Source organism: Streptomyces flavotricini (assembly GCF_020639365.1).
Taxonomy (GTDB): domain Bacteria; phylum Actinomycetota; class Actinomycetes; order Streptomycetales; family Streptomycetaceae; genus Streptomyces; species Streptomyces flavotricini.
The window spans coordinates 7,800,600-7,847,582 of sequence record NZ_JAINUL010000001.1; the positions used below are offsets into that span (position 1 = coordinate 7,800,600).

Consider the following 46,983-nt stretch of genomic DNA (forward strand, 5'->3'; position numbering starts at 1 on the left):
GGCGGCGGATCGGGGCCCGCGCGATGCCGTACCTGCAGCCGCTGGTGCTCTCGGCGGTCGCCGACCGGGGGCGCGAGTGGCTCTGGTGGCAGTCCTGGAAACGCCGAGGGATTTGATGAACCAGCAGCACCACACGCACGAGCAGCACCACAGGAACGACGGCCCCCGTAGCGGGGGCCGGGCGGCCCGGCGGCCCGCTACCTCAGCGGGCCCCCGCGGCCACGGGGACCCGGCTCTCCGCCTCGTCCCCGTTCACCGGACCGGCGTCGGCGCTCTCGCGCCGGCGCCGGTTCCGGCGCGTCACGAGCTGATCGGTCCACAGCGCGGCGGCCACCCCGCAGACCCCGGCCAGCAGCGCCGCCCCGGCCAGTCCGCGGCTCTTGGTCCCCGTCTGCGCCACGGCCGTCGGCGGCACGAGGAGGGTGACGCTCATCCGCGCCTTCTCCGGGATCTGCTGCTCGGCCTGCATGGCCGTGATGCGCTTCGTGTACGCCTCGACGACCTTGAGCACGGCCAGATTCGCGGCGGCGGGATCCGCGTGCTCCGCCTGCACCTGGAGCGAGGGGATCAGATAGCGAGGGGTGACGCTGGTGCCGCTGTTGCGCGGCATCAGCCGGTACGTGCCGGACACCCCCGCGGCCCGCAACTCCGCCGCACCGGCGGGGGACGCGATGTGCTGCACCGCCGCGTACGACACGGCGGCCAGCGGGGGCTGGAGATTGGCGAGCTGATTGGGCTGGCTGCCGGTCACCGGCGGCTTGAGCACGACGATCGCCGAGCTCACGTAGGTCTGGGCGGGGCGGAGCACCTGCAGGGCCCCGGCGGCCGCGAGCGCCGCCACCAGGACCAGGACGTACCAGCGGCGGCGAAGCGTGCGGAACAACTCACCAGGCGACACAGGATTCCTTCCGTCGCGTTCGATCTTCCCAGGACGCCGGTCCGCCCGCCATCGGTTCCGGCAGGCGCGAGGGGGCATTCGTGAGCATCGGTGAAATGGTCGCCGTGCTGCGGCGCCGTTGGTACGTGATGGTGCCCCTGACGGTGATCGGACTCCTCGCGGGGATGCACCTGTACCGCTCGGTGCCCGTGGCCTACCAGTCGCAGAGCTCGGTGGCGCTGCTCGACTCCACGGCGGTGGCCGAACTGGCGCCGGCCTTCGGCAACCCCATCTCGAACGCGGGCGGTTCGCTGGTCGTCACCGCCGACGTGCTGATCAGGACCCTGTCCGGGGCCGACGCCGCGCGCGACCTGCACGGCCTCGGCGTGACCGACCCCTATACGGTCGGCTTCGCCGCGAACACCTCGGGCCCGATGCTCACGCTGACCGTCACGGGCACCGACCGGGCGAAGGTGCTCAAGGAGACCAGTACGCTCACCACCTTCGCCGGCGAGCAGCTCAACGCGCTCCAGGCGGCGGCCAAGGTACAGCCCGCGTACTTCGTCCAGACGGCCCCCGTGGTGCTGCCGCAGATCCCGGTGCCCCAGCTCAAGAGCCGCTACCAGCAGGTGCTGGCGGTGGTCATCGCGGGAGTGACCGCCGGCTTCACCCTCTCCTTCGTGACCGAGACCCTGCTGGTGGCCCGCCGCCGCAGGCGCGAGGCTGCCGGCGCACCCGCGGCGCGCGCCCGCAGGAGACTGCCGGGGCGCACGCCGGACGCCACCGCGCTGCTCAGCGGCTACCTGGGGCTGGCCTTCTTCATCCCCTCGAACCTGACCCTGCCGGGCATGGGCGGCGTGGGCACCCCGGCCAACGTGTTCGCCCTCCTGTGCCTGTTCTGGTACCTGGCGACCTGGCTGACCGGCCGGATCCGGCCCGCCCCGGGCACCCGGTTGCCCCGGGTCGTGATGTGGCTGCTCGCCGTCTCCGTGCTGGCCTCGTACCTCGCGGACGCCACCCGGGGCAGCACCCACAAGGAGGTGCTCGGCGCGGACCGCGGCCTGATCGGACTGCTCGTCTGGGTGTCGATCGTGGTGCTGGTCTCCGCCGGCATCCAGGACCGGGCCCGCCTCGACGTCCTGATGCGCCGGGCCGTGGTGATGGGTTCGGTGGTGGCCGCCATCGGCTACTACGACTTCTTCACCGCGACGAACATCGCCGAACACATCAGCATCCCCGGACTCCAGTCCAGCGTCGCGCAGATCACCACGCTCGACCGCGGCGCGTTCACCCGGCCGCGCTCCACCACCGCCCAGCCGCTGGAGTTCGGCGGCATGCTCGCCCTGATGCTGCCCTTCGCCGTCCAGCAGGCCTTCGACCCGGTCCGCAGCCACCTCAGCCGATGGCGCCGCTGGGGGCCGGTGGCCCTGATGGGCGGAGCGCTGCCGCTGACCGTGTCGCGGACCTCCATCATCGGCGCGCTCATCGTGGTCCTGGTGATGGTGCCGCGCTGGAAGCCGCAGCGCCGCTGGACCGCGATCGGCCTGCTCATGGGCTCGGTGGCCTGCTTCAAGGTCGCCGTACCCGGGCTGATCGGCACCATCACCACGCTCTTCGGGTCCTTCCTGTCGAACTCCGACAGCAGCACCCAGGCCCGCACCGTCAAGTACAGCGCGATCGTCCCCTACCTGGAGGAGCGCCCGCTGTTCGGGCGGGGCCTCGGGACGTTCACGCCGGACCTGTACTTCTTCACCGACAACCAGTACATGCTCACCCTGGCGGAGATGGGCCTGCTCGGCCTCCTCGCCCTCCTGGCGCTGTTCCTCACCGGGATCCACCAGGGCGGTGCCATCCGCCGCCTCGCCACCGACGAGTCCGAACGGGAGCTGGGCCAGGCGTTCTTCGCCTCCGCCCTCGTCGCCCTCGTCAGCAGCGCCACCTTCGACGCCCTCAGCTTCCCCATGTTCGCCGGGATGTTCTTCCTGACGATCGCCGCCGGAGGCAGTTACCTCGGCTTCATCCGGCGCGGCGCGCCGCCGAAGCCCCGAACCGCGGAGTCCCCATGCCCTCCCGTAGCCACCCGGACCGATCTCGCCCGGCCGGTCCCGTAGCCGTCCTCGTCGTCACCTGGAACAGCGCCCGGGTGCTGCCCGAGTTCCTCGCCTCCCTGCCCGAGGGCATGGCCGGGCTCGACTGGCGCCTGGTCGTCGCCGACAACGACTCCGCCGACGACACCGTCGACGTCATCCGTTCGCTGGCCCCCGCGGCCACGGTCGTCCAGACCGGTCGCAACGCCGGGTACGCGGCCGGGGTGAACGCCGCCCTGGGAGCCGCAGCCGCGTGGGAGGGCGGCTTCCGCGCCGCCCTCGTGTGCAATCCGGACGTCCGGATGCACCGGGGCTGCGCCGCACTCCTCGTCGACGCGCTCGACGCACCCCTGTCCGGCGGCCGCCGGGTCGGGATCAGCGTGCCGCTGCTGTACGAGGAGGACGGCACCCTCCAGCACTCCCTGCGCCGCGAATCGCGCGTGACGCGGGCCCTGGGAGAGGCGGTGATCGGCAACCGCAGGGCCGGGCGCTTCCCGCGCTGGAGCGAGCTGGTCACCGACGCGGCCGCGTACGAGCGGGCGACGGTCGCCGACTGGGCGACGGGCGCCCTCATGGCCCTCTCCCGGGACTGCCTGGACGCATGCGGGCCCTGGGACGAATCCTTCTTCCTCTACTCGGAGGAGACCGAGTACTGCCTGCGCGCGGGAGACCGCGGCTTCGTCACCCGACTCGAACCCGCCGCCGGCGCGGTCCACCTCGGGGGCGACTCCCAGGTCTCGCCCCGCCTGTGGACCCTGCTCACCCTCAACCGGGTACGGCTCTACGGCCGTCGGCACGGGGCGGCGGCGACGGCCGCCTTCCGCGGGGCCGTACTGCTGCGGGAGACCTCCAGGGCCGTGCTCGGGAGGCCGGCGAGCCGGGCGGCGGCGCGGGCCCTGGCCAGCCCGTCCGCACTGCGCGCCACGCCCGGTCCCTGACCGGCCCTCGGGGGGCTTCGGCGACGGCCGGGTCACCCGGTGGGCGTCTGCCCGTCCCAGGCGGTGTAGAAGCTCTCCGGGTTGACCAGGTAGCGGACCGTCGGCCGGGGCACGTGGCGGACCTCGTGGCGGCGCGCGTAGCGCCGTACGAGCTCCCAGTCCTCGCGCGGCAGCACCTCGGGAGTACGCCGCAGCCGGCTGAAGTACAGGGAGCGGGTGCGGCGCGCCACGAAGGCGTTGGTGTCGAGGAAGGCCTCGTGGGCGGCCCGCCGGCGGTCGAACGGCACCGACAGCACGTCCCGTTCGGAGCCGTCGGGCAGGACCCGGCGCAGCGCGGTGTAGACGGCCTCGGGCCCGCCGGGCGGCTCCAGCACCGCGAGGGCCTGCTCCAGGTGGTCGGGCTCCCACAGGTTGTCGTCGTCGAGGAAGGCCACGTACCGCGAGCGGGTCAGCCGTATCCCCACGTTGCGCACGACTCCGGCCGTGGCCGTGTTGCGGGCCAGCGACACCGCGAACAGCCTTGGATCCCGCGGCAGTTCACCGAGCCCCGCGCCGTCGTCCACCACGATGACCACCTGGTCGGCGACGCTCTGCGCCAGGGCCGAGCGGACCGCCGCGCGCAGTGCCTCGGGCCGCCGGTGAGTGGCGATCACCGTGGCCACCAGGGCGCTCGGCGGGCTGCCCAGGGCGGCGGAGAGCCGGGCCGTCTCGGCATCCTCGAAGCGCCGCAGCCGCACGGCGGAGGGGGCGAGCAGGACCTTGTTCCTCGCCTCGAAGAGCACCAGCCAGCCGAAGGCCCGCTTGAGCAGCTCCCAGGGGGCCCGGGCGATGCGGCGCATGACGTCCTCTCGGTTCGATCGTCGGGGGGTGTTCAGGAGGTGGGGCCGGGGACCACGGGCCGGCCGTCGGCCGTGCGGTTGCCGCGCCACACGTTCCCGGCGCCGCCCGCGTTCCAGGCGGCGACCGTCCCGTAGGCACCGGCGTTCGGGTGGTACTCGGCGGAGAACACGTTGTCCGTGACCTGGATGCCGGTCGCGCCCGGGCCGCCGCCGTACAGCGCGTACGCCCCGCCGGCCAGCCAGTTGGAGTCCACGACCACGGAGGACACGTTGCCGGTGTCCGCGAAGAGGCCGACGGCGGCGCTGGCGCCCTGGGCCACGTCCACGGGGTTCAGGAGGGTGTTGTGGCGGATGGTGAGGCGGCCCTTGTTGCCGCCGCCGCTGATGACGGCATCGGTGTGCTGCCATTCGCCGCCCTGGTTGCGGAACGGGACGATGCCGTGCACGTAGTTGTCGTGGATCTCGCCCTGGCCCATCGAGAGGGCGTTGCCGAACACGGAGATGTCGCACCAGCCGACCTCGATCGAGCTGCCGCCCATGTTGGAGACCGCGTAGTCGACGCCCCCGTTGTCGGGGCCCTTGCCCGGTACGGCGGTGATGGTGGTGTGCAGGACGCGCAGCCCGCTGAAGCCGGGGCGCAGGTTGATCCCCCACCAGTTCGCGGACGTGATCCGGCTGTCGATGACGGTGACGTCGTTGGCGTAGACGTCGAGGGAACCGCGGATGTCCCAGCCCTTGATGACCATGCCGTCGGTCTTCACGGACATGTCGCCCGTGTCGTGCCGCTCCAGCGCGATCCGCGGGCCGGTGGTGCGGGAGTCGGGGAACCCGCAGGCACCCGGCGAGGAGCAGGGGCCCCCGGGCCCCGGGCTCGTACCCGTACCGGGCGACGGCGTGCCGGAGGCCGGCGGTGACGAACCGGCGGACGGGCTCGGACCGCCGGACGCGGACGGGTCCGTGGAGGGCGGGGCGGAGGACGGCGCGGGCCCGGCCGGGGGAGTGGCGCCGGGGCACCGGAGGGCACTGTCCGGGCAGGGGGCGGCCGAGGGCTCGCCCGTCCCGGTCCGGTCGGCGTCGTAGAGCGCCAGGACGACGGCCAGTACGAGCCCGGTCAGCAGCCAGGCCACGAGGCGCCTGCGGTCGCGTGCCACGGCGGCTACCCCCGCGCCGGGGCCGTGCCGCGCAGGAAGCCGCGGCTGGGCAGGACGCAGACGACGTAGCAGAGGGTGCCCGCGGTCCCGGTGGCGAGGACCGCGAGGACCCCGTCGCCCAGGAGCCGCTCCAGACCGAGGACCACGCAGGCCATCACGGCGCCGCCCAGGAACGGCCAGGCACAGGCCCGGGCCACGGTCCGCAGGGACACCCCGCCGCGGTGCAGCGCGTAGAGGAACACCGGCACCACGACGGCGCCGGCGACCAGGACGTGCCCCTGGGCCACCCCCACGATCCCGCCCGCACCGGCGCCGACCACCAGGACCGGGACGAGGAGGACGAGCCACAGTCCCTGCACGCCGATGAGGGAACGGCGCCGGCTGATGGCCACCAGGCAGTCGTACGCCAGCTCACAGCCGATCCGTACGAGCCCCAGCGCCATCAGCCAGGGCAGCGCGGCGGCCGCGGGCAGCCAGCGGTCCCCGTAGACCAGCCCGACGATCGGTGAGGCCAGGGCCGCCAGCAGCACGCACAGCGGGACGGTGCCCGTCATCACCACGCCCAGGGCACGGCCGAACCCTCCGGCCAGCGCCCCCGGTGAGTCGGCCAGCCGGGAGAACCCGGCGAAGGAGACGCGGCGGGCGGCTTCCGAGATGATCCGAACCGGCCAGCCGGAGATGTTGAAGGCGAGCACGTAGAAGCCGAGGGCCAGCTGGTCCAGGGCGGAACCCACCACCATCGTGTCCACGTTCACCACGCCGAGGGCGAGCATGCTGGCCCCGGCGAGCGGGAGCCCGAAGCGCAGCAGTGCCTTCGCCTGCTCCCGGTCCCAGCCGAACCTCAGGGTGCCGGGCGCGGCGAGGCAGCATCCGAGGAGCGCGGCCGCGTTGCCGGCGACGGAGCCCCAGGCGAAGCTCATCGCGCCCCACCCCTGGACGGCCAGCAGCAGGGTCACCCCGGTGCTGAGGACGAAGTTGACGGCGTCGATCGCCATCCGCCTGCCCTGCGCGAACTCGCGGGTGAGGAACCCGGCGGGCACCTGCGACAGACCGTCGAGGACCACGCACACGCACATCACGCGCAGGATCCCGGCGGCCTCGGGAGAGCCGAGCACCCGGGCCACGGCGGGAGCCGCCGCGAACAGGACGGCGTACAGCAGGCAGCTGGAGGCGGCGCTCAGGGTGAGCACGGTCGGGGCGAAGCGGCGCGGATCGCCCTCCCAGCGCACGATGGCGAGGGAGACGCCGAGTTCGTTGGCGGAGAGCAGCACCAGCAGCACCGTCTGGGCGATCCCGTACACGCCCCAGGCCTCGGGACCGAGGAAGAAGCGGGCGAGGATGATGCCGGTGACGAAGTTGCCGAGGCGCATGACCACGGTGTTGACCAGGCTCCACCGGGCGGCGGAGCCGACCTTGCGTCCCAGCGAGGCCGCTTCGGGCGGGGTCCCGGCCGGGGCCCGGACACCGGCTTCGGTCCCGGTCACGGCGAGGCTCCGGCGGAAGCGGGGGCGTTACGGGATTCGCCCGCCCCGGAGTCGGCGGCCCCGGGCACCCCGTCGGCCCCGGCGCTCTCGGCGGGCGCGGGCCGGTGCCGGCCCGGCTTGTCCGACCTGCGGCGCCGCGCCTCCACGAAGAAGGTGGCCACCAGGCTCAGTACGAAGCCCAGCGCTCCGGCCATGATCAGGTACTGGAGCCGGGTCTTGGTCTGCGCCTCCGGCTTCTGGGGCGGGACGATCGTGGCCATGCGGATCATGGCTTCGGCAGTCACCGACTGCTGGGCCTGGAACTCCTGCAGCCGCTTCTCGGCGTAGGCGGTGAAGACCTGGTCCGACTTCAGGACGGCGGCCGGATCGGTTCCGGTGACGCTCAGCCACATGAAGGGCCCCTGCGCGTTGTCGGCGATCTTCGCCTCGTACTCCCCGGTGACGCCCTTGGCCTTGAGGTCGGCCCGGGAGTCGTCGGAGTTCAGGTTGCGGGCCAGGCCGTCGGCCATGCCGGTGAGCGAGGCCTGGGTGCTCAGGAAGGGGTTGCCGTCGAAGGCCACCGTGGCCTTCTTCGAGTTCAGGAGCGTCACGGTGCTCTGCGACCGGTACTCCACCGGGACGAGCACGTACACGCCCGCGATGAGCGCGGCCGTGAGCAGCAGTCCGGGCAGCAGCACGTACCAGCGCCTGCGCATGACCCGCCAGATCTCCGCGAGATCCATGGTCTTCCCCCTCGCGGCGGCGTCGTGTCGTCCACGCGCCGCCGCTCTCTTCATGTGCGGATTACGGTTCTTGCTCTTCTCGGGTGGTGCGGTGGTGCGGTGGTGCGTCGTCGCCGTGGTTACCGGGCGAGGTCGGTGGGCCGCAGCCGCGTCCCCGCCGCCCCGCCCTCCAGCAGGACGTGTGCGATGCGCTCGCTCGCCCGGCCGTCCCAGAGTTCGGGGCAGCGCGGCGCCGGCGGATCGTCCAGCACCCGGTTCACCACCGCCGTGACGCGCTCCGGGTCGGTCCCCGCGAGGACGTTGGTGCCCTCCTCGACGGTGATCGGCCGCTCGGTGTTCTCGCGCAGGGTCACGCAGGGCACGCCCAGCGCCGTGGTCTCCTCCTGGACGCCGCCCGAGTCGGTCAGCACCACGCGTGCGGCGTCCTGGAGCGCGATGAAGTCCAGGTACCCGGCGGCCGGAACCATCCGGATCCCGCCGGGGACTCCGATCTCCTCCAGCCGCCGCGCCGCCCGCGGGTGCACGGGCAGCAGCAGCGGGCAGCGGCCGGCGATCTCGCCCAGCGCCTTGAGCAGGCCGCGCAGGGCGGCGGGATCGTCCACGTTGGCCGGCCGGTGCAGGGTGACCAGGCCGTACCCGCCCCGGGTGAGCCCGTACCGGTCCAGGACGTCCGAGGCCCGGGCCCGGTCCAGGTTGGCGAGCAGGGTGTCGATCATGACGTTGCCGACGACGTGGATCTGGTCCTCCCGGTACCCCTCCGCCCGCAGGTTCGCGGCCGCGTCGGGGGAAGGGGCCAGCAGGTAGTCGCTGACGCGGTCGGTGGCGACCCGGTTGACCTCCTCGGGCATGCCCCAGTCCCGGCTGCGCAGACCCGCCTCCACGTGGGCCAGGAGCGGGCCGGCCTTGGCGGTGACCAGGGCGCAGGCCAGCGTGGAGTTGATGTCCCCGACCACCACCACGGCGTCCGGAACCAGTTCGTCCAGCAGCGGCTCGAAGGCCGCCATCACCCGGCCGGTCTGCTGGGCGTGCGTACCGGATCCGGCACCCAGGTACCGGTCGGGCGGACGGATGCCCAGGTCGCGGAAGAAGACGTCGTTCATGGACTCGTCGTAGTGCTGTCCGGTGTGGACGAGGACGACCTCGGCGCCGCGGCGCTCCAGGGCGTCCATCACCGGTTTGATCTTCATGTAGTTGGGCCGTGCCCCGGCCACGCAGATGATCCTGGGCATGGTGTCAGAGCACCTCCACGGTGGGTCCGGAGAGCCGGTTGCGGCAGTCGAGTACGAACGAGGCGTGCTCGGTGACCATGGCGTAGTCGAAGGCGTCGTGGTCGGTGAGCAGGACGACCACGTCGGCCGCCGCCAGCTCCTTGCGGGTCGGTTCGACCCGCACGAGGCGGGAGTCGACCTTGAGGCCCTCCACCACGTGGGGGTCGGCCGCGCGCACCCTGGCGCCCATGTCCAGGAGCAGCTGGGAGACGCGCACCGAGGGCGATTCGCGGGCGTCGCCGGTGTTCTTCTTGTACGCCAGCCCCAGCAGCAGGATCTTCGAGCCGTTGACGGAGCGGCGCTTGGTGTTCAGCGCGTCCATGACGCGGCGCGCCACGTACTCGGGCATGTGGCTGTTGATGTCGTTGGCCAGCTCGACGAAGCGGAAGCTCTGGCCGAGCTCGCGCTGGACCCGCCAGGACAGGTAGGAGGGGTCGATCGGCAGGCAGTGGCCGCCGACCCCGGGGCCGGGGGTGAACTTCATGAAGCCGAAGGGCTTGCTGGAGGCCGCCTCGATGGCCTGCCACACGTCGATGTCGAGGTGGCGGGCGAACATCGCTATCTCGTTGACCAGGGCGATGTTCACGTGCCGGAAGGTGTTCTCCAGCAGCTTCGCGAGCTCGGCCTCCTTGGGCGAGCTCACCGGCACCGTCTTGTCGACGAGGTCCGCGTAGAAGGCCTCGACGGCCTTGAGCGAGCGGGCGTCCACTCCGGAGACGACCTTGGGCGTCTGCTGGAAGCCCCAGACGGTGTTGCCGGGGTCGATCCGCTCGGGGCTGTAGCCGAGGTGGAAGTCGGCTCCGGCGGTGAGGCCCGAGCCGTCCTCCAGGATCGGGCCGAACAGTTCCTCGGTGGTGCCGGGGTAGGTGGTGGACTCGAGGATCACGGTCGCGCCGGGCCGCAGGAAGCGGGCCAGCGTGTGCGCCGACTCCTCGATGTAGCGCAGGTCGGGGGCACCGTCCTGTAACGGGGTCGGCACGGTGACGACCGCGACGTCGAAGCCGCCGCAGTCGCGCGCCAGTTCACTGGGCTGGTACGCGCCGCGCTCCAGCGCCCGGGTCAGCCGTTCGGAGGAGACGTCCTCCACGTACGACTCGCCGGCGGCGAGGCTCTTGACCCGCCGGGCGTCCACGTCGTACCCGATCACTTGGTGTCCTACCTCGGCGGCCCTGATGGCCAGCGGGAGGCCGACGTATCCCTGTCCCACGACGACGACGCGCATCAGTGACTCCTGTTCGCGGAACCGGCAGACGATGTGGCGGGCGGCAGTGCCGACGGCGTACGGCGGATGAGCTCGCGCACCGTCATGAGCAGGAAGGCGGTGTTGGTGGTGAGGTAGCGCTTGCCGAGGCGGCGCGGCTCCTGGAGGGCGCGGTAGAACCATTCGAGGCCCACGCGCTGCCAGACCGCGGGGGCCCGCTTCGTGATGCCGGCCAGGATGTCGAAGGAGCCGCCGACGCCGTGCACGACGTGGGCGCCGGTGCGCTCGCCGTAGCCGGCGGTGAAGATCTCCTTCTTGGGCGAGGTCATGCCGAGGAAGAGCAGCCGGGCCCCGCTCCGGGCGACGGCGTCGGCGATCGCCGGCTGGTCGGCGTCCTCGAAGTAGCCGTTGCGGCTGCCGGCCACGCGCAGCGCCGGGAAGCGTTCCGCGATCCGGCCGAGCATCAGCTCCAATACCTCCTGCCGGGCGCCGAGCAGGTAGACGGGTACGCCTTCCGCCTCGGCGGCCGCCAGCAGCCGCATGAACAGGTCGATTCCCGCGACCCGTTCGGGCAGCCGGACCCCGAGGACCCGGCCGGCCCAGACCACGGCCTGGCCGTCGGCCAGGACGAGGTCGCAGCCGGAGACCGCCGCCGCGAGGCGGGGGTCGCGCCGCATGTTGACCAGCTTGGCGGCGTTGACCATGCCGATCTCGATCTGTTCGCCGCGCTTCACCGCGTCGAGGCAGCGCTGCACCGTCTCGTCCATGGTCAGGGCGTCGAGGGTGACCCCGAAGAGGGTCTGGCGGGTGGGCCGGCTCCGCCGGTCCTGCCGGTTCTGTGGTCGGGTCATCTCTCCTGCCCCCCGAGCCACGCGTGGAGCAGCCAGCCGAACTCGTACGGCCTGCACTCGCGGTCGATCACGTCGGGGCGGAAGACCCGGTCGAGCGGGGTCAGCCGGGCCTGCGGGGCCACCTTGGTGGTGAGCCCGCGGGCGGCGCGGACGGCCTTGGCGGGGTCGCCCCGGTAGACCTTGCGCCAGGTGACCCCGTACTTCTCGACGATCATGGGCTCGCGCGGAGTGCCGTCGGGCCCGCTGATCTCGGGCACGTCCGTCATCCAGCGCAGCCCCCGGCGGATGGCGCCGCCGAAGTCGGTGCCGCCCGCCTCGGCGAGGTCGAACAGTGCGGTCGGTGCCATGGCGTGCTGGTGCACGCTGTAGACGGGGTAGCCCTCCACCACGCCGCCCGTGCGGGCGTCGTAGTGCCACCACCACTGTCCGCCGTCCCCCTGGAGCTCGCAGATCCGGGCGGCACAGGCGTCGGCGGCCGCGAGGGCCTGCGGGTCCGGGCCGCTGGCGTGCAGCCGGGCCAGCGCCTGGAGCGGATAGGTCTGGTCGGCGAAGCAGGCCACGTGCGAGCGGTATCCGGGGACCAGCCCCGGACCGGTGGCGTGCGGGAAGAGCGGGCTGCCGGCCTCCTTGGCCGCCAGCAGCCGGTCGCGGGCGACCGTCAGCCGGTCCTCGACGTCCAGCGAGGCACGGGCCGCGGCGAGGGCGGAGAGCACCCAGGCCGCCTCGACCGTGTACTGCGGCCGTCCGGGGACGTCCAGGACGGCCACCCGCGCGAGGGCGTCCGCCAGCTTCGGGTGGCCGGTCTCGGCGGCCGCCCAGGCGATGAGCGCCGCGTCGCCGAGGTTCGTCACCGAAGGCAGCCGCTCCACCAGCAGACCGGCGTACTCCTCGACGCTGTGACCGCCGAACAGGGCGCGCTGCCGGTCCTCGGGCAGGAACCGTGCCCCCAGCGCGGTGATGGCCGCGTACCGGGTGCTGGTGCCGCGTGACTCCATACGGCGGACGCCGTCGGAGGTGACCGTGCCGGCCCGGGTGAACACGAAGGTGTCGGCGCCCGGCAGGTACATCTCGGGCAGTCCCGCCTCGGCCAGCGCGAGCAGCCGCTCGGCGAGCGCGTGCAGCGACGGGTCCTCGTGGGCCAGTGCTTCTAATCGTGCTGCTCGTGTCGCGGTCACCGGGTCCCCACCCCGGCTCCCCGTGTGCTGCGCGCACTTCGCATGTCCGAGCTGTTGGGCTCCAACACACCTACCCCCTCTGAATCGCTCCTAGGACAGACCCGGCGGTCGTCGTTCGGTGGAGGAGTTCGCGCATGACGGCGCACGTGCCGGCGGTGTGATTCCCCCCGATGGCACGAACCGTCCGAGGCCGCCCACTGGATCCCCCCAGCGATGCCCCGGACCGGAGCACGCGCGAACGGCGGCGCCGGGCCGGCGCGTTGCGCGCCGTCCGGTCGTCACTTGGTCCGCGATGCCCTCGTCGTGTACAACCCCCCACTGAACAAAGCCTGTTGCCTGCTCAGATCCCGTGTACAGGGACAAGGTATGCCCAAGGATGTTCGTTGATTGCGGTTTTGCGGAAATGCCGCTGACCTAAATTACCGACGTACCGTCAGTTCCGCTTGTCCGGTGTTTCGGCCAGCGTTCCGTCCTTCTCCTCGTGCAGTGCGCCGGTGCGCGGGCACTCCCACACGCCGGGCCGGCCCTCGACTTCCACCAGGCGCACGCCGGCCCGTCCCACCCAGCCGATGCGACGCGCGGGTACCCCTGCGACCAGTGCGAAGTCCGGTACGTCCCGGGACACGACCGCGCCGGCTGCGACCAGCGCCCACCGTCCGATCCGCACCCCTGCCACGCACACCGACCGGGCCCCCAGCGAGGCCCCCTCGGCCACCACGACACCGGCGGCCTCCCAGTCGCCGCCGCGCTTCTGCTTGCCGTCCGGGTCGACGGCCCGCGGGTAGAAATCGTTGGTGAGGACGGCGGCCGGCCCGATGAACACCCCGTCGCCGAGTACCGCGGGTTCGTAGACGAGCGCGTAGTTCTGGAGCTTGACGCTGTCGCCGATCCGTACGCCGGGTCCGACGTACGCCCCCCGCCCGACGATGCAGTCGCGCCCGAGACGCGCGTCCTCCCGGACCTGCGCCAGATCCCAGATCGTGGTCCCGTCCCCGAGCTGGGCGCTCTCGTCGACCTGGGAGGAGGGTTGGATGCGGACACTCACGAAGCGGTCCCCTTACGTTTCGAGGTACTGCCGTACGACGTACGGAGGGAGCATATGCACGGCCCGCCCGGCTCACCCGGAAGTTCAACCGACTGTTCACGCAGTGGACTTGGCGCCCTCAGGGACCGCCGGGGCGCAGGACGGAGAGGGTGCCGTACGCCGACAGGGCGGCGGCCGGGTCGCCCCGGCCGTCACGCAGGGTGGCGTCGAGGAAGGCGAGACTGGCGGCGGCGGTGATGCGCGGGCCCGCCGTCCGGTCCAGGGAGCCGACGAGCGAGGGGAGGGGCGGCAGGTACAACGGGGCGTCGGTGAAGGTGAGGTGGGCGGTTCCGGGCACGGTGAGGCGGTAGGCCGTGGCACTGCTGAGGCCGAGCACGTGGGTGAGGCGGGGGAGGTAGTCGGGGTCGGTCTCCGGACCGATGGCCTGCGTGACCGCGAGCGCCGGCTGGCGGAAGGGCTGCGGGGACGGGTCGTGCGGGAAGCCGTCCAGGTCGATGACGGCGGCGAACTCCGGGTTCTGATACGCGGCTTGGAGGGCCGCTCCGCCGCCGAGGGAGTGGCCGGTCACCGCGACGCGGGCGGTGTCGAGGTGCCCGGTGAGCGGGCCGGCGATCTCACCGCTGTGCACGCGGCCCAACTGGGCCCGTACGAAGCTCAGATCGGCGGCGCGGACCGCGGTCCAGCCGGCGGCCCGCCTCTCGTCCTCGGCGTCGTCGCCCGTCGCGGAGACCTCCGTACGGATCGTGCGTCCGTCGGCGAGCACGACCGCGGCCGAGTCGTAGGGGTGGTCGAGGCCGACGACCACGTAGCCGTGGCTGGCCAACTCCTCCGCCCAGGACGTGTTCTGGGCGCGCACACCGCCCAGGCCGGGGGAGAACAGCACGACCGGGAACCGGTCTCCGCCGTCGGCCACGGGCAGGCCGTACGCCGCATGCGTACGGGCGCGCGGGAGACCGTCCAGCAGGAACCCGGGAAGGCCGGCGTAGTCCGCCAGGGCTTCGGCGACCGTGCGCGCCTCGGGTTGTGTGCGTCCGAGGTAGGGGGCGCGGCGCGAGCCCGCGGGGGGCTTGCGCGCGGGATACCAGAACTGGGCGACGACCGTACGCCGGTCGTCGGGCGCCGGGGTGGCGCTCTCGGGGCGATCCGGGTCGGTCAGCTCCAGGACACTGGTGCCGACGGCGAACCGGCCCGTCGGCTCGGGGAACACCGGGGTGGGCAGGGCCCACGACGCCGCCGGACCCGCGGCGATCAGCCCGAGGCAAGCCACCGTACCGGGCAGTGCCAGCCACCACGGAGCCCTGCGCGCCGTCCGCCGCAGGAGCGGCCCCACGGCGAACGGCAGCGCGACGGCGGCGCCCAGCAGCACCGGCACCATCTGCCAGCGCAGCCCGGTCACGCCGAGAACGGCGCCGGACAGCACGGCCATGCCCGCCGCGGCGAGGGTGACCGGGCGTCGGGGGCGGGGCGCGAGCCACCGCGCCGACACCAGCCCGGCGGCGCTCAGTGTGAGGAGGACTTCCCAGAGGGACAATTGCAGGTGCGCGTTCATCGCATTCACGTCGCCATGGTCCGGGGCCACCACGACCGGGGCGTCCCCCTCGGGTCTGGTGGATCCTGCGACCTGAGTCGCACCCGGGCGGGTGCGTGGTGGTGTTGGGCGGGAGGTCCGGGTGAGGGGCCGGGGCGGATAGGGTGCCCCGAGTCCGGGCTTGAGGGGGGATCGCGTTGGAACGGCGGAAGCTGATCGGGGTCGGGGTCGGGATCGGCATCGGGGCGGGGCTGGTGGTCCTGCCCGCCCGGTGGGCCCTGAGCCGGGTGACGAGCGGGCCCGAGGGCGACTGGCACACCGACACCGCACCGCTGGAGCAGGCCCTCCCGGCGCTGGGTCCGCTCACCGACGCCAAGTGGGTGAGCAGCCGGGACGCCGACGACCGGGGCCTGCCTTCGCCGGAGCTGGTGATCTCGGGCCTCGCCCGGCTGGCACCGGGGAAGCTCGCCGAGCTCACCGCGGCCCACACCTTCGTCTCCGAGGGGCCTGCCGGTGAGTTCTCCTCGTGGTTCGAGAAGCCGCTGAAGGGCCAGGGGCCGCGGGACCCGCAGTGGATCCGGTCGCACGAACTCGACCGGGACGGCGCCGGCGGCTCCACCAGCCTGTGGTTCGACCGTCGCAGCGACACCGTCCGCTTCCGGGTCCGCAACCCGTACGGCCAGCACGGCGCACCGGGTGGACCGGAGGGCGGGCACGGCAGCCGGTAAAACGCCTGGCAGATCGAACCGGCCGGCGTTATGGTCATCGCGATGATCACTCAGACCGCTGACGAAACGGGGGTCCTGTCCGCGCAAGGTGAGTGCTGATGCTCACCGACACCGCGGACGGATCCCCCCGCCCTTCCTTTTGGCCGCGCGTGCGCGAGTTCGCCGTGCCGCCCTCCATGATCGAGACCGCCACCGCCCGCCGCCTCGCGGGGGACTGGGCCGGGGCCTGCGCCGCCGCGGGCATCGACGTGGACCTCCACCCGCGTTCCGTGGCGCGCACCCACGGGCGCGAACTCGCCGGCCGACTCCGTTCGGACCTGCGCCACTTGGCCCCCGACCTGCTGCGCTGGCACATGCCGAGGATCGCTCCCGACGGGCTGCTGCGCCCGGGCCTGACCTTCACCCTGGCCCGGTACGACCGGGCCGACGGCGCGGGTCCGGTACACCTCGTGGCCCGGACCCCGCCGGCTTGGGCCGACGCCGGCCAGCGGATCGGCCTCGGGCTGTGGGCCGGGTCCCGCGACGAGCCCGGTGCCCGCCGCCACCCGCATCCCCACCCCGATCCGAGGTTCCGACTCGACCTGCACCGCCACCTCTGGGACGCGCGCCGCACCGGCGAGCTGCGGACCCGGTCCGGGACCGGCCTTGATCCGAGGGGACTTGCTCCGCCAGGAGTTGATCCGGCGGGAGTTGATCCGGCGGGACCCGCGCCGGCGGGACCCGTGCCGACGGGACTCGTGCCGACGGGGCATCACTGCGCCGTCGACCGCTGGGCGGCCGAGGCGGCGACCCTGCTCGACGCCGAGGGGTGTTCCACCCGTGCCGTCACCGTGCGGCTCGGGTCCCGGCGCCGACTGCTCCTGGAGCTCGTCGGAGAGGGCGACGGCCGCCCGCCCGCGGCACGGATCTCGCCGGCCGCCACGGGTTCCGGCCTCCCCGGGCCACCGGTCCTCCCCGATGCGGCGACCTGGGTCCTGCCCGACCTGGACCTGCTCCGCACCGGGGCGATCGAGCCCGCTCGACTGCACCCGCTCGTCGCCTCGGCACTCGTACCCGACCACGTTCCGAGCGGCCCGTCCCACGCCCCGGACCGGGCGGGACAGCCGCACCTCGTCGAGTGCAGGGGCTCGCGGCACCGGATCGGCCTGGTCGACGGGGTACTGGCCCCGCTCGACCACGATCCGGCCGAGATCCGGCGGGAGGAACTGCTGGTCGCCCTGACCGGCACCCCGCTGCCCTGCCTCCAGGCGATCGACGCGGCACACCGCCGGCCCGACTGCCTGGCCGGCGTACGCGAACGCCTCGACCACGGCGACACCGCCGGCGCGCTGGCCGTCGTCGAGCGCCTGCTCGGCCCCCACGCCCTGCTGCGCCACGGCGCCCTGCGGGACGAGCTCGAGGCGGCCGCGCGGCGCCGCATCACATACGGGCTGTACCGGGCCGAACTGACCGGCACCCGGCCCAGACCCCGCCCCGGCGATCTGCTCCCTGGCGTCCGGCCTCCGCGCGAGCGCCGCTCGCACCCCCGCCGCTGACCCGGCACGCTCCACGAACCCCAAAAGGTGATCGAACATGCCCCCCTACGCCCCGTCCGCCGTCACCGACACCCCTCCCGGCACGACCGCGCGCTCCCAACTCGACGTCGCGGGCGCCCTGTCCACCCTGCTGCGCGAGGCCACGACCGAACCGCGCCCCGACACCCAACTGGAGGCCCTCACCCTGGCCGTGGCCGCCGACCTGCCCGTACTCCTGTGGGGTGAGCCGGGCATCGGCAAGACGGCGGCGCTCACCCAGCTCGCGGCCTCCCTGGACCTGCCGCTGACCACCGTGATCGCCAGCGTGCACGAGCCGTCCGACTTCTCGGGCCTGCCGATCATCGGAGACGACCCCGCTCTGCACGGCGTGCCGATGGCCCCACCGGACTGGGCCGTACGCCTGGTACGGGCCGGCCGCGGGCTGCTGTTCCTGGACGAGCTGTCCACCGCCCCTCCTGCCGTACAGGCCGCCCTGCTCCGCCTCGTGCTCGAACGGCGGATCGGCGCGCTCCAACTGCCGCCCGGCGTCAGGATCGTGGCCGCCGCCAACCCGCGGTCCTCGGCGGCCGACGGCTGGGAGCTGAGCCCGCCGCTGGCCAACCGCTTCGTCCACCTGCAGTGGACCCACGACCACGACGTCGTCGTACGGGGCCTCGGCGGGACCTGGCCCCGGGCCACGCTGCCGCGGCTCGACCCTTCGCAGCTGCCCCGGGCGGTGGACCACGCCCGCCGGGCGGTGTGCGGACTGCTCGCCGCCCGCCCCACGCTCGTACACCGGCTGCCCAGCGGGGAGACACGGCGGGGCGGCCCCTGGCCGTCGCCGCGGAGCTGGGAGATGACCCTGCACCTGATCGCCTTCGCCACGGCGGCCGGCTCCTCCCGGGACGTACTCTCCCTGCTGGTCAGGGGCACGGTGGGGGACGGTCCCGGGCTGGAGCTGCTGGCGAGCATGGACCGGATGGACCTCCCCGACCCCGAGGAACTGCTCGCCGACCCGGCGGCCGCCGTCCTGCCCGAGCGGGGCGATCTGCGCCAGGCCGTGCTCGACGCGGTGGTGGAGGCGGTACGCAAGCGTCCGGAGGAGGCCCGCTGGGACGCGGCGTGGGCGCTTCTGGCGCGGGCCCTGGAGACGGGCGCCCCGGACCTGGTCGTCGTACCGGCGACGTCGCTGGCCGCGCTGCGCCGCGAGGAGTGGGACGTACCGGAGGCGATCGAGCGGCTCGCCGGTGCGGTGTCCCTGTCACGGCGGGCGGACCGTGCGACGGCACGCGCCGCGGCGGCGACGAACGGCACCCGATGAGCGGCGCGGCGGGCGCGGCGGTGGCCGCCGGAGCACTGGACCGCGACAAGCTGTTCGCCGCCCGGCTGCACGCCGCCCGGGTCCGGCCCTACCTGGCGACCGCCCTGTTCGCCCTGCACACCGTGGAATCGCGACGGGTGCCGACCATGGCCGTCGACGTGCACTGGCGCTGTTACGTCTCGCCGTCGTTCGTGGACCGTACGTCGGAAGAGGAACTGGCCGCCGTTTGGGTGCACGAGGTGTCGCACCTGCTGCGCGACCACCACGGACGGAGCGACCGGGTGGCGCGGGAGCGCGGGCTGCACGGCCCGGCGGAACGGCTGCGCATGAACATCGCGGCGGACTTCGAGATCAACGACGACGTGTACGGGGACGGCCTGGTCCGGCCCGAGGGCGCCGTCCGGCCGGCCTCCGTGGGACTGCCCGAAGGGCAGCTCATGGAGGACTACCTGGGCCGGTTCGGGCTCGGACCGGCCACCGGGCACATGGCGTGGCTGGACTGCGGCAGCGGCGCCGACGGGCTCGAGCGGCAGTGGGACCTCGGGGAGGACGGCGCGCACGGACTGAGCGAAGAGGAACGGGACGCCGTGCGGTTCCGGGTCGCGCAGGGCATCACCGGCCGTCCGGGCAGTGCCCCGCGCGGGTGGAAGCGGTGGGCGGAGGAGGCCTTCCATCCGCCGCAGCCGTGGCGGGAGTTGCTGGGAGCGGCGGTCCGCTCGGCGGCCTCCGGCTCCGGCGCGGGCGAGGACTACTCGTACGGCCGTCCGTCACGGCGCTCGGCGGGGGTGCCGGGCGCGGTACTGCCGAGCCTGCGGCGCAGGCCGCCCCGGGTCTGCGTGGTCATCGACACCTCGGCGTCGGTCAGCGACGCGGAACTGGGCAGCGCGCTGCTGGAGGTGGCCGCGATCTCCCGTGCGGTGGGCGGCCGGCGGGACCTGGTCACGGTGGTGCCGTGCGACGCGGCGGCCCGGATCGCGCACCCGCTGTGCCGGGCCGAGGGCATCCCGCTGGTGGGCGGCGGCGGTACGGATCTCCGTACGGGCTTCGCCAAGGCCCTGGGGTCGGCGGCCCGGCCGGACGTCATCGTGGTCCTGACCGACGGTCAGACACCCTGGCCCACCACCCGCCCGCCGTGCCGCACGGTGGTGGGCCTGTTTCCCCGGCAGGGCTCATGGGACGAGGACGACCCCGACCACGTCCCCGACACCCCGCCCGCCTGGGCCCGCGTGGTCGACATCGGGTGACGTTGCCCCTCACGGGCGTTCAGGGACGCCGACGAGGGCGATTGCGCAATCCGCTCTCGGTGTCGTCGAGGCCGCGCAGGGCCGACCGGTGGACCGGCCGCCCCGGGCCGTCTCTTTCGTACCTGAGCGACAAGATCCGGAAGAGACGGCCGGGGGAGAACGCGGCGAGCACCTCGATCGTCTACAGTGCCGGGCACCGTCCACGGACCCGTGGCCGGTCGCCGGTCGGGTGTCCTCCTCGACTCCCGTCCCCTCACCGCACGGGAGTTGTCCCCCATGGCCCCCTTCCCTCTCCCGCTTGCGGCTGCGGCGCAGGGGCCCGGCGCCCAGGCCGTCAACCTGCTGGACGCCGGTTCCCTCCTCGCCGCCTTCGGGACGCTCGGCATCGCCGTCGTCCTGTTCGCCGAGACCGGTCTCCTCATCGGCTTCTTCCTGCCCGGAGACTCGCTCCTCTTCACCGCCGGCCTGTTCTGCGTACCGGGCACGCACGGCCCCGTACACCTCTCGCTGCCCCTCGTCCTGTGCTCGGCGTCGGCCGGGGCCCTGCTCGGGGCTCAGGTGGGCTACCTCATCGGCCGACGCGGCGGGCGGGCCCTGCTGGCGCGCAGCCGCAGCCGCAAACTCCACGAGGGCGCCGAGCGGGCCGAAGAACTCCTCGACCGGTACGGACACGCCAAGGCGATCGTGCTCGCCCGCTTCGTCCCCATCGTGCGCACCGTACTGAACCCGCTGGCCGGAGCACTCGACGTGCCCGCCCGGGTCTTCGCCCTCTGGCAGATCGCCGGCGGGCTCGTCTGGACCGTCGGACTCGTCCTCGCCGGATACGCGCTCGGCACCTCCGTACCCGACGTCGACCGCTACCTGCTGCCGATCGTCGCCCTCATCGCCCTCGTCTCCCTCACCCCACTGGCCCTCGAAATGATCCGCAGGCGGGGCAGCCGCACCCCGAACGAAGGCTCGCGTTGATCCGTTGGGCGCTGGCCGCAGGGTTGTCCGCCGCCCTGTTCGCCCTGCTGACCGCCCTGGTCGCGGCCCGGCACGGCGCCCCGTTCGGCCTCGACGAGGAATGGCACCGGTGGTCGGTCCAGCACCGCCCCGCCGTCACCGTCGCCCTCGCTCGCGGGATCACGGCGACGGGCAGCGGACCCGTCCCGTACGGGCTCGCCGTCGCCGCCGGGCTCATCGCGGGCCGGGGGACGCGCCGCCGGGCGGCGGCGGCCGCGGGGGCGCTCGCCTTCCTGCTGCTCGCCCAGGGAGTGCGCTACGCCGTCATGTACGGCGTGGCGCGACCGCGTCCGCCCGTGGCCGACTGGGCCGCGCTCGCGACCGGCTTCGCCTTCCCCTCCGGGCACGCCGCCACCTCGGCGCTGGTCGCCGGGCTGCTGGCCTGGGCCGCACGGCGCACGGCTACCCCGAAGGCCGCCCGGTTCTACGCGGCCCTGGCGGCCTGCTGGGCCCTGGCCGTCGGCCTGACCCGGATCTACCTGGGCGTGCACTGGCCCACGGACGTCCTCGGGGGCTGGCTCTACGCCCTGACCTGGCTGACGGCGGCAGGAGCCGTGGCCGTGGCCATCGCTCCGGAAAGTGACGTGCGGATCCGGGACGCGCTTTGACAGGCTGAGGCCATGAACGACCAGCACACATCCCCGTCCGGGCCGTCCGACGCGACCACCGCAGCCCGCACCACCGCGCTCACCGCAGACCTCCTGCGCGGCGCGCTCGACCTGGAGCGCACCGAGCACGGCCTGCTCCCGCACCGGCTCCCCGCGTGGGCCCGCGCGCAGTACGCCGACGGGCAACTGGCGATGGCGGAGGCCCAGCCCTCCGGTGTACGGCTGGTGTTCCGCACCCGGGCCACCGTCGTCGAGCTCGACACGCTCCGCACCAAGATGGCCTACGTGGGCGCCCCGCCCCGCCCCGACGGCACGTACGACCTGCTCGTCGACGGCCGCCTCACCGCCCGGGCGGGGGTGGACGGCGGCAACGTCCGTACGGTCGACATGACCACCGGATCCGTGGAGTTCACCGGCGGCCCGGTCGGCACCGTCCGGTTCGGCGGTCTGCCCGACCGCGCGAAGGACGTCGAGATCTGGCTGCCGTACAACGAGCTCACCGAGCTCGTCGCGCTGCGCACCGACGCCCCCGTCGAGCCCGTGCCGCCGGGTGGCCGCCGGGTCTGGCTGCACCACGGCAGCTCGGTCAGCCACGGCTCGGACGCCGCAAGTCCCTCCACGACCTGGCCGGCGCTGGCCGCCTCGGCCGGCGGTGTGGACCTGGTCAACATGGGCTTCGGCGGCAGCGCCCTGCTCGACCCGTTCGTCGCCCGGGCCATGCGGGACACCCCGGCTGACCTGGTCAGCGTCAAGTTCGGCATCAACCTCGTCAACCACGACCTGATGCGGCTGCGCGCGTTCACCCCGGCCGTGCACGGGTTCCTCGACACGATCCGCGAGGGGCATCCGACCGCGCCCCTGCTGGTCGTCTCGTCCATCCTGTGCCCGATCCACGAGGACACCCCCGGCCCCACGGCCCCGGACTTCAGCACCCTCGGCGAGGGCAGGCTCCGGTTCCGCGCCGCGGGCGATCCGGCGGAACGCGCCTCCGGAAAGCTGACGCTGAACGTCATCCGCGAGGAGCTGGCGCGCATCGTGAAGCAACGGTCCGCCGAGGACCCGAACCTCCACTACCTGGACGGTCGCGAGCTCTACGGCGAGGCGGACTTCGCCGAACTGCCGCTCCCCGACGATCTCCACCCGGACGCCGCGACCCACCGGCGCATGGGCAGCCGCTTCGCGGAGCGCGCCTTCGCCCCCACCGGCCCCTTCACCGACCCGGGCGCACGGCACTAGCGCACGGCACCACGACGGCCGGGAAAATGTGTCGAACGTGGAGTCGACCTCTGAGAAGGTCCTGAGTGTCCCGGAACTGCTGCGGAAGGAACCCCGTGCCGCGCGCTGTCACATTGATTCGCTCTGCCTCCCTGTCCGATGTTGCGGAGTACGCCTACGCGGCCACGGCCCCGGCCGAGTCGCGGCTGATCTTCCTGGCCGGAGCATGTCCTCTGAATGAGGACGGCTCCACTGCGGCGATCGGCGACGTCGCGGGGCAGGCGGCCAGGGCCGTGGAGAACATGCGGACCGCTCTGACGGACTCGGGCGCGTCACTGCGCGATGTCATCAGCACCCGTGTCCTCGTTGCCTCCCACCGGCGGGAGGACCTGGTGACGGCCTGGGGGGTTGTCCGGGACGCGTTCGGTGACCACGACGTGCCCAGCACATTGATGGGTGTCACCGTGCTCGGCTATGACGGTCAGCTCGTGGAGATCGAAGCCGTCGCCGCCGTGCTCGATTCCTGAGCCGACGGGCCCGCGGGATCACGTGCCGGGATCCTGTACGGCCCGGGCGCAGACCGCCGGGTCGTCGGCCAGGCGCAGGCAGCCGTCCGGTCCGGACGGCTGCCTGCGGCCCGACGTCAGGGGGAGGAGCTGACCTGGACCGTGGTCAGGGCGCCTCCCGAGGCCTCCTTCACCACCGCGATCCGCGTCCCGGTGTCGGGCACCTTCACACCCACCTGCGGCAGGTCGGCGTTCCAGTAGGCGCCGCGGTGGTCGTCGAAGACGGGAACCCCGGGCCGGGACGGGACCAGCACCGGTACGCCGGCCTTGTGCAGCACGATCTCGTCGCTCGGGCGCGTGGAGAACGTCGCGTCGAAGGTCTGCGCCCGCGCGTTCAGCAGCGTGCCGTCGGCGTTGCGCAGCGGCTCCGGCCGGGCGTCGACGGGGAGCAGCAGGCCCGCCCCCGGGTGCGCCTTCGTGGTGTTGTCGCTGTACGCCGTGTCCCAGAGCCAGATCAGCACGCCCTGCTGGTACGGGTAGAACTCCACCGTGTCGTTGCCGGCGCCGAAGTTGTACGGCCCGCTCTTGAGGTAGGCGCCGTATCCGGTGTAGCGCCGGTTCTCGACGAAGTAGGCGCGCGGGTGCTCGGCGGAGCCCGTACGGCCCTGCGTACGGGACCACTTGAGTGCGGTCCAGCCGTTCGCGCCCGCCTCGGCTCCGTCGCGCAGCAGCTCCCGGTCGCCCGCCGTGATCCGTACGTCGTCGAAGGTGACGCCCTTGCCGTGCGTATTGCCGTCCGAGGTCGCCCGCAGCCGCAGCTGGACGGAACGTCCGGCGAACCGGTCCAGCGGCACGCTGAGTTCGGCCCAGCCTTGCGAGGTTCCGGAGATCCCCTTCGCCGGGATCGCCGAGCCGGCGACCGTTCCGGGCAGGGGGGACCAGGTGGTGCCGCCGTCCGTCGAGGCCTCCACGGTCAGGAAGTCGAAGTCCTGCTCGATGTCGTACCAGACGCGGGCGTCGAGCCTGGCGGGCTGCCCCGCCGCCGCGGAGAGGTCGACCGTGCGGGTCAGGGTGTTGTCCATGAGGTCCCCGGTGCCGCTCCACCACTGGCTGCCGCCCTCGTAGGGGTCGGTCAGATCCGTACGCGACACCGACGGTGGCAGGTGTACCAACAGGGCCTGTGGATCGTCGGTGTTGTAGCCGGAGACCCCGAGCACGGCACGCGTCTTGCGGCCCGCGTCGGCCTCCGTGTACTCCAGCCAGCCCAGCTGCAGCTTGCTCCAGGGGTCGAGGTCGCCGGGGTAGTCCCCGGTGGTGTTACGCCCCTTGCCCAGGTAGGAGGCCGTGGACATCAGCGACCAGAAGTTGACGCTGTTGTCCCCGTCGGAGCTGTACAGGTCGGGCAGCCCGAGGTCGTGCCCGAACTCGTGGGCGAACAGCCCGACTCCGCTGTTCTCGCCGCCCGTCAGGTAGTCCCCGGCCCAGATGCCGGAGTCACCGACCGGGACGCCGCCCGCCTTGTTGCCCGCGGGCCCCGCGCTGCCGGCCTGGTCCCAGTACGCGAACCAGCGGTGCGCCCACACGGCGTCCTTGCCTTGATCGCCGCCGCCCCAGGTCTGGTCCTTGCCCGCGTGGACGACGACGAGGTGGTCGAGGTAGCCGTCCGGCTCGTCGAAGTTGCCGTCGTGGTCGGCGTCGTAGCGGTCCCACACGTCGTACTCGGCCAGCTGTGCCTTGATCTCCTCCGGCGTACGGCCCTTGGCGCGCTCGGTGTGGTACCAGGCGTTGGTGGCATCGCGCACGAGGTCCCAGTTGGTGCGGCACTGGCCGGGCTCGGAGCAGTTGTCCGTCCCGTACCGGGCCTCGTTCCACGGCAGCCGCACCCAGTCGCTGACCTGGCCGTCCATGTCGTAGCGGCCGGAGGACTGCAGGCGGTAGTAATTGCGCAGGGTGACGGCGCCGGGGTCGGTGCCGAAGAACTGCTGCCGGTAGTAGGCCTGGTCGAAGTCCTTGCGCCACAGGGTGTGGTTGTCGGTCTTCGCCGGCTTGGCGATGGTGTCGTGGCGGGGGCCGGGCGTGCCGCCGAAGCGCGGCTTGCCCTCGAACTCCGTGGTGTTGTCCACCTGGTCGCCGAACTCGGCCAGGATCACGAAGATCTTGTCCTTGCGCTCCTGCGCGAGTTCGACGTACCGCTTGCCGACCGCGACCTTGCGGGGCAGCGTGCCGTCGGCCTCGGCCGCGGTGGTACCGGCGGCGACTCCTTCGAGGGCCTGGCGGCGCAGGCTCTGGCGCTGGACCTCCAGCGGCGCGGAGGGCGGGGCGGGGGAGAGCTCGGGGGCCTGCTGCGCCGCCGCGGGGGGCGGGGCGGCGGGTGCGGCGAGTGCGGGGGTGGCGAGGAGGGCGAGGGATATCGCCGCTACCACCGCTGGGAGTCTGCGCAACGTGACGGACCTTTCGGGGAGTCGGGTCGGAGCGCAGGTAATATTTCACATGTCACAGTTGACGGCTAGGGTCCTGTCCGCACACATGAGTTCGCCGCGGCGGGCGCCGGAAAGGCGCCCACCGCGGCGAAAGTCCGCCAGGCCGGCTCGCGGCCTGCCTCAGGTCAGCCGTCGATGCGGTGCTGGGTCCAGAAGGAGGTCAGGTCGGTGGTCGTGGCGGCCTGCGCGGCGGCCTTGAACTCGGCCGTCGTGGACACGCCGTACCAGTGCGAAGTGGCGTAGTCCTTCAGCAGCTCGGCCATCACCGTGTCGCCGAGGACGCGCCGCAGGTCGTGCAGGGCGCACTTGCCGTAGCCGTAGACGACGGTGGAGTAGCGCGAGGAGTGGGCGTCCCAGTAGCCCATGGAGTTCGTGATCTTCTCGGCGGACGAGGCCCACGAGACGCTGCTCCAGCAGTTCGCCCCCGTCTTGTTCAGGGCGAGGTCGGTGGCGTAGTCGGTGAACGCCTCGTCGAGCCACGGGCTGGTGTACTCGTCGTCGCCGACGATGCCGTACCACCACTGGTGGCCGATCTCGTGGGTGAGCGCCGTGGTGCTGACCAGGTCCAGGACGAACCCGGGGTACTCCATGCCGCCGAACCAGTAGTTGTTGTCGATGACGGCGTCCAGCTCGCCGTACGGGTAGGCGCCGAACCGAGCCGAATGCGCGTCCACGGCGGACTTGGCCGTGGTCAGCATGGACTGGGAGTCGGCCGAACTGATTCCGGACACGGAGTAGATGTTGATCGGGGTGCCCGCGGTGGAGGTGCCGGAGATCTTGCTGAACGGGCCGGCCGCCCAGGCGAAGTCGCGGACCTTGGTGGCGGTGGCCGTGGTGACCGTACGACCGCTGGTGCCGGGGGTGTCCACCGAGGCGCCGGTGGCCGGGACGAGCAGGGTGCTCGGGTGGTCGAGGGCCACGCGGAAGTCGGATGCCAGCGAGTAGAAGGACTCACCGTTGTTGGTGTACGGGTCGAGGTGCCAGCCCGCTCCGTCCCGCACCGCGAGGACGGGCAGGGCGTTGCCGAGCATGCTGAACGCCCCGTCGTAGCCGAAGCGGTCGGCGCCGCTGGGCACGGTGATGCCCAGGTCGAAGCCGATCGTCGCGGTCTGGCCCTGGGCCAGCGGGGTCGGCAGGTCGATCTTGAGGGCGGTGCAGGCGACCGAGAGGGCGCCCGCCGTGCCGCCGGTGACGTTGCTGACCGTGATCGGCATGGCCGAACAGGTGCCGTGGTAGTTGTCCCACAGCCGCAGGTACACCTCGCCCAGCGGGGTGGGGGAGGCGTTGGTGAAGCTCGCGCTCTCGTGGCCCGTCCAGACGGTGCCGCTCGTGTTGCTGCTGAGGTTGACGGTGTACGAGGGTGCGGTCGGCGTCCGCGTGGAGTCCCCGGGCGGGGTGGTGCCGCCGGAGGTGTCGAGCGCGAGGTCGTCGAGGACGAAGCTGGTCTGGAGGCTGGAGTCCTCGGTTCCGGTGAAGGCGACGCTGACGGTCTGGCCCGCGAAGGCCGACACGTCGAAGGACTTCTGCGCGTAGCCGGTGTTCTTGTCGAGGTTCGAGTACGTCGCGAGCGTCGTGCTGCCGATCTTCGCCGTCAGCTTGTCGTACTTCGTCGACGTGGTCGTCTCGGCGGTGTCGATGTGCAGCCAGAACGTGAGGGTGGCGGTGCTGCATCCGGAGGGGATCGTGACGCTCTGGGAGAGCGTGTCGGTGTGGGTGCGGCCGACACCGTTCAGCCAGGCGAAGGCGGTGCCGCCGTGCGCGGTCTGACCGGCGCGGCTCGTGATGAGGCCGGTCTGCGACTGGGTCCACGGCGAAGTGCCGCTTTCGAAGCCGCCGTTGGCGACGACCTGGCCCGGGGTGCAGGCGGCGGCCGCGGAGGGCGCCTGGTGCGGTGCGGCCGCGGCCGGGGTGAGGGACAGTGCGGTGGCGGCCAGCGCGGCGAAGGCTGATATGCACGCTGCGAGGGCCTTGTGGGGGGTCGTTCTCACGCGGAACTCCTTTGAGGCGGCCGGATTCCGGCCTGCTCGGTGGCCGCCCGGTCGGCTCGGGTGCGCCGGAGGGGCGGCCGCGGGCTGTGCGTGTCGTGTGCACGAACGCTGTGAGATCTGCTGTGCCGTGCGTGTTCGTACCGTGCGTGTCGGTGCGGTGCCTCCCCCGGGTCGGGGCGACACCGCCGAAGAGCCTGGCAGATTTGACCTGGGCATGCCATCAGGTGCGGGTAAAGGCTTCGTACTGCGCCGGCGGGCGGGCGGGCGGGCGCGCGGGCGGGCGGCGGGTGAGCCGCGTCTCACCCGGGCGCTGCGACTTGTCTATGCAACAAGGTGCATAGAAGGATCAGGGGTATGGCGCTCGAACACGCGATCCTCGTCTCGCTGCTGGAGAAGCCGGGGTCAGGCTATGAGCTGGCCCGGCGCTTCGACCGGTCCATCGGCTATTTCTGGACCGCCACCCATCAGCAGATCTACCGCGTCCTCAAGCGCATGGAGACCGACGGCCTGCTCGCCGTCCGCGAGGTGGCGCAGCAGGGCCGGCCGGACAAGAAGGAGTACTCCGTCGCCGATCCGGGGCGGGCCGCGCTCTCGGACTGGCTGCACGAGCCGATCGAGCCCGAGAGCCTGCGCCACGACCTCGCCGTCAAGATCCGCGGCGCGGCCTTCGACGACCCGGCCGCACTGGTCCGCGAGGTCGAACGGCACCGCCGGGCCCACGGCGACCGGCTCGCCCGCTACCTCGCGGGGGAGCAGCGCGACTTCACCGGGCCCGAGGCCCCCGCCCCGCTCGACGCCGGCCAGGAGCTGCAGCACGTCGTGCTCCGCGGGGGCATCGCGTACGAGCGCATGACGATCGCCTGGCTCGACGACGTGCTCGCCACGGTCCACCGGCTCGCCGCGCCCCGCCCGCGCGCCTGAGCCACCTCCCCCCCACGTACGCAACGAGCACCTTCACCCCTCACCCTCGACCATTCCGGAAGGCGAACTCCATGGCCGACTCGCTCCTGTTCAACCCGCGCACCTACGACCCGCAGCACTTCGACCCCGAGACCCGCCGGCTGCTGCGCGCCACCGTCGACTGGTTCGAGGCGCGCGGCAAGCGCAAGCTGATCGAGGACTACCGCACCCGCGCCTGGCTCGGCGATTTCCTCGCCTTCTCCGCCAAGGAAGGCCTGTTCGCCACCTTCCTCACCCCCGCCTCCGCCGCGGAGGGCCACGCCGACAAGCGCTGGGACACCGCGCGGATCGCCGCCCTCAACGAGATCTTCGGGTTCTACGGCCTCGACTACTGGTACGCCTGGCAGGTGACGATCCTCGGCCTCGGCCCCGTCTGGCAGAGCGACAACGCCGAGGCCCGTGCCCGTGCCGCCGAACTCCTCTCCCAGGGCGAGGTGTTCGCGTTCGGCCTGTCCGAGAAGACCCACGGCGCCGACATCTACTCCACCGACATGCTGCTGGAGCCCGACGGCGACGGCGGCTTCCGAGCCACCGGCTCCAAGTACTACATCGGCAACGGCAACGCGGCCGCGCTCGTGTCGGTGTTCGGCCGCCGCACCGACATCGAGGGCCCGGACGGGTACGTCTTCTTCGCCGCCGACAGCCGCCACCCGGCCTACCGGCTGGTGAAGAACGTCGTCGACTCCTCCAAGTACGTCAGTGAGTTCCGCCTGGAGGACTACCCGGTCGCCGCCGCCGACGTCCTGCACACCGGCCGCGCCGCCTTCGACGCCGCCCTGAACACCGTCAACGTCGGCAAGTTCAACCTCTGCACCGCCTCGATCGGCATCTGCGAGCACGCGATGTACGAGGCCGTCACCCACGCGCAGAACCGCATCCTCTACGGCCGCCCCGTCACCGCCTTCCCGCACGTGCGCCGCGAGCTCGCGGACGCGTACGTACGCCTCGTCGGGATGAAGCTGTTCAGCGACCGCGCCGTCGACTACTTCCGCACCGCCGGACCCGACGACCGCCGCTACCTCCTCTTCAACCCGATGACGAAGATGAAGGTGACCACGGAGGGCGAGAAGGTCATCGACCTGATGTGGGACGTCATCGCCGCCAAGGGCTTCGAGAAGGACAACTACTTCGCCCAGGCGGCCGTCGAGATCCGCGGGCTGCCCAAGCTGGAGGGCACGGTCCACGTCAACCTCGCGCTGATCCTCAAGTTCATGCGCAACCACCTGCTCGACCCGGTCGACCACCCCGCGGTGGCGACCCGTCTCGACGCGGCCGACGACGACTTCCTCTTCCGCCAGGGCCCGGCCCGCGGACTCGGCGCCATCCGCTTCCATGACTGGCGTCCGGCCTTCGACGCGTACGCCGCCGTGGCCAACGTCGCCCGCTTCCGCGAACAGGCCGACGCGCTCTGCGAGTTCGTCACCACCGCGGCCCCCGACGAGCGGCAGAGCCGCGACCTCGACCTCCTGCTCGCCGTCGGCCAGCTCTTCGCGCTCGTCGTCCACGGCCAGCTGATCCTGGAGCAGGCGCGACTGACCGGCCTCGACGAGGACGTGCTGGACGAGCTGTTCGCCGTCCTCGTACGGGACTTCTCGGCGCACGCCGTGGAACTCCACGGCAAGGACTCCGCCACCGAGCAGCAGCAGAACTGGGCGCTCGGCGCGATCCGGCGCCCGGTCGTCGACGAGGCCCGCTCGGCCCGGGTCTGGGACCGCGTCGAGGCGCTGTCCGGGGCGTACGAGATGGCGCCGTAACGCGGACGCCACGGGAGCCGCCCCGGCCCGGGAGGTGCCCCGGCACGTAGCGTGGTCGCATGACGACGATGCCGGCCAGTGCGAGCGGACCGAAGGTGCCGCCCTCCTATCCGCCGAGGACGCCTCCGCCGCAGAAGAAGCCCGTGGAGGCCCCCCGCCCCCGGCCCGCCGCGAAGCCGGCGGCCTCGTAGGGTGAGCGGCATGGCGATCACACCCCCGGAGAAGGACGGCACCCGGCTGCTGTACGGATGCATGGCGCTCGGCGGCAGCTGGGACACCGATGCCTACGGACCGGCCGACATCGACGCGGCCGAGGCGGCGATCGGGGCGGCGCTGGACAGCGGCATCGACACCTTCGACCACGCCGACATCTACCGCCGCGGCAAGGCGGAGGCCGTCTTCGGTGAGGTCCTGGCCCGCACCCCCGGCCTGCGCGAGCGGATCGTGCTGCAGACGAAGTGCGGGATCCGGCTGGCCGACGGCGACCGCCCCGGCATCTACGATCTGCGCGGCTCCACCATCGTGCGGAGGGTCGAGGAGAGCCTCGGACGCCTGCGCACCGACTTCGTCGACGTCCTGCTCCTGCACCGGCCCGATCCGCTGGCCGACCCGCGGGACGTCGCGGCGGCGCTCACCTCACTGCGCGAGCAGGGGCTGGTCCGCGGCTTCGGTGTCTCGAACATGAACGCCGCGCAGATCGCCCGCCTCCAGCGGCACATCGAATTCCCGCTGGTAGCGAACCAGTTGGAGATGAGCCTGGACCGGCGGGACTGGCTGGAGGACGGTGTCCTCGTCAACACCCCCGCGGCGGCCGAGGGCGGGTTCCCCGCCGGGACCGTCGAGCACTGCCTGGAACACGGGGTGCGCCTCCAGGCCTGGGGCGCGCTGGCGCAGGGCCGTTTCACCGGGCGGCAGGAGAGCCCCGACGAGCACGCGACGGCCCGTCTCGTACGGGAGCTGGCCGAAGCCAAGGGCACCACCCCGGAGACGGTCCTGCTGTGGTGGCTCCAGCGGCATCCGGCGCGGATCGCCCCCGTGATGGGCAGCGGCCGCCCGGAACGCATCCGCGCCTGCCGCGACGCCGCGCTGCGCGAGCCCGACCTCACGCACGAGGAGTGGTACGACCTGTGGCTCACCGCCCGCGGGGCCCCGCTCCCGTAGGCCGTGTCCTGCGGATCAGGCCGGGCTCACGGCGCCGGCGGACGGGTGCCTCAGCCGATGCTCCACGACCAGGTCTGGTCCGCGCTGACCAGACAGGCGAGGACCACGAGGTCCGCGACGCCCAGGGCGAGACCGAGCCGCGCGCGGCCGGGGCGGCTCGTACCGCGCCGCAGCGCGAGGGCGGCGAGGACGATCGACGCCGGCCCGAGGAGCAGGTTCATCGCGAGCAGGCCGATGAGGCCGAACACGAAGGAGGCCACCGCCATCCCGTCGGCCTGACGGACGGCGGCGGTGGGCGCGGGCCCCGGGGCGGGGGTACCGGTGGCGGCGGGGGAGCGGAGCTCCGTGTCGGTTGCGTTCATGATCATCCCTCCTGTCGGCCGGCCGGCCGGTGCCGGCGGGCCGTCCGCTCCCGGACCGCGAAGACCAGCAGCCAGCAGGCGATGGCGGCGGTGGCGGCGAGGGATACGTGAACGGGCACGTGGGCGACGGTTCCGAGGGCGATCCCCATCAGCATGAGGGCCGCGATCAGGAAGAGCATCGTGCTTCCTCCAAAATAGGAGACAGTTGTGCACTGACTGCTCAGTCTAAATGCAAGCGCGCAGATTTCGGGAATCGGGGGTTGACTTTTCGTCATGAGTGAGACCATCGGGGCACGCCAGGCCCAACGCCACAAAACCCGCAGGGCCTTGCTGGACGCGGCCCTGTCGCTGCTGGAGGAGCAGAGCCTGGGCAGCCTCGGCCTCCGGGAGGTGACCCGGGTCGCCGGGGTGACCCCGACGGCCTTCTACCGGCACTTCCGGGACACCGAGGAGCTGGGCATCGCCCTGGTCGACGAGGCGCTGCAGAGCCTGCACGCCACCGTGCGCTCGACCCTCGCCGCCTCCGGCGAGGCGGCGCAGCGGATCGACACGACCGTGGACCTGATGGCCGAACTCGTACGGGAGTACCCCGCGCACATCCGCTTCATCGTGCGCGAGCGGCACGGCGGCGTGCGCAGGGTGCGCGAGGCGGTGTCGGGCCAGCTCGACGCGTTCGCCCGCGAGGTGGCCGAACGGCTCGGCGCCGATCCCCTCGGCGCCGGCTGGAGCGCGGACGACCTGCTCATGCTGGCGCGGCTGTACGTCGACCACATGGTGATGACGGTCTCCGCCTACCTGGCCGCGGGCCCGGACGACGGGGAATGGGCGGCGGTCACCCGCACCGCGCGCCGCCAGCTGCGGCTCATCCACGCGGGCCGGCTGCACTGGCCCGTGGGCCGGGCCCGGCCGGAGCCGGACGCCCTCTGACGCCCGCGTGCCCCTGCCCGGCCGAGCGGATCGACGGGTCGGCTCGGGTGCCGCACCCGAAGACTCCCCGCCTCTCGTCCGGGACGGGACGGAAGACGGGGAGTCGGGGGGCGGGGAGACGGGGAGTCGGTGGCGGGGCCCGGGCTGCCCGGGCCGGCGGCCCGCCTCGGTCAGCCCTCCCGGGCCGCCACCGGAACGGGGCGCCGAGCGGGGGCGGACCGGATCAGGCCGCCGTCCACGTGGTTCGCCTTGAGCGCGGCGTACGCGCTGCACACCGCCTCCGTCCGGACCCGGCGCCGGTCCGCGCACGCCGTCAGGTCCCCCGCGCACTGCAGCTCCCATCGCGGGAAGCGGCGGCGCGACATGGCCACGGCGGCACTCGGGGCGAAGTACAGCATCGTGGTGTTCTCGTGGGGGTTGTGCGCCGAACCCTCGTAGACCATCCGGCCGCTGGTCTCCAGCCGGTCCGCCAAACGGGTGAGGGCCCTCTCGTCCGGCCGGTCCATGAACAGCCCCACGTGGTTCTCGAAACCGTGGACGCGCTCCTGCGCACCCACGTCGTCCGTGTACCCGGGGCTGCGGCGAGGGAAGAGGAAGACCTCGACCTCCGGCGCCAGACCGTCCGTGACGCGCAGCCGCGTCACCCGTATGTCCGCATCGTCCGGAAGCCGGTGGCGCTCCACCAGACGGCGCTTGACCAGCACGCTCGGTATGGTGGTCGACGCGGGCCAGCCGTTTTCCTCGAAGTACGCGAGAGCGGATTCCACGGTTTCCGGGAACAGTAGCGTTGCACAGTGCGAGACAACGCATCCGCTCTTGATTTCCCGTCTGAGATCGCCCGGCATCCACGGTGGCAGGAGAGCGTCCAGTGATTTCTTGGAGGCGTGGAGGGCGTAGTCAACAGCATGCTGGAGGCGCTGGACGTCGCACGGTTCGAACGTCACTTCAGGCATGTCGCAGCCTTTCTGTTGCCGACACCCGATTAAAGGCCCGTCACCCATCAGGCGGCACTCGGCCATAGCCTGATCGAGTGAACGCCAGCTCCTGACCTGCACTTTCGAGATCTCGCGCAGCAGCTCGCTTTCAACACCGCACATTCAACGGAAGGCGTCTTTCCCAGGAGGTAGAGGGCATGTCTCCGTACGGCCGAAGAAATTCTCCGCGCATCCTCATAGCCGGTGCCGGAATTGGCGGATTGACGACGGCCCTGAGCCTTCATGCGGCAGGGCTGCGCGATCTGCTCATCGTGGAGGCGTGCCCCAACTTGCGCGCCGTCGGTGCGGGAATCAATCTGCAGCCCGCCGCCGTCCGGGAGCTGACCGAACTCGGACTGGCCCCGGCGCTCGACAAAGTCGCCGTGGCCACCGCCCGGTTGGAGTACCACCACCGCTACGGCGGTCTGATCTGGTCCGAACCGCGCGGCCGCGCCGCCGGCTACAACTGGCCGCAGTACTCCGTCCACCGGGCCGACCTGCAGGACATCCTGCTGTCGGCCGTCCTGGACCGGCTCGGCCCCCGGGCGCTGGTCACCGGCGGCCGCCTCATACGGTACGAGCAGGACCGGGCGAGGGACCGGGAGCCGGGCGGGCACCCCGTCCGGGCGTACGTGGCGGACCGGCCGAGCCCGTACACCTGCGACCTGCTCATCGGCGCCGACGGGATCAACTCGGCCGTGCGCAGGGCGATGCACCCGCACGAAGGCCCGCCCCTCGGCAACGGGATATGCATGTGGCGCGGGGTGACCGAGGGCCCCTCCTTCCTCGACGGACGCACGATGGTCATCCTCGGCTGCAACGCCCGGGTGAAGGCGGTGGCCTACCCGGTCACCCGCCCCGACGGGGGCGGGCGGTGCCTGCTCAACTGGGTCGTCGAGAGCCGCTCCGACGACGGGCTCGGCGACGAGGAAGCGCGCGGCGGCGCCGACTGGGACCGCGCGGTCCCCCCGGAAGAGGTCCTCACCCACATCGAGGGCTGGCGCAGCGAGTTCCTCGACCTCCACGGCATCATCACCCGGGCGCCCCGCATCGGCCGGTACCCGATGATCGACCGCGATCCGCTGTCCACCTGGACGGACGGCCGGGTCGTCCTGCTCGGCGACGCCGCGCACCCCTTGTACCCGACCGGCTCCAACGGCGCCTCGCAGGCGATCGTCGACGCCCGCGTGCTGGCGTACGAGCTCGCCCGCCACGGCGTGGACGAGGCGCTCGCCCGCTACGAGGCGGACCGCCTGCCGCAGACCACGAAGCTCCTCGCGGCCCACCGCAGGCTGGAACCCGACCCGGTGCTCCGCCAGGTCGAGGCGCTGGCCCCCGACGGCTTCCACGACATCCGCCACGTCCTGCCCGAGAGCAGCCTGGACGGCATCAAGTCCTGTACCCGTCAGGTCACCGGCGTGGACGCCACCGCGCTCAACGCGCGTACCTCCTGGAGCGTCGCCGTATGAAGACCTTCCGCACCTCCCGGACGCGTTCCACCGCCTTCGCCGCGCTGGGCTCCGCCGCACTGCTGGCGGCGCTCCTGTCCGCCACCGGGCGGCCCGCGGCCCCGCCCCCGCCCTCCGGCTCCGCCGCGCGCATGCCCGCCTGCGGCCCGAACACCGGGGGCGCGGCCTGCTCCGTGTACGGACGCGCCGCCCGGCTCGGCGACGGCACCGTCCGTACGTACAGCGAGTACCAGGGCGGGATACCGAAGGCGCTGGGCGTAGCCCTGACCGCCCAGGCCGTCACCGGACTGCCCACCTCCGCCGCCACCGACGGCAAGCACTGCTACGACGCCGACGCCGACGGGCACCTCGACGGCATGCACGAATGCGTAGGCGGCCACAGCCTGGAGCTCGGGCTCCCGGCCACCCCCGCAGCCGCGGCCGGGGTGCCCTTCCAGTGGGTGCTGTTCAACTGGAACCCGCACGGGCACAACCCGCACGGCCGCTACGACGTCGCCCATTTCGACGTGCACTTCTACCTCGCCCCCCGGGATGTCCGCACCGCGATCAAGACGGGCGGCTGCGCCCTGCTGATCGCCTGCGACCAACTGGCCGCGGCCGGCAAGCCGGTCCCGGCCGCGTACCTGCCGGCGGGCTACCCCGCGAGCAGCCCGCAGACGGCGGAAGGAGCCATGGGTGCGCACCTGGACAGCCGGCCCCCGACCACCGGCACGCTCAGCGGCCAGACCTTCATCTACGGTGCGTACGCGGGCGACCTCATCTTCATGGAGCCCATGCTCACCAGGGACTTCCTCGAGCGGCACCGCACGGCGCCCGCCCACCGGACCTGCGAGGCCATCCCCCAGCCGGCCGCCTGGCGCATCCCCGGCTGGTATCCCACGCAGTACTGCACCGCGTACCGCCCCGACCGGGGCGACTACACGGTCTCCCTGACGGACTTCGTCCACTCGGGCGGGGCGAACGGCATCGCCTCGGCGGTGCGCTGAAGCGATGCCGCGTGGCGCAGCCGGCGAGCGTACCGGCCGGCCGTCACCATCGGATGGTCCGTCTTGCCGTCTCATCACCCATTTGGGGGCCAGTTCATGTACGCAGCCGTCGTCCACGCCCTGGGGCAGCCGCCCCGGTACGAGTCCGTGCCCGAGCCCGTCCCCGCGGCCGGCGAGGTGGTCGTCGAGGTCCTGGCGGCCGCGCTGTACCCACTGGTGCGCTCGTTCGCCTCGGGCGGCCACTACACGGGTGGCGACGCGCTGCCGCTGGTGCCCGGGTTCGACGGGGTGGGCCGGACCGCGGCCGGTGAACTCGTCTACATCCCTGGGCTGGAGCCCCCGCACGGGACGATGGCCGAGCGGGTCGCCGTACCGGCCGACGCACTCATGCCCGTACCGGACGGGCTCGACCCGGTCGCCGTCGCCGCCGTCATGAACCCCGCCTCCTCCGCGTGGATCGCACTGCGCGAGCGGGGCCGGCTGCGTGAGGGCGAGTCGGTGCTCGTGCTCGGCGCCACCGGCAACGCCGGCCGGGCCGCCGTCCGGCTCGCCCTCGACCAGGGCGCGGGCGCGGTCGTGGCGGCCGGGCGCGATCCGGAGGGGCTGCGATCGGCGACGGAGCTGGGCGCGCACCGTACGGTGCGGCTCGCGGGCCCGGACGAGGAGGTCGCGGCCGCGTTCGGCGCGGCGGCCGCCGACGTGGACGTGGTCCTGGACTACCTGTGGGACCACCCCGCCGAGCTGGCGCTCGACGGCATCCTGCGCCACCGCGCCGATCTGACCCGCCCGTTGCGATGGGTGCAGGTCGGATCCGCGGCCGGGCCCGACATGACCGTGCCGTCGGCGTGGCTGCGCAAGGCGGACGTCAGCGTCTGCGGGAGCGGGCTCGGCTCGATCTCGGGCGCGCGCCGCGCCGCCGCCCTGCGCGAGCTGCTCGCCCGGCTGCCCGCCCTGGTGCCGACCACCGACGCGGTCGCCGTGCCGATGGCCGAGGTGGAGGCCGCCTGGGAGTCGCCGATGCCGTCCGGCGCCCGGTTCGTGTTCGTCCCCGCGGGCGGCGGCGAGCCTGCCTCCGGCTCCTGGGAGAGCGTCGGGGACCGGGAACCGGTCTGACCGCACCCCCGCGTCAGGAGCCCCCGCCGTACGGTCGCGGCGGCGGGCTCGGCGCCGGGCGGAGGCCCGGGGTGCCACCGGCCTCGGGGTGAGCGGGCCGGCCGGGTCCAGGCGCAGCCGGCCGCCGCTGTCGCGGAGCGTATCCGGGGAACTACCCGCCGGTGCGGGGGTCGTAGGACTAGCATCACCCGACGTGAGCCATCCGGGGGACCCAGATCACACCGTACGACCGGCCGCGGAGACGGCGATGGACGCAATGGCGGCGCGGCTGCGGCGTGTTGTGCGATCGCGGGACGTGGCACCGATATTGGAGGCCGAGGCCCTGCGCGAGGCGCGGCGGCTCGCGGAACTCATGCCCGGAGAGCACGACCTCGCCGTCCACCACCTGCTGGGCTGGTTCCACTGGTTCCGCCACCAGGCGCTGGCCCTACGGACGGACCCGGCACCGGGCCGGAACCAGTACGAGGGCCCGTACGAGGGCCCGTACGGGGACCAGCAGGAGGACCAGAGCCGACCGGACCTGCGGATCGCCGTGCAGGCACTCACCGCGTGCTTCCTCGCGGGCGAGGAGAACCTGCCGGAGCCGCTGGTGCCCGTCCTCGCGGAGAACGCGGCCGGGTACGCCCTCCAACTGCTCTCGGACTCGCAGGAGTCGGACGATCCGGCACGGCTCTCCGGTCTGGCGGACCTGTGGCGGCGCATCGTGGAGGCCGTGCCCGCCGGCCATCCCCACCGGGCGATCCACCTGACCGCCCTCGGCAACGTGCTGCGGATGAAGTGGAGGAGGGGCGGCCGGCCCGCCGACCTCGACTCCGCGATCGACCGCTTCCGGGAAGCGCTGTCGGCGGTCGCCGAGGAGCCCGGCCGCGCCATGTACCTCTACAACCTCGGAGACGCGCTGAACGCCCGGTTCGACCGGGCCGGAGCGCAGGAGGACCTCGAAGCCGCCATCGCGCTGCTCGGGGAGGCCCTGCGGGCGACCCCCGATGAAGGCCTCTACCGGGCGCTGGTCCTGACCGGCCTCGGGAGCGCGTTGCGTGCCCGCTACGAGCGGGCCGGAGCACTGTCCGATCTGGACGGCGCCATCGCCGGGTACCGGGAAGCGGTGCCGTTGTTCCCCCTCGACCAGCCCGGCCGCACCGAGATCCTCTCCAGCCTGGGGAACGTACTGCGGCTCCGCTTCGAACGGACCGGTGACACCGGGGACCTGGACGCGGCGGTGGAGGCGGGCCGGCAGGCGGTGGAGGCGACACCCGAAGGCCACCCCGGCCGCGCCGTGATCCTGTCGACCTCGGGGCAGGACCGTGGGCCCGGCACCGGCGGTTCGGAACCCCCGCCGATCTGAACGCCGCCATCGACCGGCTCCGGGAGGCGGTGCAGACCGTCCCCGCCGACCACTCGGAGCGCCCCGTCCACCTGAACGACCTGGGGGACGCGCCGGTCGTACGGTTCGACCACGGCGGCGACCCGGCGGACCGGGACGAAGCGATCAGGGTGTGGGGAGACCCGCTCTCCCGACCGCGTCCTGCTCGCGGAGCGGGACGGGGCGGAGTTCGGGCGGTGGACCCCGACCGCGCCGATGGTGCCCGTTGGTGGGACGCTGGGGAGGGGGCAGGCCCGAGCAGCTCCGGCGCTCCGGGCGAACCGTGGAGGACAACCCATGACACGCGCAACGCGATGCGTCGCGATCAAGGCCTCATCCGTGCTCCTGCTGGCGGGCTTCGCGTCCGGCGCGGTGTTCGTCGGTTCCGGGGCCGCGGCCACCGGGGACGTGCCGCGCCGGCCGGCGGCCCCGTGCACGAGCAGCCAGGTCGTCGCCGACAGCGCACAGCCGACCGGGTCCGCGCAGGTACGGATCACGGTGACCAACAAGAGCTCGAAGCCGTGCGTACTGAACGGCTTCCCGACCGTGGCGCTCGCGGGCCAGGGCTCGCCCGACAAGAACAAGCCGCTCCAGGTGATCCGGGTCGGCAAGGCGGGACCGGTGCAGCTGGCCGCCGGCGGCCGGGCTTCGGCGCAGCTCACCTTCACGCCGGTGCTCGGTGAGGCGGACGGCTACTGCGCCTCCGGCGCGGACCCCTTCGTCGCGCCGTCGATGGTGGTGGGTGTCGCGGGCGGGCGCCACCAGCTGGCGCCCAGCGACGGCGGTGAGTTCGCGCTGTGCGGCACCACCGTTCGCGCGACCGCCTTCCGCGGGTAGGGCTGCGGACGCCGCAGGTCAATGCGGGCGTTGTAGGTGGCTTGTTATAGCGTGCGCACGTCAAGCAATGTGCAGTGCACACGTTCACGGGGGATTTTCCGCATGACCTACCCGCCGCAGCAGGGCCCCGGCCCGTACGGCCAGCCCGCCCCGCATGCCCAGCAGCCGCCGCAGGGCTACCCGCCCCAGCCGGGATACGGGTATCCCCAGCAGCCGGGCCAGCCGCCGTACGGCGCCCCGCCGCAGCAGTACGCCTACCCGCCGCAGCAGTTCGCCGCCCCGCCCGCGCCGCCGCGCAGGCGCATGGGGGTCATGAAGATCCTTAAGATCATCGTCGCCGTGGTCGTCGTCATCGCGGCCGCGGTGGGCTACTACGCCAGCCGCGACGACGCCGACAAGGCGAAGGTCGGGGACTGCCTGACGAACAAGGGCAACACCGTGAGCCCCGACCTCCAGGTGGTGAAGTGCGGCGGCGCGAACGCCGAGTACAAGGTGGTCAAGGTGATCCCCGACAGCCTCGACACGAACCAGTGCAAGGGCCAGTCGGACATCGGCTACCAGGAGCAGATGCGCGGCTCCCGCCGCAGCTCGGGCAAGCAGTTCGTGCTCTGCATAGACGAGGTCAAGAAGTCCTGACCCACCCCGCAGGAGAGCGGGCCGCGGCCCCGACGGGCAGCACCCCGCTCTCCTGCGGACCCGTCCGAGCGCGCAGTGGCGCGCCCTCCACCGCCTGCCGGCGCCGGGGGAGGGGCACTGAGCCGGTCGGGGGAGCGGCAGTCACGGCAACGGCGGCCCGTCGTTTCCCGGATATGACTGATCTGATGGTCCAGGTCCCGGCCGACTGGCTGGCCCGGGTGTTCCTCTCGCTCCGCCGCGGCTCGTCGCAGGACGCCCAGGTCTCGGCGGCCGAACTCCAGCCGTTCACCGAGAAACCCGGGCAGCGGGTCCCGGTGCCGCGGGCGACCGTACTGCGCACCGAGCTGGCGCTCAGGGGCGAACTCGAACGAGCCCAGGAGGACGAGCGGCGGGCCCGGCTGGCGGAGGAGGCCGCCTACCTGATCAGCGTCCGCCTCGGCGGCCAGGCCGATCGCTCCGATCAGTAGACGAGCTTGTACGTCACGTCCTTGGCGCCCGGCGGCGGTGCGGTGTCGGTGTAGAGCAGCCGAATGGTGGCGTAACGCCGAAGGCCGGGGTGGTCCGGCCAGGGCCGCGGATGATCCAGGGTCACTTTGACCGGATACGGGCGGAGACGGCCCGCCGCGCAGGACGGAGTGCAGTCGATCACCATGTCGGTACCGGTGGCCGTCGCGGTCCACCGCCCCCAGGAGTCCCAGCGCAGCCCGACGAGGCGGTTGCCCCCGTCGCCGCAGGCCAGCAGGTACTCCCGGGGGCGCACCTGGGCCTGGGAGAAGCAGTCGACGACCACGACCGGGTTCGGATCCATGGGGGCACGGGACGATTGCGCGGAAGCGGGTACGGCGGCGCCGACCGCGAGGGCCGCCGCCGCGCACAGCAGGGTGGTCGTCCGTACCAGCGTCCGGGTCGCGGGAGTGAGCCCGCCGACTCGTGAAACGTCCACGCAGCCCTCCTCGCATCGGCGGTCCCGCTCCGGTCCCGCCTCGTGGTACAGCCGTCCCCAGCTTCGCTCATCCGGCCGAACCCCGCACCCGCTGCACCGGGGCAGCCGGGTGCGGGAGCGGCTGAGCTGCGCTCATGCGGCCGCGCGGCGGCCCGCTCGGCTCAGGAGATCGCGTACCACTGGCTCCCCCAGCCCGTGTTGATGGTGCTGGTGGACTGCTCGCCGAGGTTCACGGTGGCCGGCAGGGAGGTCTGGCCGGTCAGCAGGGTGCTGTAGCGGAGGTTCGGCGGTGTCAGGCCCGCGTTCACCGAGATCCCGGCGCCCGTGGCCTTGAGGGTGAGACCGTTGGTCGCCCAGCTGCCGTTGAGGAGGAGGGCGATGAAGTAGGTGCCCGGGGCGGCGGTGAAGGGCTTGGCGAGGGGGAACGGCTTGGCGATCGCGTCGGTCATCAGCTGCGGGGAGACGTCCGCGGTGGACGCGCGCAGGGTGCCGCTCGCGTCGTAGACGCCGAGGAAGTTCTGGGAGAGCTGCGCGTTCGGGTCGATCCCCGCCAGCCCGAGCCAGATGTTGGACCAGGTGATCTGCTCGCGCAGCACGATCCGTACGAGGGTGACCCGTCCGGCCACCCCGGCGGCCGACTGGGCGGTCACGTGCCCCGCGTCGTTGGGGTCGCCCGTCCAGGCGAGCAGGTTCTGGTCCTGCGGCCGGGGGCCCTCGTACCCGGAGCCGCCACCCGGCGCCACGGGAGCGGGCGCCGCGGCGCTGCTGGCGCCGCCCTTGCCCTTCGGGTTTCCTCCGGACGCGGTGCAGCCGGTCAGGAGGAGCACCGTCGCGAGGGCGGCGGCGAGGCCGGCGGAGATTGTGGTGGTACGGGTGCGCATGGTCCCCCCATGAAGTGCGGCAATGCGGATGTGCGTGTGCCAAAGGAGGCCATGGTCACATGGACCACCTCGACGGACCGCGGCCGGGGACTACTTCGCCTCGGTGGCCACCGGCGCGGGCCAGAGGTGGTCGGGGGTCACGATCGAGGTGACCGCGTTCCCGATCATGCTGGACAGGTTCTTGCCGCGGTAGTCGACGTCGCTGTTGACGAGCACCACCAAGGTGGCCTTCTCGGCCGGGAGTTGTGCGGCGATCGTCTCGTAGCCGGGCAGTTCCCCGTTGTGGCCGAGCCAGCCGTTGAAGTCGAGGATGCCGAGACCGTACGAGGCGCCGGGGGCGGCCCCGATCGGAAGCGTCCGGAGCCGTTCGGCCTGTGTCTTGGGGGTCAGCAGCCGGCCGTCCGCGAGCGCCGGGGCCCAGGCGTGCAGGTCGTCGAGGTCGGAGATGACCGCGCCGGCGGCCCAGGCCCAGGAGGGGTTCCAGTTCGTGGCGTCGGCGACGGTGCCCTTCGGGGTGAAGTCCGTGTACCCGTGGGCGTGCGGATCGGGCATGGCGCTGTCGCCGGGCAGCGAGGTGGCCTTCAGCTTCAGCGGCGCGAACACGTGCTCCCGGAGGTAGTCGGCGAGGCTCTGCCCGCTGACCTTCTCGACCAGCATCCCGAGCAGGACGGTGTTCGTGTTGCTGTACTCCCACTTGGCGCCCGGCTTGAAGTTCGGGGGATGGCCGAAGGCCACGTCCACCAGCTGGCGCGGGGTGTAGGTGCGGTGCGGGTCGGCGCGGAGGCCGTCCAGCCACTTCTTGTCCGTCGTGTAGTCGAAGAGGCCGCTGCGCATGTCCGCCAGCTGGCGCAGCGTGATGGAGTTCCCGCCGGGGACGCCGGAGACGTACCGCGAGATGGGGTCGTCGAGGCCGACCTCGCCCTGGTCGACCAGCTGGAGGAGTCCGGTGACCGTGAAGGTCTTGGTGACGCTGCCGATCCGCGAGTGGAGGCCGGCCTTCATGGGTGCGCCGGTCTGCCGGTCCGCGATGCCGAAGGACTTCTCGTACACGCCGCGGCCGGGCATCCACAGGCCGATGTTCAGGCCCGGCATGCCGGTCTGCTTCATGACCTCCGTGATCGCCGCGTCCAGCTTCCGCACGGTGGCGGGATCGAAGTCCGTGCGTACGGAGGCGGAGCCGGTACCCGCGCACAGGGCGGCCAGCAGTACCGCGACCGCTGCCGGCACCCCCGCCCGCCGGACCCGGCGCTCACGAGACGGACGGCACCTGCCCATGACCGGTCACCCCTGCCAGGCTCGACAACACGGCTCCCCGAGCCCCGAGGTACTCCCTCAAGCGTAGGAGCACGCCCCGCCCGCCGCGATGCGCCGAAAGACACCCCTAGCCGCGCTGCCAGTACGTGCAGCCGCGCGCCGTGGCCGCCGCGCCGCCGCCGCTCTCCGTGGGGCACGCGACCGGCCCGTCACTCGGTGACGGGCCGCGTTCCCACCGCTTCGGCTCCGGTGTGGTGCTCGTCGGGTCGTCGAGGCAGAGCGTGTACGCACCGCCCGCGAGAACGAGGGCGATCCACGCCACCGCGATCCGGCGCCGGACATGGCGCCGCACTACGGGGCGACCGGGAGCCGGCGCTTGTGGTCGGTCAGGCGGTAGCGGCGGACGATCGTGTCGAAGGCGCGCTCGTCGACCGGCTTGCCCTCCAGGAAGTCGTCGATGTCGTCGTACGTGACACCCAGCGCGTCCTCGTCGGCCTTGCCCGGGTCCAGGGTCTCCAGGTCCGCCGTGGGGGTCTTCCAGACCAGCTCCGCGGGGGCGCCCAGGGCGTCGGCCACGGCACGCACCCGGCGCTTGGTCAGGCCGGTCAGCGGGACCAGGTCGGCCGCGCCGTCCCCGAACTTCGTGAAGAAGCCGGAGACCGCCTCGGCCGCGTGGTCGGTGCCGACGACCAGGCCGTCGTGTGCTCCGGCCACCGCGTACTGGGCGATCATGCGCTGGCGGGCCTTGATGTTGCCCTGCACGAAGTCCTGGTGGTGGGCGTCCCGGAACACCGCGCCCCCGGCGAGGACCGCCTCCAGCGCGGCGTCGCTGGCGGGCTTCACGTCCACCGTCAGTACCCGGTCCGCCTCGATGAAGCCGAGGGCCAGCTGGGCGTCGTGCTCGTCCGCCTGGACTCCGTACGGCAGCCGCATCGCGTAGAACGTCGCCTCGTGACCGGCCTCGCGGGCCCGCTCCACAGCGAGCTGGCACAGCCGTCCGGCCGTGGTGGAGTCCACCCCGCCGCTGATGCCGAGGACCAGGGAGCTCAGGCCGGTGGAGGTGAGCCGCTCGGCCAGGAAGGCCACCCGGCGCTCGATCTCCCGGTGCGCGTCGAAGGCCTCCGACACCTCGAGTTCCCTGGCGATCTCCTGCTGCAGAACGGTGGACGCCGGCCGGCTCACGGCTGCTCCTCGTGGTCGATGGTGATTCATGGGTGCGCTGCCCTGCCGACCCTAGTCGAACCCGTCCGGCGGCTCGAAAGCGGCCGGGCTTGACGGATACGCCCCCAGTTATGACACTCGTAGTGCAAGTTGTTTTCTTGTCGTATGACCCCCGGGGGTCAGGAGGCGGTCGTGCCGGAGCGTCGGATCTACGTTGTCGCGGGGGCCGTCATGGGTGGGATCTGGGCCTGGGGCTCGGACACCCCCGCCTGGGAACACGCACTGCGTCTCGTCGTGCTCGTCGGGTGCGCCGCACTGGCGATGTCGCTGCTGCATCGCCGCCGGGTCCGCCTCGGCCGGCCGGTCGACCGCCGCCTCCACTCCGGCCTGCTGCTCGGGAAGGTGCTGCTGGTGGGGGCGGCCCTGCTCCTCGACCAGGTGCTCGGCCTGTGGGTCTCCGAGCCGAGCCTGATCACCGCGGTCGTGCTGTTCGCGGGCATCGCGACGGGCGGCCCCGCCCTGCACCGGCGGCTCGCGCGCGACGGGAGCGGTGCGGGCGGCCGGCAGCCCGCACCGCCGGATCGCCGGATGCTGTCCCGGGTCGACGCGGAGTAGCGGAGCGGGCGCGCCCTACCGCCGGTCGGCCGGTCCGGTCGGATCCGTGCTGGCCAGGAGGGCGTGCACGGCGGTCTCCATCGTCCGGGCGGCCGCCTCGACGCTCAGGCCGCTGCTGCGCCAGTGGTACCAGGCGCCCCAGGTGGTCACCGCGTCCAGCCCGTGCAGCACCTCGGTCCTGCGCTCGGCGGGCAGCCGGTCGAGCTCCTCGGCGAAGACGTCGGCCAGCCGGCCCCGGGCGAAGTCCAGGACCTGCCGGGTGACCTCCTGGATCCGGTCCCCGTGCTGCTCCAGCCGCATGAGCGCCAGCTGGGCCGGGGTGATCCACTCCAGGATCCGTGAACGCTGTTCCGTCAGCGCCGAGACCCGCGTGGATCGCGGACCGTCGGTCGGCAGGGGCCTGGTCTGCTCCATGAGCTGTTCCAGGCGCCGTGCGATCGCCGTCTCCACCAGCTGGGACATGTCGGCGAAGTGGTGGAAGACCAGGCGGCGGGAGACGCCGGCGCGCTCGGCGACGCGGTCTGCGGGGAAGTGTGACTCGCCCTCGTCGAGCAGGGACAGCACCGCGTCCGCGATCTTCACGCGGGACTGGCGGCTGCGCTCGGCGCGGCCGTCCGCGCGTCGCTCCTGTGGCTGACCGGCCGACTGCTGCACGTTGACCCCTCCCGGCTTCACTCGTCGACATTGTCGCAAATGCGCGTGCGTTGATTTAATTGCACTCGGAGTGCAAGGATGAGGGGGACAAGCCACACAGGACGAGGGGGATCCCGTACGCATGTTCGTCACCTTGGGGCGCTGGTGCGCCCGACGGCCGAAGCGGGTCATAGCGGCCTGGCTCCTGCTGCTGGTGAGCCTGGCCGCGGCGGTGGGCGTGCTCGGCAGTGCCACCACCGAGACGGTCTCCATACCGGGCAGCGACAGCCAGGCCGCCCACGACGCGGCCCTCGCGTTCGCCGACCCCGCCTCCGGCCGCCAGCCCCTCGTCCTGCACACGACCGCCGACGGTCTGCCCCTGACCTCGGACCGCGCCCGCGACGCCGTCCGGGAGACGGCCCGCGCCCTCGCCGCCCGCGACCACGTCCTCGCCGTCACCACCCCGTACGAGCCGGCCGGCGGCGCGGCCCTCGCCCGCGACGGGCACACCGCCTACCTCGCGGTCGAGCTGGACCTGGCGGGCCGGGACATCACCGCCGATGTCGTCCACGACCTCCTGGACGCCGCCGAACCGGCCGAAGCGGCCGGGATCGAGGTCATTCCCGGCGGCAACCTCGCCGAAGCCGCCGACAAGAAGTCGACCCGGAGCAGCGAGGTCATCGGACTCGTCGCCGCCTTCGCCGTCCTCTACGTCGGTTTCCGCAAGCCCGTCGCGGCCGCCCTGCCGCTGGCCACGGCCGTCGTGGGACTGGGCATCTCCCTCGGAGTCATCGCCCTCACCGGCCACGTGATGGACATGCCGTCCTCCGGCGCCACCATCGCGGCGATGATCGGGCTCGGCGTGGGCATCGACTACAGCCTCTTCTGCCTCACCCGCTTCCGCGAACTCCTCTCCACCGGGAGGCCGGTCGAGGACGCCGCGGCCCTCACGATCGGTGCTTCCGGCAAGGCGGTCGCCTTCGCCGGCACCGCGGTCATCGCGGCGCTCGCGAGCCTGGCCCTCGGTGGCCTGCCGCTGCTGCGCGCGCTGGCGCTCGCGCCCGGCATCGCCGTCCTGGTCGCCATGGCCGCCACCCTCACGCTCCTTCCCGCGCTGCTCGCCCTGCTGGGCCGACGCCTGGCCCCCGTGCCGGCCCCCGTGCCGGCCGTCGCGCCGGG

At 72.8% G+C, this 46,983-nt stretch carries 47 protein-coding genes (1 of these 47 cut by a window edge); 25 read left to right on the forward strand and 22 right to left on the reverse strand.

The window, feature by feature from the left end; translation table 11 throughout:
- A protein-coding gene (locus K7B10_RS35660; protein WP_229343097.1) for a glycosyltransferase crosses the window boundary here: on the forward strand, nucleotides 1–116 show its end. 931 nt of this gene lie to the left of the window's left edge; the window shows 116 of its 1,047 coding nt (coding positions 932–1,047); the start codon falls outside the window, past its left edge; its stop codon occupies nucleotides 114–116.
- 86 nt (nucleotides 117–202) lie between these two features.
- Here K7B10_RS35660 and K7B10_RS35665 read toward each other — a convergent pair whose 3' ends face one another.
- Nucleotides 203–883, reverse strand: coding sequence for a hypothetical protein (locus K7B10_RS35665; protein WP_229343098.1), 681 nt, complete (start codon nucleotides 881–883; stop codon nucleotides 203–205).
- A gap of 95 nt (nucleotides 884–978) precedes the next feature.
- Here K7B10_RS35665 and K7B10_RS35670 point away from each other — a divergent pair, with 95 nt between their 5' ends.
- Both K7B10_RS35670 and K7B10_RS35675 read left to right on the forward strand, forming a co-directional pair.
- Nucleotides 979–2,988 (forward strand): O-antigen ligase family protein, encoded by a 2,010-nt coding sequence (locus K7B10_RS35670; protein ID WP_229343100.1) that lies wholly within the window; start codon nucleotides 979–981, stop codon nucleotides 2,986–2,988.
- Nucleotides 2,940–3,902 (forward strand): glycosyltransferase, encoded by a 963-nt coding sequence (locus K7B10_RS35675; protein ID WP_229343102.1) that lies wholly within the window; start codon nucleotides 2,940–2,942, stop codon nucleotides 3,900–3,902. The genes K7B10_RS35670 and K7B10_RS35675 overlap by 49 nt, the downstream gene beginning before the upstream one ends.
- A gap of 32 nt (nucleotides 3,903–3,934) precedes the next feature.
- On the opposite strand, the gene K7B10_RS35680 is transcribed toward K7B10_RS35675, so the two are convergent.
- From K7B10_RS35680 to K7B10_RS35730, 10 genes are all read right to left on the reverse strand, one after another.
- Nucleotides 3,935–4,741 carry a glycosyltransferase family 2 protein gene (locus K7B10_RS35680; protein ID WP_229343104.1) on the reverse strand — a complete coding sequence of 269 codons (807 nt, stop codon included), beginning with the start codon at nucleotides 4,739–4,741 and terminating at the stop codon, nucleotides 3,935–3,937.
- A 32-nt stretch (nucleotides 4,742–4,773) separates the two neighbouring features.
- Nucleotides 4,774–5,892: a hypothetical protein gene (locus K7B10_RS35685; RefSeq protein ID WP_229343106.1), complete on the reverse strand. Its 1,119-nt coding sequence runs from the start codon at nucleotides 5,890–5,892 to the stop codon at nucleotides 4,774–4,776.
- A 5-nt stretch (nucleotides 5,893–5,897) separates the two neighbouring features.
- The gene (locus K7B10_RS35690; protein WP_229343107.1) at nucleotides 5,898–7,376 is read right to left on the reverse strand and encodes an oligosaccharide flippase family protein; all 1,479 of its coding nucleotides are present in this window, start codon (nucleotides 7,374–7,376) and stop codon (nucleotides 5,898–5,900) included.
- The gene (locus K7B10_RS35695; protein ID WP_229343109.1) at nucleotides 7,373–8,098 is read right to left on the reverse strand and encodes a YveK family protein; all 726 of its coding nucleotides are present in this window, start codon (nucleotides 8,096–8,098) and stop codon (nucleotides 7,373–7,375) included. Before K7B10_RS35695 ends, K7B10_RS35690 begins: the two co-directional genes overlap by 4 nt.
- A gap of 119 nt (nucleotides 8,099–8,217) precedes the next feature.
- Nucleotides 8,218–9,327: a non-hydrolyzing UDP-N-acetylglucosamine 2-epimerase gene (gene wecB, locus K7B10_RS35700; RefSeq protein WP_229343112.1), complete on the reverse strand. Its 1,110-nt coding sequence runs from the start codon at nucleotides 9,325–9,327 to the stop codon at nucleotides 8,218–8,220.
- A 4-nt stretch (nucleotides 9,328–9,331) separates the two neighbouring features.
- The gene (locus K7B10_RS35705) at nucleotides 9,332–10,588 is read right to left on the reverse strand and encodes a nucleotide sugar dehydrogenase (RefSeq protein WP_229343114.1); all 1,257 of its coding nucleotides are present in this window, start codon (nucleotides 10,586–10,588) and stop codon (nucleotides 9,332–9,334) included.
- Entirely contained in the window at nucleotides 10,588–11,418 is an 831-nt protein-coding gene (locus K7B10_RS35710) for a WecB/TagA/CpsF family glycosyltransferase (RefSeq protein WP_229343116.1), read from the reverse strand. Before K7B10_RS35710 ends, K7B10_RS35705 begins: the two co-directional genes overlap by 1 nt.
- Entirely contained in the window at nucleotides 11,415–12,593 is a 1,179-nt protein-coding gene (locus K7B10_RS35715) for a hypothetical protein (RefSeq protein ID WP_229343118.1), read from the reverse strand. The genes K7B10_RS35710 and K7B10_RS35715 overlap by 4 nt, the downstream gene beginning before the upstream one ends.
- 433 nt (nucleotides 12,594–13,026) lie before the next feature.
- Entirely contained in the window at nucleotides 13,027–13,638 is a 612-nt protein-coding gene (locus tag K7B10_RS35720) for an acyltransferase (RefSeq protein ID WP_308284665.1), read from the reverse strand.
- 118 nt (nucleotides 13,639–13,756) lie between these two features.
- Nucleotides 13,757–15,187: an alpha/beta hydrolase family protein gene (locus tag K7B10_RS35730; RefSeq protein ID WP_229345681.1), complete on the reverse strand. Its 1,431-nt coding sequence runs from the start codon at nucleotides 15,185–15,187 to the stop codon at nucleotides 13,757–13,759.
- Nucleotides 15,188–15,363: 176 nt separating this feature from the next.
- Here K7B10_RS35730 and K7B10_RS35735 point away from each other — a divergent pair, with 176 nt between their 5' ends.
- From K7B10_RS35735 to K7B10_RS35770, 8 genes are all read left to right on the forward strand, one after another.
- Entirely contained in the window at nucleotides 15,364–15,894 is a 531-nt protein-coding gene (locus tag K7B10_RS35735; RefSeq protein ID WP_229343120.1) for a hypothetical protein, read from the forward strand.
- 98 nt (nucleotides 15,895–15,992) lie between these two features.
- Nucleotides 15,993–17,429, forward strand: a complete 1,437-nt coding sequence (locus K7B10_RS35740; RefSeq protein ID WP_229343122.1) for a hypothetical protein — start codon at nucleotides 15,993–15,995, stop codon at nucleotides 17,427–17,429.
- A gap of 37 nt (nucleotides 17,430–17,466) precedes the next feature.
- Nucleotides 17,467–18,729 carry an AAA family ATPase gene (locus tag K7B10_RS35745; RefSeq protein WP_229343124.1) on the forward strand — a complete coding sequence of 421 codons (1,263 nt, stop codon included), beginning with the start codon at nucleotides 17,467–17,469 and terminating at the stop codon, nucleotides 18,727–18,729.
- Nucleotides 18,726–19,973, forward strand: a complete 1,248-nt coding sequence (locus tag K7B10_RS35750) for a vWA domain-containing protein (protein WP_229343126.1) — start codon at nucleotides 18,726–18,728, stop codon at nucleotides 19,971–19,973. Before K7B10_RS35745 ends, K7B10_RS35750 begins: the two co-directional genes overlap by 4 nt.
- Before the next feature lie 276 nt (nucleotides 19,974–20,249).
- Nucleotides 20,250–20,939, forward strand: a complete 690-nt coding sequence (locus K7B10_RS35755; RefSeq protein ID WP_229343128.1) for a DedA family protein — start codon at nucleotides 20,250–20,252, stop codon at nucleotides 20,937–20,939.
- Nucleotides 20,936–21,586, forward strand: a complete 651-nt coding sequence (locus K7B10_RS35760) for a phosphatase PAP2 family protein (protein WP_229343130.1) — start codon at nucleotides 20,936–20,938, stop codon at nucleotides 21,584–21,586. Before K7B10_RS35755 ends, K7B10_RS35760 begins: the two co-directional genes overlap by 4 nt.
- Nucleotides 21,587–21,598: 12 nt before the next feature.
- Nucleotides 21,599–22,822, forward strand: coding sequence for a GDSL-type esterase/lipase family protein (locus K7B10_RS35765; RefSeq protein WP_229343132.1), 1,224 nt, complete (start codon nucleotides 21,599–21,601; stop codon nucleotides 22,820–22,822).
- Between the two features lie 95 nt (nucleotides 22,823–22,917).
- The gene (locus tag K7B10_RS35770) at nucleotides 22,918–23,328 is read left to right on the forward strand and encodes a RidA family protein (protein ID WP_229343134.1); all 411 of its coding nucleotides are present in this window, start codon (nucleotides 22,918–22,920) and stop codon (nucleotides 23,326–23,328) included.
- Between the two features lie 116 nt (nucleotides 23,329–23,444).
- Here the strand turns inward: K7B10_RS35770 and K7B10_RS35775 are convergent, their stop codons facing one another.
- Both K7B10_RS35775 and K7B10_RS35780 read right to left on the reverse strand, forming a co-directional pair.
- On the reverse strand, nucleotides 23,445–25,730 hold the full coding sequence (locus K7B10_RS35775; RefSeq protein WP_229343137.1) for an immune inhibitor A domain-containing protein: 2,286 nt from the start codon (nucleotides 25,728–25,730) through the stop codon (nucleotides 23,445–23,447).
- A 182-nt stretch (nucleotides 25,731–25,912) separates the two neighbouring features.
- Entirely contained in the window at nucleotides 25,913–27,775 is a 1,863-nt protein-coding gene (locus tag K7B10_RS35780; protein ID WP_229343139.1) for a M1 family aminopeptidase, read from the reverse strand.
- Between the two features lie 354 nt (nucleotides 27,776–28,129).
- Between K7B10_RS35780 and K7B10_RS35785 the strand changes: the two genes are divergently transcribed.
- The 4 genes from K7B10_RS35785 to K7B10_RS35795 all read left to right on the forward strand — a co-directional run bounded on the left by K7B10_RS35785 (nucleotide 28,130) and on the right by K7B10_RS35795 (nucleotide 31,650).
- Nucleotides 28,130–28,696 (forward strand): PadR family transcriptional regulator, encoded by a 567-nt coding sequence (locus K7B10_RS35785; protein WP_229343141.1) that lies wholly within the window; start codon nucleotides 28,130–28,132, stop codon nucleotides 28,694–28,696.
- Nucleotides 28,697–28,767: 71 nt separating this feature from the next.
- A complete protein-coding gene (locus K7B10_RS35790) occupies nucleotides 28,768–30,489 on the forward strand; it encodes an acyl-CoA dehydrogenase family protein (protein WP_229343143.1) in 1,722 nt (573 codons plus the stop codon).
- 59 nt (nucleotides 30,490–30,548) lie between these two features.
- A complete protein-coding gene (locus K7B10_RS41040) occupies nucleotides 30,549–30,680 on the forward strand; it encodes a hypothetical protein (protein WP_267501538.1) in 132 nt (43 codons plus the stop codon).
- A 10-nt stretch (nucleotides 30,681–30,690) separates the two neighbouring features.
- Entirely contained in the window at nucleotides 30,691–31,650 is a 960-nt protein-coding gene (locus K7B10_RS35795; RefSeq protein WP_229343145.1) for an aldo/keto reductase, read from the forward strand.
- Nucleotides 31,651–31,700: 50 nt separating this feature from the next.
- On the opposite strand, the gene K7B10_RS35800 is transcribed toward K7B10_RS35795, so the two are convergent.
- Together K7B10_RS35800 and K7B10_RS35805 are read right to left on the reverse strand one after the other, a co-directional pair.
- Nucleotides 31,701–32,018 carry a hypothetical protein gene (locus K7B10_RS35800; RefSeq protein ID WP_372481507.1) on the reverse strand — a complete coding sequence of 106 codons (318 nt, stop codon included), beginning with the start codon at nucleotides 32,016–32,018 and terminating at the stop codon, nucleotides 31,701–31,703.
- Nucleotides 32,015–32,191 carry a hypothetical protein gene (locus tag K7B10_RS35805; RefSeq protein WP_199809252.1) on the reverse strand — a complete coding sequence of 59 codons (177 nt, stop codon included), beginning with the start codon at nucleotides 32,189–32,191 and terminating at the stop codon, nucleotides 32,015–32,017. The genes K7B10_RS35800 and K7B10_RS35805 overlap by 4 nt, the downstream gene beginning before the upstream one ends.
- A 94-nt stretch (nucleotides 32,192–32,285) precedes the next feature.
- On the opposite strand from K7B10_RS35805, the gene K7B10_RS35810 reads away from it, so the two are divergent.
- The gene (locus K7B10_RS35810) at nucleotides 32,286–32,939 is read left to right on the forward strand and encodes a TetR family transcriptional regulator (RefSeq protein ID WP_229343148.1); all 654 of its coding nucleotides are present in this window, start codon (nucleotides 32,286–32,288) and stop codon (nucleotides 32,937–32,939) included.
- Nucleotides 32,940–33,109: 170 nt separating this feature from the next.
- Here the strand turns inward: K7B10_RS35810 and K7B10_RS35815 are convergent, their stop codons facing one another.
- Entirely contained in the window at nucleotides 33,110–33,706 is a 597-nt protein-coding gene (locus K7B10_RS35815; RefSeq protein ID WP_229343150.1) for a hypothetical protein, read from the reverse strand.
- A gap of 365 nt (nucleotides 33,707–34,071) precedes the next feature.
- Between K7B10_RS35815 and K7B10_RS35820 the strand changes: the two genes are divergently transcribed.
- The 7 genes from K7B10_RS35820 (at nucleotide 34,072) to K7B10_RS35850 (ending at nucleotide 40,784) form a co-directional block, all read left to right on the forward strand.
- On the forward strand, nucleotides 34,072–35,382 hold the full coding sequence (locus K7B10_RS35820; protein WP_267501539.1) for an FAD-dependent monooxygenase: 1,311 nt from the start codon (nucleotides 34,072–34,074) through the stop codon (nucleotides 35,380–35,382).
- Nucleotides 35,379–36,368, forward strand: a complete 990-nt coding sequence (locus K7B10_RS35825) for a hypothetical protein (RefSeq protein WP_229343154.1) — start codon at nucleotides 35,379–35,381, stop codon at nucleotides 36,366–36,368. The genes K7B10_RS35820 and K7B10_RS35825 overlap by 4 nt, the downstream gene beginning before the upstream one ends.
- 96 nt (nucleotides 36,369–36,464) lie before the next feature.
- The gene (locus tag K7B10_RS35830) at nucleotides 36,465–37,481 is read left to right on the forward strand and encodes a quinone oxidoreductase family protein (protein ID WP_229343156.1); all 1,017 of its coding nucleotides are present in this window, start codon (nucleotides 36,465–36,467) and stop codon (nucleotides 37,479–37,481) included.
- Nucleotides 37,482–37,776: 295 nt separating this feature from the next.
- Nucleotides 37,777–38,826, forward strand: coding sequence for a tetratricopeptide repeat protein (locus K7B10_RS41395; RefSeq protein ID WP_229343158.1), 1,050 nt, complete (start codon nucleotides 37,777–37,779; stop codon nucleotides 38,824–38,826).
- Nucleotides 38,827–39,141: 315 nt separating this feature from the next.
- Nucleotides 39,142–39,681, forward strand: coding sequence for a DUF4232 domain-containing protein (locus K7B10_RS35840; protein WP_229343160.1), 540 nt, complete (start codon nucleotides 39,142–39,144; stop codon nucleotides 39,679–39,681).
- A 102-nt stretch (nucleotides 39,682–39,783) separates the two neighbouring features.
- Nucleotides 39,784–40,317 (forward strand): LppU/SCO3897 family protein, encoded by a 534-nt coding sequence (locus K7B10_RS35845; protein WP_229343162.1) that lies wholly within the window; start codon nucleotides 39,784–39,786, stop codon nucleotides 40,315–40,317.
- Between the two features lie 173 nt (nucleotides 40,318–40,490).
- Nucleotides 40,491–40,784, forward strand: a complete 294-nt coding sequence (locus K7B10_RS35850; RefSeq protein ID WP_229343163.1) for a hypothetical protein — start codon at nucleotides 40,491–40,493, stop codon at nucleotides 40,782–40,784.
- Here K7B10_RS35850 and K7B10_RS35855 read toward each other — a convergent pair.
- The 5 genes from K7B10_RS35855 to nadE form a co-directional block, all read right to left on the reverse strand.
- On the reverse strand, nucleotides 40,778–41,260 hold the full coding sequence (locus K7B10_RS35855; RefSeq protein ID WP_229343165.1) for a hypothetical protein: 483 nt from the start codon (nucleotides 41,258–41,260) through the stop codon (nucleotides 40,778–40,780). The genes K7B10_RS35850 and K7B10_RS35855 overlap by 7 nt on opposite strands.
- A 161-nt stretch (nucleotides 41,261–41,421) precedes the next feature.
- Nucleotides 41,422–42,141 (reverse strand): hypothetical protein, encoded by a 720-nt coding sequence (locus K7B10_RS35860; protein ID WP_229343167.1) that lies wholly within the window; start codon nucleotides 42,139–42,141, stop codon nucleotides 41,422–41,424.
- Between the two features lie 90 nt (nucleotides 42,142–42,231).
- Nucleotides 42,232–43,368: a serine hydrolase domain-containing protein gene (locus tag K7B10_RS35865; protein WP_229343170.1), complete on the reverse strand. Its 1,137-nt coding sequence runs from the start codon at nucleotides 43,366–43,368 to the stop codon at nucleotides 42,232–42,234.
- A 154-nt stretch (nucleotides 43,369–43,522) separates the two neighbouring features.
- A complete protein-coding gene (locus K7B10_RS35870; protein WP_229343171.1) occupies nucleotides 43,523–43,747 on the reverse strand; it encodes a hypothetical protein in 225 nt (74 codons plus the stop codon).
- Nucleotides 43,747–44,577 (reverse strand): NAD(+) synthase, encoded by an 831-nt coding sequence (gene nadE, locus K7B10_RS35875; RefSeq protein ID WP_229343174.1) that lies wholly within the window; start codon nucleotides 44,575–44,577, stop codon nucleotides 43,747–43,749. The genes K7B10_RS35870 and nadE overlap by 1 nt, the downstream gene beginning before the upstream one ends.
- A gap of 171 nt (nucleotides 44,578–44,748) precedes the next feature.
- Here nadE and K7B10_RS35880 point away from each other — a divergent pair, with 171 nt between their 5' ends.
- Nucleotides 44,749–45,171: a hypothetical protein gene (locus K7B10_RS35880; RefSeq protein WP_229343176.1), complete on the forward strand. Its 423-nt coding sequence runs from the start codon at nucleotides 44,749–44,751 to the stop codon at nucleotides 45,169–45,171.
- A gap of 15 nt (nucleotides 45,172–45,186) precedes the next feature.
- Here the strand turns inward: K7B10_RS35880 and K7B10_RS35885 are convergent, their stop codons facing one another.
- Nucleotides 45,187–45,846 carry a TetR/AcrR family transcriptional regulator gene (locus K7B10_RS35885; protein WP_229343178.1) on the reverse strand — a complete coding sequence of 220 codons (660 nt, stop codon included), beginning with the start codon at nucleotides 45,844–45,846 and terminating at the stop codon, nucleotides 45,187–45,189.
- A 100-nt stretch (nucleotides 45,847–45,946) separates the two neighbouring features.
- Here K7B10_RS35885 and K7B10_RS35890 point away from each other — a divergent pair.
- The coding region (locus K7B10_RS35890; protein ID WP_229343179.1) for an MMPL family transporter at nucleotides 45,947–46,983 on the forward strand (1,037 nt) is incomplete at its 3' end.

What these genes read in the sequence shown, in the direction of transcription:
- K7B10_RS35755 (WP_229343128.1), top strand. Translation starts at nt 20,250, where the DNA reads ATGGCCCCCTTCCCTCTCCCGCTTGCGGCTGCGGCGCAGGGGCCCGGC.
- K7B10_RS35810 (WP_229343148.1), top strand. Translation starts at nt 32,286, where the DNA reads ATGAGTGAGACCATCGGGGCACGCCAGGCCCAACGCCACAAAACCCGC.
- K7B10_RS35795 (WP_229343145.1), top strand. Translation starts at nt 30,691, where the DNA reads ATGGCGATCACACCCCCGGAGAAGGACGGCACCCGGCTGCTGTACGGA.
- K7B10_RS35790 (WP_229343143.1), top strand. Translation starts at nt 28,768, where the DNA reads ATGGCCGACTCGCTCCTGTTCAACCCGCGCACCTACGACCCGCAGCAC.
- K7B10_RS35750 (WP_229343126.1), top strand. Translation starts at nt 18,726, where the DNA reads ATGAGCGGCGCGGCGGGCGCGGCGGTGGCCGCCGGAGCACTGGACCGC.
- K7B10_RS35860 (WP_229343167.1), bottom strand. Translation starts at nt 42,141, where the DNA reads ATGCGCACCCGTACCACCACAATCTCCGCCGGCCTCGCCGCCGCCCTC.
- K7B10_RS35825 (WP_229343154.1), top strand. Translation starts at nt 35,379, where the DNA reads ATGAAGACCTTCCGCACCTCCCGGACGCGTTCCACCGCCTTCGCCGCG.
- wecB (WP_229343112.1), bottom strand. Translation starts at nt 9,327, where the DNA reads ATGCCCAGGATCATCTGCGTGGCCGGGGCACGGCCCAACTACATGAAG.
- K7B10_RS35845 (WP_229343162.1), top strand. Translation starts at nt 39,784, where the DNA reads ATGACCTACCCGCCGCAGCAGGGCCCCGGCCCGTACGGCCAGCCCGCC.
- K7B10_RS35705 (WP_229343114.1), bottom strand. Translation starts at nt 10,588, where the DNA reads ATGCGCGTCGTCGTCGTGGGACAGGGATACGTCGGCCTCCCGCTGGCC.
- K7B10_RS35740 (WP_229343122.1), top strand. Translation starts at nt 15,993, where the DNA reads ATGCTCACCGACACCGCGGACGGATCCCCCCGCCCTTCCTTTTGGCCG.
- K7B10_RS35695 (WP_229343109.1), bottom strand. Translation starts at nt 8,098, where the DNA reads ATGGATCTCGCGGAGATCTGGCGGGTCATGCGCAGGCGCTGGTACGTG.
- K7B10_RS35785 (WP_229343141.1), top strand. Translation starts at nt 28,130, where the DNA reads ATGGCGCTCGAACACGCGATCCTCGTCTCGCTGCTGGAGAAGCCGGGG.
- K7B10_RS35840 (WP_229343160.1), top strand. Translation starts at nt 39,142, where the DNA reads ATGACACGCGCAACGCGATGCGTCGCGATCAAGGCCTCATCCGTGCTC.
- K7B10_RS35805 (WP_199809252.1), bottom strand. Translation starts at nt 32,191, where the DNA reads ATGCTCTTCCTGATCGCGGCCCTCATGCTGATGGGGATCGCCCTCGGA.
- K7B10_RS35680 (WP_229343104.1), bottom strand. Translation starts at nt 4,741, where the DNA reads ATGCGCCGCATCGCCCGGGCCCCCTGGGAGCTGCTCAAGCGGGCCTTC.
- K7B10_RS35745 (WP_229343124.1), top strand. Translation starts at nt 17,467, where the DNA reads ATGCCCCCCTACGCCCCGTCCGCCGTCACCGACACCCCTCCCGGCACG.
- K7B10_RS35800 (WP_372481507.1), bottom strand. Translation starts at nt 32,018, where the DNA reads ATGATCATGAACGCAACCGACACGGAGCTCCGCTCCCCCGCCGCCACC.
- K7B10_RS35710 (WP_229343116.1), bottom strand. Translation starts at nt 11,418, where the DNA reads ATGACCCGACCACAGAACCGGCAGGACCGGCGGAGCCGGCCCACCCGC.
- K7B10_RS35850 (WP_229343163.1), top strand. Translation starts at nt 40,491, where the DNA reads ATGACTGATCTGATGGTCCAGGTCCCGGCCGACTGGCTGGCCCGGGTG.
- K7B10_RS35765 (WP_229343132.1), top strand. Translation starts at nt 21,599, where the DNA reads ATGAACGACCAGCACACATCCCCGTCCGGGCCGTCCGACGCGACCACC.
- K7B10_RS35820 (WP_267501539.1), top strand. Translation starts at nt 34,072, where the DNA reads ATGTCTCCGTACGGCCGAAGAAATTCTCCGCGCATCCTCATAGCCGGT.
- K7B10_RS35830 (WP_229343156.1), top strand. Translation starts at nt 36,465, where the DNA reads ATGTACGCAGCCGTCGTCCACGCCCTGGGGCAGCCGCCCCGGTACGAG.
- K7B10_RS41040 (WP_267501538.1), top strand. Translation starts at nt 30,549, where the DNA reads ATGACGACGATGCCGGCCAGTGCGAGCGGACCGAAGGTGCCGCCCTCC.
- K7B10_RS35730 (WP_229345681.1), bottom strand. Translation starts at nt 15,187, where the DNA reads ATGAACGCGCACCTGCAATTGTCCCTCTGGGAAGTCCTCCTCACACTG.
- K7B10_RS35675 (WP_229343102.1), top strand. Translation starts at nt 2,940, where the DNA reads ATGCCCTCCCGTAGCCACCCGGACCGATCTCGCCCGGCCGGTCCCGTA.